General features: G+C 74.4%; 54 protein-coding genes and 1 pseudogene (2 of these 55 cut by a window edge). 24 read left to right on the top strand and 31 right to left on the bottom strand.

Features of this window, described 5'->3' with window-relative positions:
• On the bottom strand, window positions 1–114 hold the beginning of the coding sequence (locus BM142_RS10025) for an AMIN-like domain-containing (lipo)protein (RefSeq protein ID WP_092196911.1). It extends 543 nt beyond the left edge of the window; 114 of the gene's 657 nt are visible here — the first part of the coding sequence; it begins with the start codon at window positions 112–114; its stop codon lies beyond the left edge, outside the window.
• A 185-nt stretch (window positions 115–299) separates the two neighbouring features.
• On the opposite strand from BM142_RS10025, the gene BM142_RS10020 reads away from it, so the two are divergent.
• Complete coding sequence (locus BM142_RS10020) at window positions 300–1,058, top strand: SDR family NAD(P)-dependent oxidoreductase (RefSeq protein WP_092196908.1); 759 nt, start codon at window positions 300–302, stop codon at window positions 1,056–1,058.
• 25 nt (window positions 1,059–1,083) lie between these two features.
• Window positions 1,084–2,115: a class I fructose-bisphosphate aldolase gene (locus BM142_RS10015; RefSeq protein ID WP_217640659.1), complete on the top strand. Its 1,032-nt coding sequence runs from the start codon at window positions 1,084–1,086 to the stop codon at window positions 2,113–2,115.
• 122 nt (window positions 2,116–2,237) lie between these two features.
• Here the strand turns inward: BM142_RS10015 and BM142_RS10010 are convergent, their stop codons facing one another.
• A complete protein-coding gene (locus BM142_RS10010) occupies window positions 2,238–2,807 on the bottom strand; it encodes a flavodoxin family protein (protein ID WP_092196905.1) in 570 nt (189 codons plus the stop codon).
• Between the two features lie 410 nt (window positions 2,808–3,217).
• Here BM142_RS10010 and BM142_RS10005 point away from each other — a divergent pair, with 410 nt between their 5' ends.
• Entirely contained in the window at window positions 3,218–4,744 is a 1,527-nt protein-coding gene (locus BM142_RS10005; protein ID WP_092196902.1) for a carboxylesterase/lipase family protein, read from the top strand.
• A 16-nt stretch (window positions 4,745–4,760) separates the two neighbouring features.
• On the opposite strand, the gene BM142_RS10000 is transcribed toward BM142_RS10005, so the two are convergent.
• Window positions 4,761–5,432, bottom strand: a complete 672-nt coding sequence (locus BM142_RS10000; protein ID WP_092196899.1) for a M23 family metallopeptidase — start codon at window positions 5,430–5,432, stop codon at window positions 4,761–4,763.
• Between the two features lie 83 nt (window positions 5,433–5,515).
• Window positions 5,516–6,553, bottom strand: coding sequence for a coiled-coil domain-containing protein (locus BM142_RS09995; RefSeq protein WP_092196897.1), 1,038 nt, complete (start codon window positions 6,551–6,553; stop codon window positions 5,516–5,518).
• Between the two features lie 213 nt (window positions 6,554–6,766).
• Here BM142_RS09995 and BM142_RS09990 point away from each other — a divergent pair, with 213 nt between their 5' ends.
• The 9 genes and pseudogenes from BM142_RS09990 (at window position 6,767) to BM142_RS25505 (ending at window position 15,711) form a co-directional block, all read left to right on the top strand.
• Window positions 6,767–7,060 carry a hypothetical protein gene (locus BM142_RS09990; protein ID WP_139228825.1) on the top strand — a complete coding sequence of 98 codons (294 nt, stop codon included), beginning with the start codon at window positions 6,767–6,769 and terminating at the stop codon, window positions 7,058–7,060.
• A gap of 126 nt (window positions 7,061–7,186) precedes the next feature.
• Window positions 7,187–8,071, top strand: a complete 885-nt coding sequence (locus BM142_RS09985) for a PaaX family transcriptional regulator (protein ID WP_092196891.1) — start codon at window positions 7,187–7,189, stop codon at window positions 8,069–8,071.
• A 125-nt stretch (window positions 8,072–8,196) separates the two neighbouring features.
• Entirely contained in the window at window positions 8,197–9,099 is a 903-nt protein-coding gene (locus tag BM142_RS09980; RefSeq protein WP_092196888.1) for an SDR family NAD(P)-dependent oxidoreductase, read from the top strand.
• Complete coding sequence (locus BM142_RS09975) at window positions 9,096–9,995, top strand: amidohydrolase family protein (protein WP_305764365.1); 900 nt, start codon at window positions 9,096–9,098, stop codon at window positions 9,993–9,995. The genes BM142_RS09980 and BM142_RS09975 overlap by 4 nt, the downstream gene beginning before the upstream one ends.
• A 13-nt stretch (window positions 9,996–10,008) precedes the next feature.
• Window positions 10,009–11,622 carry an AMP-binding protein gene (locus tag BM142_RS09970; protein ID WP_092196885.1) on the top strand — a complete coding sequence of 538 codons (1,614 nt, stop codon included), beginning with the start codon at window positions 10,009–10,011 and terminating at the stop codon, window positions 11,620–11,622.
• Window positions 11,623–11,696: 74 nt separating this feature from the next.
• A complete protein-coding gene (locus tag BM142_RS09965) occupies window positions 11,697–12,161 on the top strand; it encodes a MaoC family dehydratase (RefSeq protein ID WP_092196882.1) in 465 nt (154 codons plus the stop codon).
• A 61-nt stretch (window positions 12,162–12,222) separates the two neighbouring features.
• Window positions 12,223–13,689 (top strand): aldehyde dehydrogenase family protein, encoded by a 1,467-nt coding sequence (locus BM142_RS09960; RefSeq protein WP_092196879.1) that lies wholly within the window; start codon window positions 12,223–12,225, stop codon window positions 13,687–13,689.
• Window positions 13,690–13,804: 115 nt separating this feature from the next.
• Complete coding sequence (locus tag BM142_RS09955) at window positions 13,805–15,202, top strand: thioredoxin family protein (protein ID WP_092197119.1); 1,398 nt, start codon at window positions 13,805–13,807, stop codon at window positions 15,200–15,202.
• Window positions 15,199–15,711 (top strand): annotated as a pseudogene (locus BM142_RS25505) (UGSC family (seleno)protein). Before BM142_RS09955 ends, BM142_RS25505 begins: the two are co-directional and overlap by 4 nt.
• A gap of 31 nt (window positions 15,712–15,742) precedes the next feature.
• Here the strand turns inward: BM142_RS25505 and BM142_RS09940 are convergent.
• From BM142_RS09940 to BM142_RS09870, 15 genes are all read right to left on the bottom strand, one after another.
• A complete protein-coding gene (locus BM142_RS09940) occupies window positions 15,743–16,141 on the bottom strand; it encodes a DoxX family protein (protein ID WP_092196870.1) in 399 nt (132 codons plus the stop codon).
• A gap of 29 nt (window positions 16,142–16,170) precedes the next feature.
• Entirely contained in the window at window positions 16,171–16,755 is a 585-nt protein-coding gene (locus BM142_RS09935; protein WP_092196867.1) for a TetR/AcrR family transcriptional regulator, read from the bottom strand.
• An 82-nt stretch (window positions 16,756–16,837) separates the two neighbouring features.
• Entirely contained in the window at window positions 16,838–18,451 is a 1,614-nt protein-coding gene (locus tag BM142_RS09930) for a sugar ABC transporter ATP-binding protein (RefSeq protein WP_254790740.1), read from the bottom strand.
• Entirely contained in the window at window positions 18,448–19,602 is a 1,155-nt protein-coding gene (locus BM142_RS09925; RefSeq protein WP_092196864.1) for a sugar ABC transporter substrate-binding protein, read from the bottom strand. The genes BM142_RS09930 and BM142_RS09925 overlap by 4 nt, the downstream gene beginning before the upstream one ends.
• Before the next feature lie 65 nt (window positions 19,603–19,667).
• Window positions 19,668–20,708 carry an ABC transporter permease gene (locus BM142_RS09920; RefSeq protein WP_092196861.1) on the bottom strand — a complete coding sequence of 347 codons (1,041 nt, stop codon included), beginning with the start codon at window positions 20,706–20,708 and terminating at the stop codon, window positions 19,668–19,670.
• Between the two features lie 225 nt (window positions 20,709–20,933).
• Window positions 20,934–22,667 carry a CocE/NonD family hydrolase gene (locus BM142_RS09915; protein WP_092196858.1) on the bottom strand — a complete coding sequence of 578 codons (1,734 nt, stop codon included), beginning with the start codon at window positions 22,665–22,667 and terminating at the stop codon, window positions 20,934–20,936.
• Window positions 22,660–23,598 (bottom strand): MBL fold metallo-hydrolase, encoded by a 939-nt coding sequence (locus BM142_RS09910; protein WP_092196855.1) that lies wholly within the window; start codon window positions 23,596–23,598, stop codon window positions 22,660–22,662. Before BM142_RS09910 ends, BM142_RS09915 begins: the two co-directional genes overlap by 8 nt.
• Window positions 23,599–23,602: 4 nt before the next feature.
• On the bottom strand, window positions 23,603–24,514 hold the full coding sequence (locus BM142_RS09905; RefSeq protein WP_092196852.1) for an alpha/beta hydrolase: 912 nt from the start codon (window positions 24,512–24,514) through the stop codon (window positions 23,603–23,605).
• Complete coding sequence (locus BM142_RS09900) at window positions 24,511–25,623, bottom strand: FAD-dependent oxidoreductase (RefSeq protein ID WP_092196849.1); 1,113 nt, start codon at window positions 25,621–25,623, stop codon at window positions 24,511–24,513. The genes BM142_RS09905 and BM142_RS09900 overlap by 4 nt, the downstream gene beginning before the upstream one ends.
• A gap of 13 nt (window positions 25,624–25,636) precedes the next feature.
• Complete coding sequence (locus BM142_RS09895) at window positions 25,637–26,605, bottom strand: phosphotriesterase family protein (protein WP_092196846.1); 969 nt, start codon at window positions 26,603–26,605, stop codon at window positions 25,637–25,639.
• 22 nt (window positions 26,606–26,627) lie between these two features.
• Window positions 26,628–27,563 (bottom strand): phosphotriesterase family protein, encoded by a 936-nt coding sequence (locus BM142_RS09890; protein ID WP_254790738.1) that lies wholly within the window; start codon window positions 27,561–27,563, stop codon window positions 26,628–26,630.
• 80 nt (window positions 27,564–27,643) lie between these two features.
• Window positions 27,644–28,801 (bottom strand): NAD(P)/FAD-dependent oxidoreductase, encoded by a 1,158-nt coding sequence (locus tag BM142_RS09885; RefSeq protein WP_254790736.1) that lies wholly within the window; start codon window positions 28,799–28,801, stop codon window positions 27,644–27,646.
• Window positions 28,798–28,989: a ferredoxin gene (locus BM142_RS09880; RefSeq protein ID WP_092196840.1), complete on the bottom strand. Its 192-nt coding sequence runs from the start codon at window positions 28,987–28,989 to the stop codon at window positions 28,798–28,800. Before BM142_RS09880 ends, BM142_RS09885 begins: the two co-directional genes overlap by 4 nt.
• Window positions 28,986–30,158 (bottom strand): cytochrome P450, encoded by a 1,173-nt coding sequence (locus BM142_RS09875; protein WP_092196838.1) that lies wholly within the window; start codon window positions 30,156–30,158, stop codon window positions 28,986–28,988. Before BM142_RS09875 ends, BM142_RS09880 begins: the two co-directional genes overlap by 4 nt.
• A gap of 320 nt (window positions 30,159–30,478) precedes the next feature.
• Window positions 30,479–32,398 carry an FAD-binding monooxygenase gene (locus tag BM142_RS09870; RefSeq protein ID WP_092196835.1) on the bottom strand — a complete coding sequence of 640 codons (1,920 nt, stop codon included), beginning with the start codon at window positions 32,396–32,398 and terminating at the stop codon, window positions 30,479–30,481.
• A gap of 77 nt (window positions 32,399–32,475) precedes the next feature.
• On the opposite strand from BM142_RS09870, the gene BM142_RS09865 reads away from it, so the two are divergent.
• Both BM142_RS09865 and BM142_RS09860 read left to right on the top strand, forming a co-directional pair.
• Window positions 32,476–33,219 carry an IclR family transcriptional regulator gene (locus tag BM142_RS09865; protein WP_092196832.1) on the top strand — a complete coding sequence of 248 codons (744 nt, stop codon included), beginning with the start codon at window positions 32,476–32,478 and terminating at the stop codon, window positions 33,217–33,219.
• A 203-nt stretch (window positions 33,220–33,422) separates the two neighbouring features.
• Window positions 33,423–34,616, top strand: a complete 1,194-nt coding sequence (locus BM142_RS09860) for a hypothetical protein (protein ID WP_092196829.1) — start codon at window positions 33,423–33,425, stop codon at window positions 34,614–34,616.
• Between the two features lie 8 nt (window positions 34,617–34,624).
• Here the strand turns inward: BM142_RS09860 and BM142_RS09855 are convergent, their stop codons facing one another.
• The 3 genes from BM142_RS09855 to BM142_RS09845 all read right to left on the bottom strand — a co-directional run bounded on the left by BM142_RS09855 (window position 34,625) and on the right by BM142_RS09845 (window position 37,421).
• Window positions 34,625–35,245 carry an antibiotic biosynthesis monooxygenase gene (locus BM142_RS09855; protein WP_092196826.1) on the bottom strand — a complete coding sequence of 207 codons (621 nt, stop codon included), beginning with the start codon at window positions 35,243–35,245 and terminating at the stop codon, window positions 34,625–34,627.
• Between the two features lie 87 nt (window positions 35,246–35,332).
• Window positions 35,333–36,580, bottom strand: a complete 1,248-nt coding sequence (locus tag BM142_RS09850; RefSeq protein WP_092196823.1) for a kynureninase — start codon at window positions 36,578–36,580, stop codon at window positions 35,333–35,335.
• Window positions 36,573–37,421, bottom strand: a complete 849-nt coding sequence (locus BM142_RS09845) for a tryptophan 2,3-dioxygenase (protein WP_092196820.1) — start codon at window positions 37,419–37,421, stop codon at window positions 36,573–36,575. The genes BM142_RS09850 and BM142_RS09845 overlap by 8 nt, the downstream gene beginning before the upstream one ends.
• Before the next feature lie 83 nt (window positions 37,422–37,504).
• Here BM142_RS09845 and BM142_RS09840 point away from each other — a divergent pair, with 83 nt between their 5' ends.
• Window positions 37,505–38,275, top strand: a complete 771-nt coding sequence (locus BM142_RS09840) for an alpha/beta hydrolase family protein (protein ID WP_092196817.1) — start codon at window positions 37,505–37,507, stop codon at window positions 38,273–38,275.
• A 4-nt stretch (window positions 38,276–38,279) separates the two neighbouring features.
• Here the strand turns inward: BM142_RS09840 and BM142_RS09835 are convergent, their stop codons facing one another.
• From BM142_RS09835 to BM142_RS09830, 3 genes are all read right to left on the bottom strand, one after another.
• Window positions 38,280–38,789 (bottom strand): phosphohydrolase, encoded by a 510-nt coding sequence (locus tag BM142_RS09835; protein WP_092196814.1) that lies wholly within the window; start codon window positions 38,787–38,789, stop codon window positions 38,280–38,282.
• 72 nt (window positions 38,790–38,861) lie between these two features.
• Entirely contained in the window at window positions 38,862–39,032 is a 171-nt protein-coding gene (locus tag BM142_RS24485) for a hypothetical protein (protein WP_175527202.1), read from the bottom strand.
• A 63-nt stretch (window positions 39,033–39,095) separates the two neighbouring features.
• Window positions 39,096–39,449 carry a DUF5655 domain-containing protein gene (locus BM142_RS09830; RefSeq protein ID WP_217640658.1) on the bottom strand — a complete coding sequence of 118 codons (354 nt, stop codon included), beginning with the start codon at window positions 39,447–39,449 and terminating at the stop codon, window positions 39,096–39,098.
• A gap of 114 nt (window positions 39,450–39,563) precedes the next feature.
• Between BM142_RS09830 and BM142_RS09825 the strand changes: the two genes are divergently transcribed.
• Window positions 39,564–40,877, top strand: coding sequence for a threonine/serine exporter family protein (locus tag BM142_RS09825; RefSeq protein ID WP_175527201.1), 1,314 nt, complete (start codon window positions 39,564–39,566; stop codon window positions 40,875–40,877).
• On the opposite strand, the gene BM142_RS09820 is transcribed toward BM142_RS09825, so the two are convergent.
• The 5 genes from BM142_RS09820 to BM142_RS09800 all read right to left on the bottom strand — a co-directional run bounded on the left by BM142_RS09820 (window position 40,807) and on the right by BM142_RS09800 (window position 44,241).
• On the bottom strand, window positions 40,807–41,400 hold the full coding sequence (locus BM142_RS09820; RefSeq protein ID WP_092197107.1) for a TetR/AcrR family transcriptional regulator: 594 nt from the start codon (window positions 41,398–41,400) through the stop codon (window positions 40,807–40,809). The two genes, BM142_RS09825 and BM142_RS09820, sit on opposite strands and share 71 nt — an antisense overlap.
• Before the next feature lie 22 nt (window positions 41,401–41,422).
• Window positions 41,423–41,899, bottom strand: coding sequence for an SRPBCC domain-containing protein (locus BM142_RS09815; RefSeq protein ID WP_092196808.1), 477 nt, complete (start codon window positions 41,897–41,899; stop codon window positions 41,423–41,425).
• A gap of 91 nt (window positions 41,900–41,990) precedes the next feature.
• The gene (locus BM142_RS09810) at window positions 41,991–42,686 is read right to left on the bottom strand and encodes an NRDE family protein (protein ID WP_092196805.1); all 696 of its coding nucleotides are present in this window, start codon (window positions 42,684–42,686) and stop codon (window positions 41,991–41,993) included.
• Between the two features lie 53 nt (window positions 42,687–42,739).
• Complete coding sequence (locus tag BM142_RS09805; RefSeq protein ID WP_092196802.1) at window positions 42,740–43,132, bottom strand: GatB/YqeY domain-containing protein; 393 nt, start codon at window positions 43,130–43,132, stop codon at window positions 42,740–42,742.
• A gap of 77 nt (window positions 43,133–43,209) precedes the next feature.
• On the bottom strand, window positions 43,210–44,241 hold the full coding sequence (locus BM142_RS09800; RefSeq protein ID WP_092197104.1) for an MsnO8 family LLM class oxidoreductase: 1,032 nt from the start codon (window positions 44,239–44,241) through the stop codon (window positions 43,210–43,212).
• Window positions 44,242–44,465: 224 nt separating this feature from the next.
• Between BM142_RS09800 and BM142_RS09795 the strand changes: the two genes are divergently transcribed.
• The gene (locus BM142_RS09795) at window positions 44,466–45,407 is read left to right on the top strand and encodes a phosphoglycerate dehydrogenase (RefSeq protein WP_092197101.1); all 942 of its coding nucleotides are present in this window, start codon (window positions 44,466–44,468) and stop codon (window positions 45,405–45,407) included.
• Between the two features lie 18 nt (window positions 45,408–45,425).
• Here the strand turns inward: BM142_RS09795 and BM142_RS09790 are convergent, their stop codons facing one another.
• A complete protein-coding gene (locus tag BM142_RS09790; protein WP_254790734.1) occupies window positions 45,426–46,703 on the bottom strand; it encodes a GAF domain-containing protein in 1,278 nt (425 codons plus the stop codon).
• A gap of 81 nt (window positions 46,704–46,784) precedes the next feature.
• On the opposite strand from BM142_RS09790, the gene BM142_RS09785 reads away from it, so the two are divergent.
• The 7 genes from BM142_RS09785 to BM142_RS09755 all read left to right on the top strand — a co-directional run.
• On the top strand, window positions 46,785–48,608 hold the full coding sequence (locus BM142_RS09785; RefSeq protein ID WP_092196799.1) for a flavin-containing monooxygenase: 1,824 nt from the start codon (window positions 46,785–46,787) through the stop codon (window positions 48,606–48,608).
• A gap of 60 nt (window positions 48,609–48,668) precedes the next feature.
• A complete protein-coding gene (locus BM142_RS09780; RefSeq protein WP_254790732.1) occupies window positions 48,669–50,240 on the top strand; it encodes a phospholipase D-like domain-containing protein in 1,572 nt (523 codons plus the stop codon).
• Window positions 50,177–51,091 (top strand): patatin-like phospholipase family protein, encoded by a 915-nt coding sequence (locus BM142_RS09775; protein ID WP_254790730.1) that lies wholly within the window; start codon window positions 50,177–50,179, stop codon window positions 51,089–51,091. Before BM142_RS09780 ends, BM142_RS09775 begins: the two co-directional genes overlap by 64 nt.
• A 1-nt stretch (window position 51,092) precedes the next feature.
• Window positions 51,093–52,136, top strand: coding sequence for a 1-acyl-sn-glycerol-3-phosphate acyltransferase (locus BM142_RS09770; RefSeq protein ID WP_092196797.1), 1,044 nt, complete (start codon window positions 51,093–51,095; stop codon window positions 52,134–52,136).
• A gap of 139 nt (window positions 52,137–52,275) precedes the next feature.
• The gene (locus BM142_RS09765) at window positions 52,276–53,100 is read left to right on the top strand and encodes a sulfite exporter TauE/SafE family protein (RefSeq protein WP_092196794.1); all 825 of its coding nucleotides are present in this window, start codon (window positions 52,276–52,278) and stop codon (window positions 53,098–53,100) included.
• Window positions 53,101–53,318: 218 nt separating this feature from the next.
• Window positions 53,319–55,670, top strand: a complete 2,352-nt coding sequence (mbhE, locus tag BM142_RS09760; protein ID WP_092196791.1) for a hydrogen gas-evolving membrane-bound hydrogenase subunit E — start codon at window positions 53,319–53,321, stop codon at window positions 55,668–55,670.
• Window positions 55,667–55,867, top strand: the 5' end (the start) of a protein-coding gene (locus BM142_RS09755; protein ID WP_092196788.1) for an MnhB domain-containing protein. The gene runs 324 nt beyond the window's last position; 201 of the gene's 525 nt are visible here — the first part of the coding sequence; it begins with the start codon at window positions 55,667–55,669; the stop codon falls past the right edge of the window. Before mbhE ends, BM142_RS09755 begins: the two co-directional genes overlap by 4 nt.

Here is a 55,867-nt window from a genome sequence, read left to right as displayed (position 1 = left end):
CGGGGATGCAGAGCCGGTGGCGCCCGTGTCGCTGTCGTCGCCGTTCCCCCCGCAGGCGACGACGAGGGCGACGGCCACGACGGCGGGAAGGGCGGCGGCGACGCGCGTTCTCATGTCGCGACCCTGCACCGTGCGGAGCGCCGGCCGCCCGAGGCCAACGGCGCCTCGGCACCGGCGAAGGTCCCGACGTGGTCCACGGGACGTCGTCCCCTGGCCGTGCGGTACTTCCGGCCGTCGCACGGCGGGGCTGCCCGTCCTTGGATGGCGGTCGACGGGACGAGGGCGATCGAGGAGCGGGCATGGCAGCAGCGGGAGGACTGGCCGGGCGGGTGGCGCTCGTGACCGGCGGTGCGCGCGGGATCGGCGCGGCCGTCGCCGCGGCGTTCGTCGCCGAGGGCGCGCGGGTGGTCGTGGCGGACGTCCTGGACGCCGAAGGCAAGCAGCTCGCCGATGCACTGGGGGACGCGGCCAGCTACGTGCACCTGGACGTGAGCGAGTCCGACGCCTGGCGGACGGCGCTGGGCGAGGCGGAGGCGACGTTCGGCCCCGTGTCGGTCCTGGTCAACAACGCCGGTGTCGTCGAGTTCGCCACGATCGAGGCGTCGACGGACGAGGTCTTCCGGCGGGTGCTGGAGATCGACCTGGTCGGCGCCTTCTTCGGCATGCGCGCCGTCCTGCCGTCCATGCGCCGGGCGGGTGGCGGCGTGATCGTGAACATCTCCTCCACCGCGGGCCTGATCGGGTACGCCGGGATCGCGGGGTACGTATCGGCCAAGTGGGGCATGCGCGGCCTGACGAAGGCGGCGGCGCTGGAGTTCGCCGCGGACGGGATCCGCGTCTGCTCCGTGCACCCCGGCCCGATCCGCACGCCGATGACCGCGGGAATGGGCGAGGCGTCGGTCGCGGGACAGCCGATCGAGCGGTTCGGCGAACCGGACGAGGTGGCCGCGATGGTGGCCTTCGTGGCCGGGCAGGCGACCTTCTCGACCGGCAGCGAGTTCGTGGTCGACGGCGGCGCGACGGCCGGCGTCGTGCCGGTGCTCCCGGCGAGCAGCTGACGACCGGACGGAAGGGGAGGACGCCGTGCCGCTGGAGACGATGATCGCGACCGCGCGTGAGCTGGTGGAGCCCGGTAAGGGCATCCTCGCTGCCGACGAGAGCACACCGACGATGACGAAGCGGCTGGCGGCGGTCGGCGTCGAGTCCACCGAGGAGCACCGCCGGCGCTACCGGCAGCTGCTGTTCGGCGCACCGGGGATCGGCGAGCACATCAGCGGGGTGATCCTGTTCGACGAGACGACCCGCCAGCGGGACGACGACGGCCGCCCGCTGCCCGATCTGCTGCGCGACCGCGGGGTGATCCCGGGCATCAAGGTCGACCTCGGGACCACGCCGCTCGCCGGATTCCCGCACGAGGTGGTGACCGACGGGCTCGACGGGCTGCGGGGGCGGCTGGAGGAGTACGCCGCGATGGGGCTCCGCTTCGCCAAGTGGCGTGCCGTGATCCGGATCGGGGACGGCCGGCCCACGCCCGCCGCCATCGAGGCGAACGCCCATGCCCTGGCCCGCTACGCGGCACTGACCCAGGAGGCCGGCCTGGTGCCGATCGTGGAGCCGGAGGTGCTGATGGACGGGCCGCACAGCCTGGAACGGTGTGCGGAGGTCACGGCGGAGACGCTCCGGGTCGTGTACGACCAGCTGGCGCGGCACCGCGTGGTGCTGGAGGCGAGCCTGCTGAAGCCCAACATGGTGGTGCCGGGGACCGAGTTCGCCGGGCGGGCCGCCCCGCAGGAGGTCGCAGGAGCGACGATCCGGATCCTCCGGGAGACCGTGCCCGCCGCCGTCCCGGGGATCGTGTTCCTCTCGGGGGGCCAGTCCGACGAGGAGGCGACGGCGAACCTGGATGCGCTCAACCGCACGGGCCCGCAGCCGTGGGAGCTGAGCTTCTCCTTCGGCCGGGCGCTCCAGGCCCCGGTGCTGCGCGCCTGGGCCGGCGAGGACGCGCACGCGGAGGCGGCGCAGGCCGCGCTGCTCCACCGGGCGACGATGAACGGCGACGCCCGGCGCGGTGCGTACCGGAGGGAGCTGGAGACGCCCGTCGCGACCGGGCTCTGACCCGACGCCTGGGCGGCACACCCATGGGATCGATCCGGCCGTCCACTCATCCGGGCCCCTCCTCGGGCCGGGGGCGGGTGCGGGTCGCCGCGGGGCAGCTGCGGACGCGGTGGCCCCGCGGGTCAGCGGGCGGCGCCCGAGGCTGCCGTCGTCCGTACCAGGTCCGCCGCCCACGCCCGTGCCCTGATCTGCTCGCCGTCACGCAGCAGCTGGTCGTCCCCCTCGATGACGAACCCCTCCGGCCCGGCCACCAGCTCGTAGCCGTGGCTCTCGAGGCGACGCGCGATGCCTCGCGCGGCGCCACCCATCATGCTGCCCTCGCCCCGGGTGTCGAACGCGGCGGCCGACGTGCCCGTCGCGGCTTTCGGCAGGGTGTGGAACCAGTCCCGGAGGCCCGGACCCGGGACGTCCGGCTCGAGGCCGTGGCCCACGTGCCCGCCGTCCTCCTGCCCCTTCTTCTGCTCCATCTGCACGGCCATCTTCCGGGTCATCCCCGACGTCATGCCACGCATGTGGGTGGGGCCGCCCACGATGACCAGGTCGGCCCGGGCGACCAGCTCCGGGTCGGCGTCGCCCACCCGCACGCAGGTCACGGTCGCGTCGGGCCGGGCCCCGGCCGCGCCCGCGGCGATCGCGTCGGCCACCTCGTGCGTCGCCCCGAACATGCTCTCGAACACCACGGCGATCTCCATGTCGGCCGTCCTCTCCTCCGTCGGGTCGGATCCCGCAAAGCGCCCCGGCTGCGGGGTAGCCCCGTCCGAGCATCGACCGCTGCACCTCGCCGGCACAGGGGGCCTCGGCCCCTGCGTCCCGGGTCGGAGGACCGCTTCGGGGTTCTGCCGTGGCCCCTAGCGTCGGTCCGCATGAGGACCCCGATGCGCTGCAGGTCGGGCTTCCACTCCGACGTCCGGCGGCACCCGGCCGACGAGCGGCCGCACGGGCCGGACCAGCAGATCTGCCGGCGGTGCGGCAAGCGGCGCGATGCTCCCTCCACCGGACTCCCCCGGCGTCCCCGGTGGAGGCGCCGGCGGGGGCATGGCCTGACCGACCGCTCAGCTCCTGACGGCGGAGCCTCCCTGCCCACGGAGAGAGGGCGTGCACGATGACGACGATCGTCCGAACCAGCGCCGGACCGGTGCGCGGCCGGACCACGGACGGGGTGAGCACCTTCCTGGGCCTGCCCTACGCGGCACCCCCGGTCGGACGCCACCGGCTCCGCCCACCCCAGCCCGTCCAGCCGTGGACCGGGATCCGGGACGCCACCGTCCTCGGGCCGGAGCCGCCCCAGCCGCAGTTCGGCGCGAGCGATCCCTCCGGGCTGGTCTTCGATCCCGCCGTGCCCGGGGACGACTGCCTCAACCTGAACGTCTGGACCCCCGAACCAGCAGCGGCGGGCCTTCCGGTCATGGTCTGGATCCCGGGTGGACAGTTCGAGTTCTCCTCCGGCGGCAGCTACGACGGCAGCCGCTTCGCCCGCGACGGGGTGGTCTGCGTGACCATCAACTGGCGGACGGGAGCCGACGGCTTCCTCTACCTCGGGCCGGGCGACGACGGTGCGAACCTCGGCCTGCTCGACCAGGTCGCCGCCCTCACCTGGGTCCGGGAGGAGATCGGGGCGTTCGGGGGTGACCCGGACCGCGTCACCGTCTTCGGCGAGTCCGCCGGCGCCATGAGCATCGGCGTCCTGCTGTCGATGCCGAGCGCGGAGGGGCTGTTCCGGCGGGTGATCCTGCAGAGCGGGGCCGCCCACCACGTGGTCCCGCCCGCGGACGCGACGCGGATAGGGGCGCGGCTCGCCGAGATCCTCGGGGTTCCCCCGACCCGGGACGCCGTGGCCGGCGTCCCGGTCGACCGGGTGCTCGGGGCGCAGGCGCAGGTGCGTGCCGAGCTGCTGGCAGCTCCGGACCCGCGGCGGTGGGGAGCCGAGGTCGTCGCCAGCACGATGCCGTTCCACCCTGTCGTCGACGGGGACGTCGTCCCGGGCGTGCCCATCGACCGGGTCGCCGCCGGCGCCTCCGGGGACGTCGACGTGCTGGTGGGCACGAACTCCGACGACTGGCGGATGTTCCCGGTCCTCGGAGGCTTCATCGACCAGGTGACGGACGAGGCGCTGGCCGGCCCCGCGGAGGTCTTCGGGTCGTGGAGCGTCGAGGCCTTCGGGCTCCCGGCCGGCACGGCTGTGCCCGCCTACCGCGATGCGCATCCCGGCAGCAGCTCCGGCGACGTGCTGGCAGAGGTCCTGACCGACTGGTGGGTTCGCGTTCCGGCCCTGCGGCTGGCCGATGCGCACGCACCGTTCCCGGGCGCCACGTTCGCGTACGAGTTCGCCTGGCCGTCACCGGCCTTCGACGGGCGGCTCGGTGCCTGCCACGCCCTGGAGATCCCGTTCGTCTTCGACACCCTCGACCTCGGGCGCGCGCAGATGATGGGCGGCGCGCTGGGGGAGTCCCCGCCCCAGCAGCTCGCCGACGTGGTGCACGGCGCCTGGGTCCGGTTCGCCGCGACCGGCGATCCCGGCTGGCCGCCGTACGACCTCGAGCGGCGGGCGACGATGCGGCTGGACACGACGCCGTCCGTGCTGGAGGACCCCTACGCCCGCGAGCGGGCCCTCTGGGCCGGCATCCGCTGACGCCCTGTCCCGGTCCTCAGAGCGGCTCGACGACCTCCGCCTCCCCGGGTACGCCCTGCGGGACGTCGACCGGCCGGCCGTGCCGGGGCCGGATCCGGTAGTCCCGGAAGGCCAGCGGGAGGCCCCGGGCAGTGAACGGATCCGCCGAGTCCATGGCCTGCAGGTGCACGTGCGGTTGGGTGGAGTTGCCCGAGTTACCGCACGTCCCCAGCGGCTGCCCGGCTCCCACCGTCTCGTCCGGGGCCACCTGGATGGATCCTTGCCGCAGATGGGCCAGGACGACGAAGCCGCCGCCCGGCAGCTCGAGGATCACGTGGTTGCCCGCGAGGGCACCCGCGCCCCCTCGTGCGCGGGCGGCCTGGGTCAGCGCGTAGGAGACCAGCGCCACCTGCGACCGCCGCGCGTCGTGGTCGGGCTCTCCGTCGTGGACCGCCACCACGCGGCCGGACCCGGGCGCGAGGACCGGCAGCCCGTAGCCGACGAACCGGTCGACCGGTTCCGTCGACAGCAGGGTGCGCCAGTCCCGCCTGGTCGCCGTCCGCCGTCCCCGGACGGCGACGAAGTCGATGGCGTACGTCGTGGCGAACAGATGGGTGCCGTGGCTGGGCACCCGACGCGCGGGACTGTTCTGGACGATCCACGTGCCCCGGAAGGGCAGCGCGAGCACGATCGGATCCGCCGTGGCCATCCGCTGCCCCCTGTTCCCGGCCGTCGTCGGGGTCAGTATCGGCGCCGGCTCCGGCGGCGGATGCCATCGGGCCGCGCCCACCGTCAGGCCGCCGTGCGCTGCCTACCCCTGGCTCCGGCGGGCGGTGCAGTCGCTTCCCGCCGGGGCGGCACCTGCCGGCCCAGCCGGTCCTGGATGCGTTCGAGGAGCGCCCGGACGGGCACGAGGTGTGTCGGGGACGGGGCGGGAAGGGGATCGGTCTCGGTCTCGGTCTCCAGATCGGCCCACAGGGTGTCGCGCCGGTGCTCGAGGTCCGCCACCTCCGCCGCGAGGGCGGTCCGCCGTGCGGCGGCGTCCCGATCCAGGCGTTCGCGCAGGCCGGCTGCCTCGGCGTCCGCCCGGCGGCGCTCCTCGCGGGCCAGCTCCAGCATCCGCACGATCTCGGCCCGGGCGTCCCGTCGGCCGGCGGCCGCCTCCTCGATCGCCCGCTGGCGGAGCAGCTGAGCGGCCTCGGCGGCGCGCTGCTCGGTGCGGCGCACCGCCGCCAGGCGCTCCGCGATCTCCTCGTGCGCCTCGCGCCGGGAGCGCTCCGCGTCGGCGACCACCCGGTCGGCCGCCGCGGACATCTGCTGCGCCCGGGCGGCCGCGTCGGCGACGAGCCGGTCGGCCTCCGTCCGGGCACCGCGGACCAGGTCGTCGGCGTGCGCGGCCATCCGGGCCGCCTCCGCGGCGGCGGCGGCGCGCTCGGCCCGGGCCTCGGTGTGCATGCCGTCGGCCTGGTCCGCGGCCGAGGCGAGCATCGAGCCGATCCGCCGGGAGAGCTGGAGGAACTCCCCGCCGCCCGACGAGTGCGCGAGCAGCTCGCGGGCCTCGTCGAGCTCCGCCTGGGTGCGCAGGTGCCCGGCGAGCAGGTGCTCGCGCTCCCGGTCGGCGGTGGCGAGCTCGTCCTCCGCCCACTGGACGTAGGTGTCGACCTGGAAGCGGTCGTAGCCGGCCACCGCACGGCGGAACATCGGCCCGGTCCCGAGCACCGTGGGGAGGTCACCGGAGACGTGCGGGCGCTCGCGGTCCTGCCCACCGGCCTCCACCGGCCCCGTACCCGGTCGGTCCACCTCGCCGCCGACGTGCAGCTCGATGCTCATCCCGCCTTCCTCCCCGCGCAGTTCGGTTCCCACCATCGGCTCCGGATCGGCACATCCGGGCCGCAGCTGGAGCGGGGTCACCCGGAGGGGCCGGGTCGCCGCCCGATCCGGCGGTGGGAGTCCGCGGCGATCGCACTGCGTCACGTCGCTCGCGTGGGTGAGGCCACCCGCCCGGACCGCGCGGTGCTCCGCGGCGTGCCGCACCCTCGAGCCATGCCTCCCGAGCTGACGCCGCCGCCACCCGGCAGCCTGACCGTGCCGCCGCTGTCCGGGTGGCAGGGGATCGCGGTCGTGCTGGGACTCCTGGTCGTCCTCGGGATCACGTTCCTCGTGGTCGCGGCGGCCCGGTCCGGCTCCACCGAACGGTCGGAGTGGCAGGCGTGGCTGGACGCGCGGTCCACACGCGGCCAGGCTCCCGCCCGGCCGCTCGGGGCCGACGGGGCCGCCCGCCCGCGGTCGGCGTCCGGTCGCCCAGGACGATCGGACGGCGGGGTCCACGGCACCTGAGCCGGGCTCCATCCGTCGCGCTCCGCTGGCGGCCGTCGCGCCTGTGCCCATCCTCGGCCCCCGAGGGCGCGGCCGCGCGTCCCTACACTGTGCGTCGATCGTCCCCCGCACAGTCAGGAGCACGCCATGCCCGGCAGCGTTCTCCCGCTCGATCCCGGCGCGGCTCTCGACGGCGGGCCCGACTCCTCGCCGACGGCGATCCGCCCCCAGACGCACGTGCTGATGTTCTGCGGCATCCACCTGCTCGATCCCGGCCTCACCGTGCCCACCCCGGCGATGGTGGACGTGCTGGCCCGGGTGGGGGTCGGCGAGCACGCGGCCCGCTCGACGGTCAACCGCATGCTCCAGCGGGGCACGCTGCAGAGCCGCCGCGTGGGCAAGCGCAGCCACCTGGCGCCGACGACGGCCACGCGGGTGACCCTGGCCCGCGGTGGGGAGCGGGCCTGGCAGTCGCCGGTCAACCGCACCTGGGACGGGCAGTGGACGCTGCTGGGCTTCTCCCTGCCCGAGAGCCGCCGGGCCGACCGGCACCTGCTGCGCTCCCGGCTGGAATGGGCCGGGTTCGGCCTGCTGCAGAACGGGTTGTGGGTGGCGCCCCGGCGCATCGACGTGGCGGAGCTGCTCGGGCCGCTGGACGTGCTGGACCACCTGAAGGTGTTCCGGGCCGAGGTCGCCGCACCCACCCAGGTGGCGGAGCTCATCGACGACGCCTGGGACCTGGCGGGGATCGCACGGGGCTACGCCCGCTTCCTGCAGCGCTGGGACCGGCCCGACCCGCTCCCGGGGGCGGCCGACGACCTGGCCCGCCAGCTGTGGCTGCTGGGGGAGTGGACGCTGCTGGCCCGGACCGACCCGGGGCTGCCGGTGGAGTACCTGCCGGCGGACTGGCCGGCGGTCCGCGCCGAGCACGTGGCGCTCCGGCTGCGCGCGCGGTACGAGGCGGCAGCGGCGGCGCTCGCCCGGGAGCTGGTGGTGCCCATGCACGAGCCGGACGGGGACGGGAACCGGTGACCGTCCGCCGGTGACTGTGGCGCTGCATTGACGGCCGACAGAGCAGTGAATAACGTCAGGGGGTCGTCACCGTCGGCGGATCGCAGCGCCGGACGGCGGACTCCCCAGCTCTCGAGAGGAACCCCATGCAGCTCACCGGCAAGGTCGCCGTCGTCACCGGCGCCGGTCGCGGTCTCGGCCAGGCGTACGCCAGAGCACTCGCCGCCGCGGGCGCCGCGGTCGTCGTGAACGACCTCGACCTGGACCTGGCCGAGGAGACGGTCGCCGCGATCCGGGCCGCCGGCGGCACAGCGGTGGCCGAGGGCTCCGCCGTCGGGTCCACCGAGGCGGCCGAGGCGATCGTGGCCACGGCGGTCGAGCAGTTCGGCCGGCTGGACGTCATGGTGACCAACGCCGGTGTGCTCCGGGACCGGTCGCTGCTCAAGATGGAGGACCCCGACTTCGACCTCGTCGTCGAGACGCACCTACGCGGCACCTTCACCTGCGGCCGCGCCGCGGCCCGGCAGTTCAAGGAGCAGGGCGGCGGGGGCCGGCTCATCCTCATCGGGTCACCGGCCGGCCAGCGCGCCAGCTTCGGGCAGACCGGCTACACCGCCTCGAAGGCGGGCATCGTCGGCCTCACCCGCACCTGGGCGGCCGAGCTGCAGCGCAGCGGCACGACGGTCAACGCGGTCATCCCGGTGGCGCTGACCCGGATGGTCGCCACCATCCCGGCGCTGGCCGAGCTGGTGGAGAAGGCCGAGCGCGGCGAGCCGATCCCGGCCGACGTCCGCGCCGGCGGGCTCGGCACCTCCGACGACGTCGCCCCGCTGGTGGTCTTCCTCGCCTCCGACGAGGCCGCGGGCATCACCGGGCAGGCGATCGGCGCCGGCGGGGACCGGATCGCGATCTGGTCGCACCCGACCGAGGTCGTCGCCGAGGTCCGCGAGGGCGGCTGGAGCGCCGACGCCCTCGCCGAGGCCTTCCCGACGACCTTCGCGCCACACCTGCAGGACTTCCAGCAGCTCTCCCAGGACTCCGGGAAGTGAGCGACGTGCCCACCATGGACCTCGACCAGCTCGTCGCCATCGACGTGCACACCCACGTCCACCGGTCCGTCCGCGGCGAGACCCACCGCGCCGCGGGGGAGGACATGGGGGAGTACTTCGGCATCGGCTCGATGCCCCGGTACTCCGTGTCGGAGCTGGCCGACTACTACCGCGAGCGGAAGATGGCCGCGGTCGTCTTCGGCGTGGACAGCGTCTCCCAGACCGGGGAGGAGATGGTGCCCGGCAACGAGGAGATCGCCGAGCTGGCCGCCGAGCACGCCGACGTGCTGATCCCGTTCGCCAGCATCGACCCCGGCCGCGGGGCGGCCGGGGTGCGCGCGGCGCGTCGGCTGATCACCGAGCACGGCGTGCGGGGGTTCAAGTTCCACCCCAACACCCAGGGCTTCTTCCCCAACGACCGGGCGGCCTACCCGCTGTACGAGGTGATCGCCGAGCACGGGCTGATCGCCCTGTTCCACTCCGGGCAGACCGGGGTGGGTGCCGGCTCGCCCGGCGGTGGCGGGATCCGGCTGAAGTACTCCAACCCGCTGCACGTCGACGACGTCGCGGTGGACTTCCCGGACCTGGACATCATCCTGGCCCACCCGTCCTTCCCCTGGCAGGACGAGGCGCTGTCGGTGGCCACCCACAAGCCCCGGGTGCACATCGACCTGTCCGGCTGGTCGCCCAAGTACTTCCCGCCGCAGCTGGTGCAGTACGCCAACTCGCTGCTCAAGGACAAGGTGCTGTTCGGCTCGGACTTCCCCGTGATCACCCCGGACCGGTGGATGAAGGACTTCGCCGGCCTGCCCATCAAGGACGAGGTCCGGCCGAAGATCATGAAGGACAACGCCGCCCGGCTGCTCGGCCTCGCCGGCCCAGCGCAGCCCGCATGAGAGAGGACCCCGCGTGAACGAGAGCTTCGCGACCGTCCTGGAGACGGTGGGGGACCTGCGGCGCGACCGGCTCGCGGTGAGCCACGGGTCGCGCACCCGGACCTGGGCGGAGCTCGACGCGCGGGCGGCACGGCTGGCCGCGCACCTGGCCGGGCAGGGCATCGGCCCGGAGTCGCGGGTGGCGGTCGCCCTCTACAACGGCATCGAGTACGTGGAGAGCGTCTACGCGATCCTCAAGCTCCGCGCCGTCCCGCTGAACGTGAACTACCGGTACCGGCGCGAGGAGCTCGTGCAGCTGCTCGACGACGCGCGGGCCGAGGCGGTTGTCTTCGACGCCTCGCTCGCCGAGCGGTTCGGCGAGGCCCGGGGCGACCTCCCCGGGCTCCGCGCGCTGGTCCAGGTCGGCGGGCCGGACGCCGCGCCGGCGTGGGCGGCCGACTACGAGCAGGCCCTCGCCGCCGCCGAGCCGGCGCCGCGCATCGAGCGCGGGAACGACCACTGGCTGATGTACACCGGCGGCACCACCGGCCGGCCCAAGGGCGTCCTCTCCCGGCACTCCGGCCTGTTCGCCACCTGCAGCGCCAACGGGCTGCTGCTGCTGGGGGAGCCGCTGCCCCGGACCCTGGCGGAGCTGCGGTCGACGCTGGAGCGGCTCGGCACCGACCGCGACGCGATGGTCTGCCTGCCCGCGCCGCCGCTGATGCACGCGACCGGCATGTACACCACCCTCGGCGCGCTGCTGGCCGGCGGGCGGGTGGTCTACCTGCCGTCGAGGTCCTACGACGCCGACGAGCTGGCGGCGACGGTCGCGCGCGAGCGGGTCGACACCGTCTCGATCGTCGGCGACGTCTTCGCCCGGCCGCTGGCCGACGCGCTCGACGCCGCCGAGGCGGCCGGCCGGCCCTACGACCTGAGCACCATGCGGCGGATCATCAGCGTCGGGGTCACCTGGAGTGCCGACGTCAAGCAGCGGCTGCTGCACCACGCCGACCTGGTCTGCCGCGACCTGGTCGCCTCCTCCGAGGGCGGCCCGTACGCCGTGCAGGAGACCCGCCGCGGCGATCCGGCCGAGACCGCCCGCTTCCGGTTGTTCCCGGGCGCCCAGGTGATCGACGACGCCGGCCGGCCCGTCACACCGGGCTCGGGCGAGCTCGGGTTCCTCGCCGCCCCGGTGGACGCGCACATCCGGTACCAGGGCGACGACGCGGCTACCGCCGCGACGTTCCGCGAGTTCGGCGGGACCCGGTGGGTCGTCCCCGGTGACATGGCCAGCCTGGACGCCGACGGGACCGTGGTGTTCCACGGCCGTGGCAGCCGGGTGATCAACACCGGCGGCGAGAAGGTGCACGCCGAGGAGGTCGAGCAGCTGCTGCTCACCCATCCGGCGGTCCGGGACGCGATCGTCGTCGGTGCGCCCGACCAGCGGTGGGGATCGCGGATCGTCGCCGTCGTCTCGCTGCGCCCCGGCGCCACGCTCACCGACGAGGAGGCCGCCGCCTACGTGGGCGCGCGGCTGGCCGATCACAAGCGCCCGCGCGAGCTGGTCGTCGTCGACGAGCTCAGGCGCAGCCCGTCCGGCAAGGCCGACCTCTCCTGGGCGCGCGACGTCGCCCAGCACACCCCCTAGACCGCACCCACACGACCGGCACACCCCTGGACCGGCGCGGCCGGCCCAGCACCCCGAGGAAACAGGAGATCCCCATGGCCACCCCCATCAGCGTCGACGGCGTCGAGGGCGCGAAGAGCCTCGCCGGCAAGGAGCTCGGCCCCAGCGACTGGGTCGAGATCACCCAGGACATGGTCAACCTCTTCGCCGACGCCACCGGTGACCACCAGTGGATCCACGTCGACGTCGAGCGCGCGACCAAGGAGAGCCCGTTCGGCGGCCCGATCGCCCACGGCTACCTCACCCTGTCGCTGTGGCCGCGGCTGGCGCCGCAGATCATGAACGTCACCGGGTTCGGGATGGGCGTCAACTACGGCACCGAGAAGGTGCGCTTCCCCTCGCCGGTGCCGGTCGGCAGCAAGCTGCGGGCGCGCGCCGTCGTCGACTCGGTCACCGACGTCCCCGGTGGCGTGCAGCTGCAGACCTCGGCCACCTTCGAGGTGGAGGGCGGCACGAAGCCCGCGTGCGTGGCCACGATCGTCGTCCGCTACTACCTCTGATCCGCCCGTCCCCCTCATCCGGCCCGGGCGCACCGTCGCACCCGGGAGAGAGCGAGCACCCATGACCCAGCCGATCACCCGCCCCACCCTCGACCCGGGCCGCCTGCTGATCGGGGGCGAGTGGGTCGAGTCCACCGGCGGGGGCCGGATGGACGTCGTCGACCCGTCCACCGGCCAGGTGGCGACCACCGTGGCCGACGCGACGATCGAGGACGTCGACCGCGCCGTCGCCGCGGCCCGCACGGCGTACGACACGGGGGAGTGGGCGCGCACCTCGCCCCGCGACCGGGCCCGCGTGCTGCACCGCGTGGCCGACCTGATCCGCGAGCACGCGGCCGAGCTCACGGCCGTGGAGAGCGTCGACGTCGGGAAGCCGGTCTCGCTGTGCGCCGCCGTGGACGTGAACACCGCGGCCGAGACCTACGAGTACTACTCGGCCCTGGCGCAGAGCATCGACGGGTCCGTCCGGCCGGTCGGCATCCCGTCGCACGCCTACACCCGTCGGGAGGCCCTCGGCGTCGTGGCGGTCGTGACGCCGTTCAACTTCCCGCTGATCCTCAGCAGCGCCAAGATCGCCCCGGCGCTGGCGGCCGGCAACACCGTCGTGCACAAGCCGGCGCCGGACACCCCGCTGTCGGCCCTGCTGATGGCGCGCATCCTCACCGAGGCCGGGGTGCCGGCCGGCACGGTGAACGTCCTCACCGGCGCGTCCCCGGAGATGGCGCAGGCTCTCGTGGCGCACCCGGACGTCGACAAGGTGACCTTCACCGGGTCGACGGCAGTCGGGCGCTCGGTCGCGGAGTCCGCCGGCCGGAACCTCACCCCGCTCACGCTGGAGCTCGGCGGCAACGCGCCGCAGATCGTCTTCGACGACGCCGACCTGGAGAAGGCCGTCGGGGCGGCGATCAAGGGCTTCGTGTTCAACACCGGGCAGTTCTGCATGGGCGCGCCGCGGCTGCTCGTGGCCCGCCCGCTGCACGACACCCTGGTCGGCATCCTCACCGACGCCGTCCCCGGCGTCCCGGTCGGCGACCCGTTCGACCCAGGCACGGTCATCGGCCCGATGGCCGCCGAGCGGCACCTGCAGAACGTGGAGCGCTACGTCGCCATCGCCCGGGAGGACGGCGGCAAGGTCGTCGCCGGCGGCAAGCGCCGCGAGTCGGCCGGCGGATTCTTCTACGAGCCGACGGTGATCACCGGCCTGCCCAACGAATCGCGCGCGGTGCAGGAGGAGATCTTCGGCCCGGTCGTCACCGTGCAGGCCTTCGACACCGAGGAGGAGGCCGTCGCGCTGGCCAACAGCACCCCCTACGGGCTGGCCGCGGGGCTGCACACGACGAACCTGGCCCGGGCGCACCGGGTGGCCGCCGCGCTGAAGGCCGGGATCGTCTGGATCAACGACTGGGCGATGCTCGACCCCGCCCTGCCGTTCGGCGGCGTCGGCGACTCCGGCTACGGCCGGGAGAACGGCCCCGAGGGGCTCGAGGCCTACACCCGCAGCAAGTCGGTGATCATCTCCCTCGCCTGACGTCGGCGGCACGTCCGACGGCCCCCGCGGTGCACCGGCATCGCGGGGGCCGTCGGTTTTCCGCGCCCCTGCCTCGGGGGCGCCGTCGGAGGGCGTGGGCGCTACGGTCGGCAGCGTGCTGCTCTCGGACGGACTCGTCGCGGTGGTCAAGCGCGACTGCCCGACCTGCGTGCTGGTCGAGCCGGTGCTGCGCGAGCTGGGTGCCGCCGTCTGGTGCCAGGACGACGCCGGCTGGTTCGACGGCGACGACACCGAGCTGGAACTGTCCTACCGGCTGGGGATCGAGACCGTCCCGACGCTGATGCGGGTGGAGGGCGGGACCGAGACGGCCCGGGTGGTCGGCTGGAGCCGGGAGCAGTGGGAGGGCCTCACCGGCGTGACCGGGCTCGGACCCGGGCTGCCCGAGCACCGGCCCGGCTGCGGGTCGCTGTCGGTGGACCCGGGCCGGATCGACGCACTGGAGGCGCGGTACGGCGGCAGCGGGCTGAGCAGCCGACGGGTGGAGCTGGCCGACCTCGAGGACGAGCACGAGGCGCTGTTCGACCGCGGCTGGACCGACGGGCTGCCCGTCGTCCCACCGACCCCCGAGCGGGTGCTGCGGATGCTGCGTGGCACGCCGCGGGACCCGCGGGAGGTGGTGGCCGTCGTGCCGCCGGACCTCGTGGAGTGCACCGTCGAGAAGGTCGCCGTCAACGCGGTCATGGCCGGCTGCCTGCCCGAGCACCTGCCGGTCGTGCTGGCCGCGCTCGAGGCCGCCTGCGCGGAGGAGTTCGCGCTGCACGGGCTGCTGGCCACGACGTACTTCTCCGGCCCGCTGATCGTCGTCAACGGTCCCGTGGCCCGGCGGATCGGGATGAACAGCGGCGTCAACGCCCTCGGCCAGGGGAACCGGGCCAACGCGACGATCGGCCGGGCGCTGCAGCTCGTCGAGCGCAACGTCGGCGGGGGACGGCCGGGGGAGGTGGACCGGGCGACCCTGGGCAATCCGGGCAAGACCACCTTCTGCTTCGCCGAGCGGGAGGAGGACAGCCCGTTCGCGCCGCTGGCCGCCGACCGCGGCGTCCCCGGCGACGCGGTCACGCTCTTCGCCGGGTCGGGGGTGCAGCCGGTGGTCGACCAGCTCAGCCGGGACCCGGAGTCGCTGGCCCGGACGTTCGCCGCCTGCCTGCGGGTCAACGCGCACCCGAAACTGCCGATGGCCTTCGACGCGATGCTCGTCGTCTCCCCGGAGCACGGGCGGGTGTTCCGGGAGGCCGGCTGGGACCGGGCCCGGCTGCTCGCCGAGCTGGACGGCCTGCTCACCCTGCCCGCCGGGGAACTGCTGCGCGGCGTCGGGGGGATGGCCGAAGGCGTGCCCGCCAACCTGGCGGGCGCCGACCTGCCCAAGTTCCGACCCGGCGGCCTGCTGGTGGCGCACGCGGGCGGCGACGCCGGACTGTTCAGCGCGATCATCGGCGGGTGGGTGTCCGGGGAGGCCGGGAGCTCCCCGGTCAGCAGAGAGGTGCACGCATGAGAACCGTCCTGGACCCGACCGGCGAGCGGCAGACGTCGGCACGCGAGCTGCTGCCCCGCCCGTCCTCGCTGCGGGGCCGGCGCGTGGGGCTGCTCGACATCAGCAAGGCACGGGGCGACGTGGTCCTGGACCGTCTCGAGGAGCTGCTCACCGCCGACGGCGCCGTGGTGCACCGGTACCGCAAGCCCACGTTCGCCCGGACCGCGCCGGTCGACCTGCGGCACGAGATCGCCGAGCAGTGCGAGGTGGTCATCGAGGCGCTGGCCGATTAGGGCTCGTGCACGTCGTGCAGTGTGCACGACATCGCCGACCTCGAGCGCCGCGGCGTGGTGGGTCTCTTCCTCGCCAGCGAGGCCTTCGCCGACGCCGCCCGCCTGCAGGGCGAGGCGCTGGGCTTCCCGGCCCCGTTCGTGCTGGTGCCGCACCCGGTGCAGGACCGCACGGACGAGGAGCTGCGGGCCACCGCCGAGCGGATCCACCCGCAGGTGGTCGCCGCGCTGACCGCCTGAAACGCGGCCGGGGGATCGGTCCTTCCGGTGGTCACCCGTGTCGGCGGGACCGCAACCAGCCGCCGCCGAACAGGGCCCAGAGGACGAGCAACGGCTGGAAGAAGAGCCGGACCAGGCGCTTGGTGTCGGTGTCGAGTCCGAACGCGTCGGTGCCCTCCAGGTACTGCGCGACGTTGCCCGGGAAGATCACCACGAAGAACGCCGCCAGCAACCCGCCGACGAGCCGCCGCCGGCGGGGGAGCAGGACGAAGGCCGTGCCCAGGGCGATCTCGGCGACGCCGGAGCCCAGCACGGTGAGGTCCTCGTCGACGGGGAACCACTCGGGCACCTGGGCCCGGAACTCCTGGCGCTGGGCCGTCAGGTGCAGCACCCCGGCGCCCACCATGGTCGCGCCGAGCAGCAACCGGGCGGCGGTCCGGGCGACGGTCATGTGCCCACCGTAGGCGGGGCCCGGGCGGGTCAGCCGACGAGCAGTGCGAGCCAGGACTCGGTGAGCACGGCGTGGGTCTCGTCGCGGTCGACGTCCCAGCCGTGCCGCATCCACCGTGTCGAGGCGAACTCCAGCTGGCCGAAGGCGAGGGTGCCCCGCACCCGGCGCGAGGACGGGGTGAAGCGGTCCGCCGCGTCCAGCCCCCGGTGGATGTCGGTGATCGCGCTCTCGAACCAGACGTCGATGGCGTCCTGGATCTCGGCGTCCTGCGCGGCCGCCTCGTGCGCGGCGGTGACGTAGGGCTTGATCGCCGGCCACTGGTCGATCTTCTTGCCCAGCCAGGCGTGGATCTTGGCCCGGTCGCCGGACTCGACGACGGCTGACAGCCGCGGGTCGTCGACGGCGATCAGCAGCTCGTCGACCGCGGTGATGAGCTGCTTCATCAGCGCGGCCTTCGAGGCGAAGTGCTGGTAGAAGGTCTGGCGGGTGGTGCCCGCGGCGGCGGCGATGTCGTCGATCGTCGTCGCCGCGTAGCCCTTGGCCTCGAACAGCGCCAGGCCCTCCTTGAGCAGCAGCTCGCTGGTCAGGCGCTTCTGCGCTTGGCGGAGGTTCACGACGCAACCTTAGGCAGAGCGGAACGCCGTCGAGCCCCAGGTGCGGGGGCGTGCCGGCTCGACGGCCGGGACATCGGCACCCTCAACCGTCCCCGGCCGGCGGGGACGCCGACCGCAGCCGCTTGCGGATGTGCCCGGAGAAGATCGCCTCGACGACCTCGTCGGGCGTGAAGTCCCCGGTCAGCTCGGCCGCCGGGCGACCGTCCCGGAAGACCAGCACCCGGTCGCAGAGCATGGTCAGCTCGGTCTCGTCGGTGCCCGCGACGAGGACGGCGCAGCCCTCGTCCGCCGCCCGGCGGACGGCCTCGCCGATCGTCCGGCGGGCACCCACGTCCACCGCCTGGGTCGGCTCGTGCAGGACGAGCAGCCGAGGGGCGGTGGCCAGCCACTTGGCGAGCAGCACCTTCTGCTGGTTGCCACCGCTGAGCTTCCCGACGACCTGCGCCGGGTCCGGGGGACGGACGTCGAGCCGCTGCACCCACTCGCCGACGACGGCGGTCTCGGCCGACCGCTCGACCGGCAGGACGGCGGAGCGGGAGCGGCGCCGCGGCAGCAGCACGTTGTCGGCCACGGTGAGGTCCAGCGCCAGGCCGGCGTGCTCGCGGCCCTCCGGGACCAGCGCCACCCCGGCCGCCATCGCCGTCCCGACCTCGAAGCGCGCCAGATCGTGCGTGTCGTCGCCGAGCTGCAGGGTGCCGTCCCGGGCCGGACGGGCGCCGGTGAGCAGGTAGGGCAGCTCGTCGTGGCCCGACCCGGCCAGACCGGTCACCCCGACCACCTCGCCGGGGTGCAGCTCGAGGTCGACGCCGTCCAGGAGCTCTCCACGGAGGCCCCGGACGGTGACGGCGTCGCCGACGCGGCGACGGGGGCAGGCCGGGCGGGCGGGGAGCTGCTCGAGCGAGCGCCCCATGATCGCCCGCACGAGGTCGTTCTCGGTCAGGCCCGCGGTGGGGAGCCCGCCCTCGACGACCACCCCGTCGCGGAGCACGGTCACCCGGTCGGTCGCCTCCAGCACCTCCTCCATGTGGTGGCTGATCAGCAGCGCCGCCGTCCCGGTGGCGACGACGTCCTCGAGCAGGTCGTAGAAGTGCTCGAGGCTGGCCCGGCTCAGCGAGCGGGTGGACTCGTCGAAGACGACGAGCCCCCGCCCGGGCGTGGCGTCCTGCAGGGCGCGCGCGATGGCGACCGTCGCCCGTTCCTCCTCGGAGAGCTCGGCCACGCGGACGTCCAGCCGCACCGGTCGGCCGAGGCGCTCGAGCACCGCCTCGGCGTCCCGGCGCTCGTCGTCCCAGCGGATGGCCCGGGTGAGCCGGTTCGCACGGAACCGGCCCACCCGGAGGTTCTCCACCACGGTGAGGTCGTCGACCAGGCCCAGGCTCTGGTGGACCACCGCGAGTCCGCGCACCGCGGCCTCGCGGGGGCGGACGGGCAGCCGCAGCTGCTGCCCGTCCACCAGGACCTGTCCGCCGGGATCGGGCGCGTGGTACCCGGTGAGGATCTTGGCGAGGGTGGACTTGCCGGAGCCGTTCTGCCCGATGAGCCCGTGGATCTCGCCGGGCGCCACCTCCAGCGACACCGCGGACAGCGCCTGGTGGCGGCCGAAGGTCTTGGAGACCGACCGGACCTCCAGGCGGGCTCCGGTCAGGGAGCTCCCGGCCGGGGAGGGCCCGCGTTCGGCGGTTCCGGCGAGGCTCACCCCTCGACCCAGAGCGCTGCGAACTCGTCGGCGTAGTCGGTCGGGCCGTACCAGGAGCCCGACGCCTGGCCCTCGTCGCTGAGGTCGAGGTCGGCGACGTTGTCCTGCGTGAACAGGCGGAAGGAGTAGTCGTACTCCGGGATCTCCTGGCCGGCCACGAGGCGGAACAGCGCGTCGGCGGTGGCCCAGCCCTGGAACGCGAAGTTCTGCCCGGCGTCGGCGTGCAGCTGGGCGCCGTCGGCGAGCATCTGCAGTCCGCTCAGGGTCGCGGCGCTGGCCACGATCTTGATGTCGGCGGCGTTCGGGCTCTGCTGGATGCCGCCGAGGGTGGGCTGCACGAAGTGCTCGAACTCGGCCAGCACGTAACGCGCGTCGGGATTGGCGAGGAGTGCCGAGCTGGTCGACGACGGGATCAGCGGGAAGTTCGACGCCGAGACCTCGTTGACGACGACGGTGCAGTCCGGGCAGCGCTCGTCGATCCGCTGCTCGGCCGCCTCTGCCCAGGCGATGGTCGAGGGGTTGTCGGTCACCTTCTGCAGCACGACGGTGGCCTCGCCGTCGGAGTCGGCGACCACCCAGTCGGCGACGCTGGTGATCATCTCCGTGGCGGGGCCCTCGACGTAGGCCAGCGACTCGTCGGCCGGGTGCGCCGGGTCGGGGAGCTGGTTGGCGATGAGCACCGGGATGCCGGCGGACCGTGCGCCGTCCAGGGCGTTGGCGGCCATCCCGTAGGGCACGTTGTCGGTGATGATCGCGGCGGCCGAGGCGCCGACCGCCTGGTCGATGCAGCCGGAGATCTGCGAGGGGTTGGAGCCGCCGTCGCAGATCTGCAGGTCGGCGCCGACGGTCTCGAGCGCCTCGCCGATCTTCTCGCCGTACACCTGGAAGACGCTGATCTGCGCGGTGATCGGCACGTAGTAGACCGTCCTCCCTTCCCAGCCGGAGACGTCGACCGGCTCGCTGGGGACCGCGAAGGTGTCCCGGGCCTGGGCGGCGGCGTCGACGTCGGCCACCACCTCGGCGAGCGGGCCGTCGGCGCTGGCGCCGCCGTCCGACCCGCCGGAGGCATCGGTGGTGCCGGAGGAGCAGGCGGCGAGCAGGGCGACCGCGAGGGCCGCAGCCCCGGTGGAGCCGTACCGGCGAGTGCGCATGGGGGGATCACCTTTCGACGTGGGCGGCAGTGCCCAGGGGGAGGGGAGTGCGGGTGCGGGGAGGGTCAGCCGGCGCGGCGGTGCAGCAGCGAGGAGACGGTCACGGCGACGACGAGGACCCCGCCGTAGAAGACGCTGGTGACCCAGCCGGTGTAGCCGAGCAGGTTGAGGCCGAGGATGCCGGTGGCCAGGAAGTAGACGGCGATGAGCGTCCCGAGCGGGTTGAACCGGCCCGGCTGCAGCACCGCGGTGCCGAGGAACGTCGCGGCGAAGGTGGGCAGCAGGTAGCTCTGCGACGTCGTCGGGTCGAAGCCGCCCACGGCCGCGGCGGCGAGCACGCCGCCGAGCCCGCAGATGGTCCCGGCGGCGACGAACGCGCCGAACCGGATGCGGTCGACCCGCACCCCGGCGAGCCGGCTGACCTCGCGGTTGGCCCCGACGAAGCGCATGTTGCGGCCGAGCGGGGTGACGGCGAGCACGTAGCCGAACACCAGCATGAGGGCCAGGCCCCAGTAGAAGCCGAGTGGCAGGCCGGCCACGCGGTACAGCGAGACCTCGCCGAACTCCCGCGGCAGCCCGCTCTTCGCGGTCAGGTTCGTCATCCAGAGTGCGACGCCGAGCAGCAGGGTGCCCATGCCGAGGGTGACGACGATGGTGTTCACGCCCAGCCGGACGACGAGGAAGCCGTTGACCGCGCCCACGAGGGCGCCGGCCGCGACGGCGGCGACGGAGGCCGCCCAGACGTTCCACCCGTGGTCGACGACCAGGACCGGGAGCAGCGTGGCCGACAGCCCGAGCACGGAGGCGACGGAGAGGTCGACGAACTCGCCGACGCAGATGGTGCACAGCAGGGCGGCGGTGAGGAACACCAGCGCGAGCTGGCTGCCGAAGATCGTCTGGAAGGTGCCGGTGGTGAGGAACGTGTCGGGCCTCAGCACGCCGTAGACGGCGATCAGCGCCAGCCAGACCCCGATGACGGCGAAGCGGGAGGCGAACATGCCGACCGGCGACGGGCCACTGGAGCGGCCAGGGGCTGCGGGCGCCTCGTGGGTCTCCGGCGGCGCCGCGGGGGCGGGCGTCGGAGCGGGTGCGGGTACGGCGGGCACGGCGGCCTCCTGCGGCGCGTCGTTGTGGCGGAGCTAACAGTCGAGACAGGCTGACAGTTGACTAGACACAGTGTCAATAGCAGCGCCGATACGTCGTGTCACAACTCGGGAACGGCGGCCGCGGCGGCGAACCCGCTGGTCAGAGGCACGTGCGGGCATGCCGGCGGCCGCGACGTCCCGGGGTGCTGGACGTCGCGGCCATGCCAGGCGTGGCCGGTCGGCGGGCTACCCGGCCGCCGCCGACGGGGTGGTGAAGGGCAGCACGAGCCGCGACGGGTGCTCGGCGTCGCGGTAGATCTTGTGCGTCACCGGCCGGCCCACGGGCAGGTGGAAGGCGTCCGGTGGCAGCAGCGAGTTGTGCTCGTCGGCCAGCGGCTCGTCGTTGGACAGCTCGGCCACCAGCCGGTGACCGGGCAGGACCGTCGCCGCGAACGGGTAGAGCCGCAGCACGTACTCCTCGATCACCCCGGGCTCCACCGGAACCGCCCGCGTGTGCGGGTGGTACGGGTTGCCCTCGGTGGACCGCTCCTCGTCCAGCTCCCGGTGCGAGGCCTTGAGGTACCCGGTGGTGAGGAGCTGGCGTCTCCCGTCCGGGGCGGTGTCCCACAGCCGGAGGATGAAGTTGGTGTCCGGCTGGTCGATCTCGACGAACAGGTGCGCGGCGCCGGTACCGATCAGCTCCGTCGGCTCCTCGACCGGTGGGGTGCTCCAGCTGACGAGCTGCACCTCGTCGGTCACCGTGAGCGGGGCCTGGTAGAAGCCGTCCGGGGCCGCGTGCTCGGGGCCCATGAGCTCCGCCCGGGCGGCCAGCTTCCCGCGGGGGCGCAGGTACAGCGGGCGGTGCTCGACCCCCTTCGGCGGCCACTGGGAGGCGGTGACCACCTCGCGGGATCCCTCGACGAACACGCTGACCGGCGGCTCGTCCATGACCCCGTTGTCGACGCCCTTCAGCCAGTACTCGTACCAGCGGAACATCTCGTCGTGCTCCTCGACCCAGGGGCGCGACTGCATGGGCGGGTAGGAGCCGATGACCAGCTTCTTCGGGCCCGTCAGGGTCTCGAACAGCTCGATGTGGCCGTCGACGGTCCAGCCACGGCCCTGGTCGATCTGCAGGTGGACCGGGATGTCGATGCTCCGGGCCAGGTTGATCGGGTTGCGCTCCTCGTACCACTCGCCGTCGAGGTCGTTGAGCACGATGTCGAACCAGGCCTCGTGGTGCTTCGGGTAGTGCAGCACGTGCACGAGGTTGGGCCAGGCGGCGACGTCGGGGTCGGCGAGCCGCTCGGCGACCCGCTTCGCGACCTCGTCGGCGGAGTACGTCTCCAGCATCCGCGAGGTGATCCGGTCGGTGAACGCCCAGCCGGAGTCACCGCCCCGGCCTTCGCGCGCGGCCCGTGGCATGAACCACATGACGCCGCCGTGGTAGGTCGTCTCGTAGAAGTCGAAGTGCCCGCCGCTGACGAAGATGGCCTTGAGCGACGGCGGCCGCTCGGCGGCGGCCAGCACCTGCATCGACCCGTAGTAGGAGATGCCGATCATGCCGACGTTGCCGTCGCACCACGGCTGCGCGGCGACCCACTCGATGAAGTCGTAGGCGTCCTGGCCCAGCGGCACGCCGCCGGCGTTGTAGTTGCCGACGTGCGTCCCCTCCGACGCCCCGGAACCGCGCAGGTCGCCGATGACGTGGACGTAGTCCTCGGCGACGACGCGGGCGATGTCGCCGGCCTCGATGCAGCCGTCCCACATCGGACTGGGCCGTCGCTGCGGCGGCATGGTGAGCGCAAGGGCCTGCAGTTCCTTGCCGTAGGGGCTGAGCGCCACCAGGGCCGGGCGGGGCCTGTCCTCGACGCCGGCATAGGCGTCGGCGGCCAGCGCGACGCCGTCGCGCATCGGGACCCGCAGGTCCTTGCGGACGGCGATCTGCTGCCCGCCCGCCTCGATCCGACGGATGTCAGGCATGCGTGCGCCACTCCTTCTCGTGCAGGGTGCGGTAGCCGTGCAGCGTCGTGAAGAACGGCGACGGCTCGAGTGTGGGGTCGCCGGTGTAGCCGAGCTCGTCGGCGACCCCGGCGAACGGCGAGTACGTCGAGTCGTCGTCCTGCGGCGGGTGCTGGCCCGCGGCCGCGGCGATGCGCGCCTCGATGTCGAGGCTGCCCTGCAGCGCCTCCTGCGCCTGCACCCGGTCGAGCTCGACGCCGTACGGCACGCCCTCGGCGGTCCGGTACGGATGGCCGAGGTACAGGTGCCGCGGCCGGACGACGTCGCGCAGGTGCTCGAGGCTCGACCGGTAGGCCCGCGGGTCCTCGTACCCGGGGAAGCCGTTGGCCGCTCCGTGCACCTGGACCGCGTCACCGACGAAGACGTCGTCCTGACCGTCGACGACGTAGGCGACCGAGCCGGCGGTGTGGCCCGGGATCGCGTGCACCGAGACGGTGACGTCGCCGCCCAGGGACAGCGTCTCGCCCCCGCGGACGAGCACGTGCGGCTCCATCTCACCGGAGATCGCGCCGGACGCCATGCCGGTCTGCTTCTCTTCGGCCTCCGGGTCGGACAGGTACCGCGCCCGCACGTCCAGATAGTTCTGCACGTGCGCGCGGCGGGAGCGCAGGTAGCGCGCGTCGGCCTCGGCGATCACCACCTGCGCGCGGCGGCCGGTCAGCTCCCACAGCGCGTGCGCGCCGCCGACGTGGTCGACGTGCCCGTGGGTGAGCAGGATCCAGCGGACGTCCTCGATCCGCCGGCCGAGGGCCTCGAGTGCCGGAGCCATGCCCTCGGCGGGGGAGGAGGCGACGCCGGTGTCGACGATCGCCGGCTCCGGAGCGTCGAGGAAGAAGCTGTAGAGCCCGAACCGGCCCCAGGGCGAGACCAGCGGGTGGATGTCGACGGCCATGTGGTCAGCGCCCCCGCAGGAAGTCCGCGGTCTCCCGGTGGACCCGGGCGAACTCCGGGATCCAGGAGAAGTGCTGCACGAAGCCGTGCCCGGCGCCGTCGTAGCGCGACACCGTGGCCGGCACCCCGGCCTCCTGCAGACGGCGGCCGTACAGCTCGCCCTCGTCGCGCAGCGGGTCGTGCTCCGCGGTGACCACCAGCGCCGGGGGCAGCCCGGACAGGTCGGCGCGCTTGATCGGTGAGACCAGCGGGTCGGCCGGGTCGGCGCCGCTGTCGAGGTAGAAGGCGTTGAACGGCCTCAGCCCCGCGGTCTCCATCCCGTAGCCCACGGCGTTCTCCCGCAGCGAGGGGTAGCGGTCCTCGTCGAAATCCAGGTCGAGCGAGGGGTAGAAGAGCACCTGGTGGGTGATCGCACCGAACCCGTCGTCGTGCGCCATCGCGGCGACCGCGGCCACGAACGTGCCGCCCGAGCTGTCCCCGGCGATCGCGAGCGTCCCGCCGTCCCAGCCGAGCTCGTCGCCGTGCTCCGCGGCCCAGCGGACGACGGCGTAGCAGTCCTGCAGCCCGGCCGGGAACGCCGCCTCGGGCGCCCGCCGGTAGCCGACGGAGACGACGGTCAGGCCGGTCTCCTTCGCCAGGTTCCGGGCGACGTGGTCGTGGGTCTCCAGGCTGCCGAGGAAGAACGCGCCGCCGTGGAAGTAGACGAGCAGGCCGCAGGTGTCGGCCTCGACCGGCGTGTAGATCCGCACCGGGACGCCGTCCGCGTCCCGGTCCTCGACCGCGTGCAGCGACGGCCGCTCGGCGAGCGGCGGGACGTGCGCCTCCTCGGCCGCGCGCATGGCCACCGCGTCCAGCGGTCCGGGGGGCGGCGCCGGCATCGATGCCAGCGCGGCCGCGACCTGGGGGTGCAGGGTCATCGGGTGGCCTGCGCTGCGGGCTTCTGGCCGGGGAAGACATCGTCGAGCTCGTCGTCGGTCCAGCCGTGACGGGAGATGGCCTGCAGCTCGTCGGTGACCGGCTTGCGCTCGGCCTGGAAGGCGGCGAGCGCGGCCGGCACCGAGTCGGCAGCGAGCAGGGCGTCCACCAGTGCGCCGGCGTCCATGATCGCCGAGTTCGCGCCCTGCCCCTGGTGGTGCAGCATCGCGTGGGCGGAGTCGCCCAGCAGGGTCACCGAGCCGGTGTGCCAGGTGTCGACCGGGTCGATGTCGTAGACGGCCCGGACGTTGACGGTCGAGAGGTCCAGGTCGCGGGCGATCGCGACGATCCGCTCGTCGAAGCCCTCGACCTTGGATAGCAGGTCCTCCTTGGTCACCTGCGGCACCCAGGTGCCGTCGGCGTCCAGCGCGGTGACGTCGAAGGAGAGCCCGTCGCGGTGCCGCAGCGGCAGCAGGTAGACCTTCGTGCCGCGGCCGATGTACATGCGCAGGTTGTCGTCGACGACCATGCCGTGGCAGGCGCTGGTCGGGATGACCACGCGGTAGGCGTGCTCACCGGCGAACACCGGCTCGTGGTCGCCGAACAGCTGCTGGCGGACGGTGGACTTGATGCCGTCCGCGCCGATGACCAGGTCGGCCTCGACCGTCTCGCCGTTGGTGAAACGCAGCACCGTGGTGGCGCCGCGGTCATCGAGCGACTCCAGCTTGTGGCCCAGCTCGATCATGCCGTCGGGCAGCACGCCGGTGAGCGCGTCGATGAAGTCGCCTCGGTGGATCAGGTGGGTGTGCGTCTTCACCGCGTAGTCGTCCATCCCCGGCCACGAGTCCTTGGCGATCGGGTCGCCGGTGGCCGTGAGGATCTCGAAGTAGTCGCTCGGCGAGCTCACGCGGGCGATCGCGTCGAAGATCCCCCAGCGACGGAACAGGTCCATGGTCGAGGGGCGCAGGCCGATGCCGGCGCCGACCTCGGCGATCTCGGTGGCCTGCTCGTACACGGTGACGTCGGCACCGTGCAGGCTGAGGCCCTTGGCGACCGCGGCACCGCCGTACCCCGCACCCACGACGGCGATGGTCAGATTCGTGATGTCCATGGTCGTTCTCTTCTCAGTTCGTGGTGAGGGTCAGGAATTCGGCGGGGTTGGTGACGAAGACCCGGTGGATGGTGGCCTCGTCGATCCCTTCCTGCCGCAGGTCGGGGATGAGCTGCTCGTAGATGTAGTTGACGGTGTGGCCCTCGACGCCGGGCCAGCCGAGCGGGCTGCAGTTGGCGTCGGCCGAGGCGAGCACCTGGTCGAGGTGGCCCTCGCCGATCAGCCGGAGGAAGTGCTCGAGGCGCTCGCGGCGGTGCCGGCCCCAGAACGGCGGGTCGGGCAGCTCCAGGTCGTAGCCGAACGTGTCGAAGCCGATCCGGCCGCCGCCGCCGAGGATGGCCTCCTCGTTGACCTTGCCCTGGCTGACGCCGTCGTCGGCGTGCCCGAACAGCACCCGGTCCAGCGGCAGGCCCTCCTCGGCGAAGACGGCGAGCGCCGGCTCCACGTCGACGGCCAGGTGGGTGAAGATCGGCACGCCGGTGAGCAGGGCCGCCCGGGCCGCCGCGCGGTAGATCCGGAGGTCGAGCTCCTTCATCCGGAACCCGCGGCTGACGCCGACCTTGATGATCCCGGCCTTGCCGCCGGTGTTCCCGATGCCGACGGTGATCTCGTGGACGAACTGGCGCATCAGGTAGTCGACGCTCGCCTCGGCGAAGAAGCGCAGCGCGGTGTCCCCGCCGACGAAGCCGGTGGCCGCGACGATGTGCACGCCGGTCTTCGCCGACAGCGACTGGTAGTAGTCGACGTCGCGGCCGTTGCAGATGCCGGTGGCGTCGACGAACGTGGCGCCGCCGTACCCCCGGCTGTACTCGGCGAACTGGCGCAGCTTGGGGACGGTCTCCCCGTAGCGCTGCTCGGGGGTCTTCCACCACTGGGTGTCGAGCTCGGAGCCGGGCATGCCGTAGCCGATGTGCTCGTGCACGGCGACCAGCCCGAGCTCCTCGGCCGCGATCGGGCCGAGGACTGTGTGAACGCGGGACATGTTCTCTCTCCAGGTCCGGCGCTCAGCGCACCGCGAGGAGGTCGCGCGGGTTCGCGACCAGGATCTGCTGGATGTCGGCGTCGCCCACGCCGCGTGCGGCGAGCAGCGGGGCGAACGCGGTGAGCGCGTGCGCGTAGGGCAGCTCGTAGGGGGCGTGCCCCTTGGCCACGCCGACCGCGTTGCCCGACAGCAGGACGCGGTGCGCGTGCCCGGCGGCCACGAGCTCGGCCACCAGCGCGGCGCGGTCGGCGTCCCGGACGAACGCGTCGTCGTCGTTGCGGCCGACGTGGTCGATGGCGACGTAGGCGCCGCGTTCGGCGACGGCGGCCGGCCAGCCGGCCGCGACCGCCCCGGCCCGGTCCAGGTCGCCGACGACGACGCGGTCGGCGGGCAGGCCCTCGGCGAGGACCAGCTCCAGCTCGGCGACGGCGTCCGCGCCGTAGCGGATCGAGACCGGGACACCGGTGGCCACCGCCGCGCGGGCGGCGCCGCGGAACAGGCTCTCGTCGGTGGGGGTCAGCCCGCCGCGGGTGCCGGTGGTGGCGACGAGGCCGGCGGCGCCGCGACGTTCCACCCGCGGGACCACCATGCCCTCGGTGACCTCGCGGCCGAACAGGTCGGCGAACTTCTCCGCCGGCCAGGGGGTCGGCGGGTTGGTCTGCGGGGTGAGGAAGTAGCCGCCGAGGTTCTCCTCCGGGCCCATGCCGGTCGAGGCGACGACGTGCACGCCGGTCGCCCGGGACAGGTTCTCGAGCAGCGGAACGTCGCGGCCGTGGAACATGCCGGTGCTGTCGACGACGGTGCCGCCGCCGGCCGCCTTGAAGGCACGCAGCTTGGCGGCCAGGACCTCGAAGATGTCGGCGCGGTCCATCGAGATGTCGTAGCCGTGCTCGGCGCCCGGGACGACGGACAGCAGCGCCTCGTGGACGGCGACGACGCCGAGGGAATCGGCGGGCACGGGCCCGAGGACGGTGTGCGCATGGCCGCGCTGCAGGGGTCCGCCGCGAGCCTGCGGGTGGTGGGGGGCAGTGGGGTCCTTCAACACGCGGCGGCCTCCATGGCGGGTCGCGCCAGCAGGCGCTTGAGCTTCGCGGGCGGGGTGGGGTGGTTGACCGCGACGACGGTCTGCGGGGCGGTCGCGTCGGGCCAGGCCAGGAGCGCGCGGCCGGCGTCGAGGGAGCCGTCGAGGACGACGGGCTCGCCCTGCGGGTCGCCGGCTCCGACCATCTTCACGTCGAGGCCGAACTGCTCGGTCCACGAGTAGCGGGAGGGCCGGTACGCCGGTGCGTCGTCGCCGTGCAGCAGCGCCTTCGCCGCGGCGCGAGCCTGCTCGACGGCGTTGGTCCAGCTGGGGATGCGGGTCAGGGCGCCGTCGCCGGTCGTGAACACCGCGACGTCGCCGGCGGCGACCACGTGCGGGCTGACCCGGCAGCGCTCGTCGACGAGCACACCGCCGGCGACCGGCAGGCCGGAGCCGGCCAGCCATTCGACATTGGGCACGTCGCCGACCGCGGAGACGACCAGGTCGGCCTCGAACCGCTGCCCGTCGGCGGTCTCCACCCCTGTGGGGAAGGGCGCACCGAGGAGTCGGACGCCACCGTGGGTGAGCACGAACCGGACGCCGGCCCGCGCTGCGACGGTGCGGACGTGGCCGCCGACCGCCGTCCCGAGCAGCCGGTCCAGCGGAGGCGCCAGGTCGACGACGGTCACGTCCTTGCCGAGTGCCCGCGCGGTGGAGGCGATCTCCATGCCGAGGAAGCCGCCGCCGACCACGAGCACCGACGACGCCTGCGCCAGGGAGTCGCGCAGCCGGAGCCCCTCGTCGTAGCTGCGCAGCACCCGCTCGGCCTGGTTGGCCGTGCCGATGCGCCGGGCACGGGCGCCGGTGGCGATGACCAGGCCGTCGTAGCGGACCGGCCCGGCCGGCGTCAGGACGACGCGGTTGTCGGTGTCCAGCCCGGTGGCCGGCGTGCGCAGGTGGAGGTCGACCTCGTCGGACAGCGGCGCGAGGACCACGTCGTCGGCCGTCTCCCGTCCGGCCAGGACGCCCTTGGACAGCGGCACCCGGGTGTAGGGCGGGAGGTCCTCGTCGCTGAGCACGGTGATCCGGCCGTCGAAGTCCGCCATGCGCAGCGTCTCGACCGCGGTCAGCGCCGCGATGGAGCCGCCGACGACGACCACGCTCCGCACGCTCACGCCTCGACGCGCAGGGCGGCGACCGGGCAGACCCGTGCCCCGCCCTCGGCCTTGCGCTCCAGCTCCGGCGGCACGGTCTCGTGCAGCAGCACGACGATCGCGTCGTCGTCGAGCTCGTAGACCTCCGGGGCGACGTCGGCGCACAGCCCGTGCCCCTCGCACCGCGCGCGGTCGGCGACGATCCTCATGCCGGCACCACCTCGAGGACGGGGAGCGAGTCGATGCTCCGGGTCGCGTTGTGCGGCACCCGCACCTCCTCGCCGACCACGAGGCGCTCGACCCGACGGGCCAGCGCGTCGATCACGGCGTGCGCCTCCAGCCGGGCCAGCCCCTGGCCGGCGCAGCCGTGGATGCCGTACCCGAGCGAGAGGTGGTCGACGGGGTTGCGCTCGACCAGGAACTCGTCGGGGTCCTCGTAGTGCCGCGGGTCGCGGTTGCCGGCGCCCAGGCAGACAGCCACGCGGGCACCCGCGGGGATCCGGACGCCCTCGACCTCGACGTCCTTCGTCGCCTGCCGGCCCCAGACGTTGATCGGTGCCCAGAAGCGGAGCACCTCGTTGAAGGCGGCCGGGACGAGCGATGCGTTCTCGCGGACGAGCGCCAGCTGGTCGGGGTGTGCGGCGAACAGCGCGATGATGTTGCCGATCGCGCTGACGGTGTTCTCCACACCGGCCGCCAGGTACTGGTGGATGATCGGCCCGGCCGAGCCGGGCGGGATCGCACCGCGCTCCTCGGCCTCGAAGACGCCACGGCCGACAGAGCCCTCGGCCAGGTCGCCCTTGGTGACGGTCGAGCACCAGGCGTAGAGCTCACCGGCGATCGGGAAGCTCTCGGCGGTGCGCTGGTTGAGCGGGCCGATGACCTGGTTGGCCGCCTTGCCCCAGTCGAGCATGTGGCTGCGCACCTCGCCGGTGAAGCCGACGAGGTCGGCGACGATCTCCAGGGGGAAGGCGCGGGCGATGGAGTCGATCGCGTCGAAGGACCCGGACGCGACGAGGTCGGCGACGAGCGCGTCGGCCTTGGCGTCGATCTGCCCCTTGAGACCGCGCAGGGCGCGCGGCGACAGGTTCTCGGTCAGCGCTGCCCGCAGGGCGGTGTGCTGCGGCGGGTCGGAGGCGAGCGAGGTGCCCTGCAGCGCCTCGTTGACCATCGGGTTGAAGCCGATGCCGGCGGCCGAGGAGAAGGTCTCCCAGTCCCCGAGGGCGTCCCTGACGACGTTGTACCGGGTGAGCGCCCAGACGTCGTTCGCCGGCAGGTGCACGACCCCGCTCAGCTCGCGGAGCTCGGCGAGGGTCGGGTAGGGGTCGAGCAGGACCTCGTCAGAGAAGAGGTCGACGGGGGAGGTCGGGACGGACATGAGGCACCTCGGGCTTCGGACGTCGTTGTCGGCACTGCGGTGTCGGGACCCGGCAGCCCGCCCGGTGGGGGCGTCCTGCTCCTCGGGCCCGTGGACGTGACGCCGCGGTGTGCCCGGGGTCACGAACTCACTGTGCACGATGTCGTGTCGGTTTACAAGGTGTCAATGAAATCGGCGCGTCCGGACACGGCACCGGCCCGCCGTCCGCGGGGGTCGACGGGCCGGGTGACCGGGTGGAGCGGCCGGGGGGGAGTGGCCGGCTGCGAAGTGGCCGGGTGCGAAGTGACCGGGTGGGAGTGGCCGGGTGGGAGGACCGGTGCCTACCGGGCGTCGAGGAGGGCGCCGGACAGGAAACCGGTGAGCTCCTCGTAGGCGTCCAGCGGCAGCACGGTGGCCACGTACTGGTCGGGTCGGACGAGCACCATGGCGCCCTGTTCGCGGTCGATGCCGCGCAGGTCGAAGACGTCGTCGGTCCTCGGGTCGGGGCAGAAGACCTTCTCGTGGTCGACCAGCCCGAAGGGGCCCTTGCGCGGCACCAGGACCGCCGGTAGCGAGCCGACGTCGAGGTCGCGGTGCCCCTGCTGGAAGACGGCGCGGACGTCGAGAACCGCGTCGGGGTTCTCGTCGGCCGGGGTGAAGCGGGCCAGCGGGGACTTCTCGGCCGCGAGGTGCTGGCACAGGGCCCGGGCCCGCGATCCTGGCGACGCCGGGTCGGCGGCGTCGGCGAAGAGGTAGAGCCGCCAGGCGCCGTCCGCCCGGGCGGCGTGCCCCAGCTGGACCGGCTTGGCGTCGGCCAGGCGCACCACCGGCGCCGAGTGGAAGCGCATCCCGACCGGATAGCCGCCGGCGAGCTGCTGGTGCTCCCTCGACCCGGTGATCATCGAGGGGCCGTAGTGGGTCGCGACGCCGGCGGTGAAGCGGCCCTGGGCGGCGAAGTGCGCCTGGAAGGCGCCCGGGTCCTCGGCGTCGTCCCCGCCGGACGAGCTGCGCGGCTTCGCGCTCATCATCCTGGCGAACTCGCGGTCGAAGTCGATGAGCTCCTGGGCGACCTTCTGGCGCTCGTCGGAGTAGGTGTGCAGCAGCTCGGGTCGCGCCGTGCCGCGCAGCACCGCGGCCAGCTTCCAGCCGAGGTTCCAGGCGTCGGCCATCGACACGTTCATCCCCTGTCCGGCCTTGGCGCTGTGCGTGTGGCAGGCGTCGCCGGCGATGAACACCCGCGGGAGCCGGTCCGGCATCTCCTCGACGGGGACGTCGTCGAACTTCGCGCACAGCCGCTGGCCGATCTCGTACACCGACCACCAGCCGACGCTCTGCACGTCGATCGTGTACGGGTGCAGGATCCGGTTGGCCACCGCGGCGAGCTTCTCCGGGGTGACGCTGCGGGCGGCGAGCATGTCGCGGTCGCGGACCTGGTCGAGCTCGATGTAGAGCCGCACCAGGTAGCCGCCCTCGCGCGGGATGATCAGCAGGTTGCCCTTGTCGGCCGAGTGGACGACGGCCTTGAGCCGGATGTCGGGGAAGTCGGTGACGGCGAGGACGTCCATGACGCCCCAGGAGGAGTTCATCGCGTCGCCGACCAGCTCCTGGCCGATCGACGTGCGCACCGCGCTCCGGGCGCCGTCGCAGCCGACGACGTACCGGGCCCGGACGGTCGAGGTCTGCCCGGTCTCCTCGCCGTCCACGACGTGGCGGAGGGTGACCGTCACGGGGGCGTCGTCCTCGGCCGGGACCTGCACGTCGGCGGCCTGCAGCCCGTAGAACGGCTCGAGCCGGGACGCCGACCGCGCCATGGAGTCGCGCAGGTAGGCCAGCATCCGGGCCTGGTTGACGATGACGTGCGGGAACTCCGACAGCCCGTCCTCGACGTCCTGGATGCGCCCCGTCCGCGTGATCCGGGAGGGGTCCTCGGGGTCGGGCCGCCAGAAGCCCACCTCGTTGACCCAGTAGGCCTCCGCGACGAGCTGGTCGGCCAGCCCGAAGGCCTCGAACATCTCCACCGTGCGGCAGGCGACCCCGTCGGCCTGGCCCACGGCCAGCGGCCCGTTCCGGCGGTCGACGATCGCCGTCCGGATCTCGGGGAACTGGGCGAGCTGCGCGGCCAGCACCATCCCGGCGGGGCCGCAGCCGACGATGAGGACGTCGACCTCGCCGGGCAGGCCGGCGGGGCGGTCCGCGACGGAGGGGTGCGGTTGCGCGACGAACGGATCGCCGGGCCGGTAGCCGTCGAGGTAGAACTGCACGTCGGTCGTCCCTCCGGAGGTGGATCGGTGAGCCGACGGTCCCCGGGTTCCCATACCGAGGGATAGCCTTTTCTGCGGTGAAGAACAAACCTGCGTACGCGATCGCCTCGGTGGACGCCGCCCTGCTGCTGGCCAGCCTGCTGCAGCAGGAGGGGGCCATGCGGGTCACCGACGTGGCCGCCCGTCTCGGCGTCTCGGTCTCCACGGCGCACCGGCTGCTGGGGATGCTCGTCTACCGCGACTTCGCCGAGCAGCTGCCCGACCGCCGCTACACCGCCGGGCCGGTCCTCGGCCGGGGAGGGCTGCGGCCGGCGCCGGTCACCCGGCTGCGCGAGGCCGCCGTGCCGCACCTGCGGCACCTGGTCGACACGGTGGGCGAGACGGCCAATGCGATGGTGCTGGCCGGCTCCGACGTCCGCTTCGTCGCGACGGTCGAGAGCCCGCAGGTACTCCGGGTCGGCGATCGCACCGGACGGACGCTGCCGGCCCACCTGAGCTCGGGTGGGAAGGCGGTGCTGGCCACGATGGACGCCGAGCAGCTCGCCGCCCACCTCGAGCCGCTCGGCGCGACCGGTGCGGCGAGACTGCAACGGGAGCTGCGCACGGTCCGGCGTCGCCGGTTCGCGGTCAACGACCAGGCGACCGAGCCGGGCCTGGTCGCCGTGGGGGTGGCCGTGCCGGCCGCCGGGGGCGTCACCGGTGCCGCGCTGTCGCTGGCCGCTCCCGCGGCCCGGTTCTCCCGCGACCTCGCGGCGAGCTGGGGGAGTGCGCTGGCCGGTGCGGCCGACGCCGTCGCACGAGACCTGAGCGCTGCCGGCTAGCGACCGACCCGCACGCCGGTGGACCTGCCTCCCACGCGGGCAGGCAGCGCGTCGGTGAGCCGTCGGGTGGGCATGCAGTCGCCTCCCGCGGGTGCCCGACCGTGCGTCTGCGGCCATGCTGGTGGACGACTCGCGGTCGGCTGCACGCGCCGGTGGCCGCGACGACGCCCGGTGGGAACAGGAGTCGACGGACGGATGAGCAGATGACCGCACCCAATGCGCTCGGCGACGACCAGCGCCCCCGGTTCTTCGCCTTCGACGGACCGGCGCGGCACGGTCTCGTCCCGCCGCCGCCGCGACGGGACGTGGCGGTCCGGACGTTCGTCCGCTCGCTGGCGGGCATGCAGAAGGAAGCGCTGGTCGTGTCCAGCGCGGACGGGAGGGGCTGGCGGCTCACCTCCGACGAGGGCCCCTACCTCGCCGGCCACGACGAGGCCCCGTTCCCGCTCGCCTTCCTGACCGCCGGCATGGTGGCGTCCTATGCCAACGAGGTCGTGGCTCTCGCCGCGCAGCGGGACCTGCCGCTCGACGGCCTGCGGCTGACCCTGGAGAACTTCTACACGATGGAGGGCTCAGCACTCCGCGGCAGCATGATCGGCGGTGCGCTGCCGCCCGAGCTCACCATCGAGGCCGACGCCGATCCTGCCGCCCTGCGCAGCCTCGGTGCCGACGCGACGGACGCCTCACCGCTCAACGGGCTGCTGCGCGGACGGAGCACGAGCCTGTTCACGCTGACCCACAACGGACAGCCGCGGGAACCTGCGCGGGTGGCGGCACTGGGGACGCCGGCGCTCGAGGACGTCGCGGACCGGTACGGCGACATCACCGTGGACGGGCCGGCCGACGCCGCGGACCTGATGCAGAGGGTCGCCTCGGCGCAACGGCACGAGGGGGAGGGCGGCGCCGGCTCGAGCCTGCGGGCGGAGCAGAAGCGGACCCTGCACGTACGCGGCGTCTGCACGCTGCGGGCCGACGGCGTCAAGGTGATCGACGTCCAGCTGCTCACGCCGAGCGGATCCAGCTTCCGGCTCCTGTCCGACGAGCCGGAGGGTTCCGGAGGCCGTGGCCGGGCGCCGGATGCGGCCACGCTCGTCTCGGCGGGGATCGCCTTCTGCTTCATGACGCAGTTCGGCAGGTACGCCGCGATCACCAGGAAGCGCCTGGACCGGTACCGGATCATCCAGGACACCCACTTCTCGGCCGGGGGTGCCTCCGGTGGCACCGGCAGGGCCGGTGCCGCGGACCCCGTGGAGACGCACGTGTTCCTCGACACGGACGAGGACGCGGACTTCGCCCGGACGCTGGTGGACATGGGGGAGCAGACGTGCTTCCTCCACGCCCTGTGCCGGACGGATCTGAAGACGAGACTGCGGCTGCCTCCGGTCGTCAGGGCATAGCGTCCGGGTCACATGCTCTCGGGCACCCGCAGGTCGGCGATGCAGAGGTCGAAGTCCGCGGTGTCGGTGACCTCGATCCCGAGCGACGGCCCGAAGTCCTCCCGGAACTCCCGGGCCCCCTCGGCGGCCGCCTCGAGATCGGCCCGCGAGTCGTAGGAGACCGTCGCCACGCTGATGCCCTCGTCGCGCCGCACCAGGACGCTGACGCTGCAGAAACCGGGCAGGTCGTCGAGCTTCGGCATCAGGGACAGCCGGACGGCGTCCACGGCCTTGTCCACGTTCTCCGGGGCGGTCCGCATCCAGGTGACCCGTGAACAGGTGCCGGAGTGCGACTCGTGCACCCGGTGCATCGCGGCGATCTCCCACTCCTCGACCCGGGCCTCGCCGCCGAGCACCTCGAGCGTGCGCTGCGAGGCGGTGCGGACGGCGTCCTCGCTGGCGTTCATGGCGGCCTGGTCCCGCCAGGACGTGGTGACGATGCACCGGCCGGAGTCGCGGTCGGCCAGCATGGACAGACCCATGCAGCCGTCGAGCCGGCGGAGCGCGGGCATGTCCTCGGTGCGGACGACGGCGATGCCCTCGTCGACGGACTGCGGGTTGCCGTGGATCGTCGTCGACCGCGCGTACATGCAGTGTTCCCCCTCAGCGGAGCCCGGTTCTCGCCGGCGGCGCCGACCGGCCCAGGCTGCTGCACCCCGGGCGTGGAGGCAACCGCGTCAGCCGCCCCGGGTGGCCAGCAGCTGCCGGACATGGCCCAGTGCCGTGGCGAGCTCGGCGAAGCTCGTGCTCAGCGGCGAGAGGCCGATCCGCAGACCGCGGGGCCGCCGGAAGTCGGGGATCACCCCCCGGCGCCAGAGCTCCTCGACGACCGTCGCCATCGCGTCGTGCTCGAGCAGGACGTGCCCGGCCCGGTGGTCGGGATCGCGGGGCGAGGCGACGACGACGCCGAGCGGGGCCAGCACCTCGTCGGCGACGGCGACCGCGTACTCGGTCAGCGAGACCGACTTGGCGCGGATCGCCGGGAGCCCGGCCCGCTCGATCAGCGTCAGCATGTCCTCGAGCGGGATCATCGCGAGGACCGGGGGAGTGCCGCTGAGGAAGCGCCGGATCCCGGGCGCCGGCCGGTACTCCGGGCCCATGGCGAAGGGCTCGGCGTGGCCCATCCAGCCGGCGATCGGCTGGACCAGCCGGTCCTGGAGCCGCTGGGCGACGTAGGCCCAGGCGGGTGCACCGGGGCCACCGTTCAGGAACTTGTAGCTGCAGCCGACGGCCAGGTCGACGTCGGCGGCGTCCAGCCCGACCTCGACCACCCCGGCGGAGTGGCAGAGGTCCCACAGCACCAGCGCGCCGGCGCGGTGGGCGGCCGCCGTGATCCCGGGCAGGTCCGCGATGTAGGCCGACTTGTAGGCGACGTGGCTGAGCACCACCAGCGCCGTCCGGTCGCTCAGCAGGGCCTCGACCTCGGCGGGCCGGACGCCGGTGGCCGGGTCGGGCTCGATCCAGCGGACGGTGCGGCCGGTCTCCGCGGCGACCGCGGTGAGGACGTAGCGGTCGGTCGGGAAGTTCTCCGTGTCGGCGATGATCTCGCCGCGACCGGGGCGGGCGTCCACCGCCGCGCGGACCAGCTTGTAGAGCAGCACCGTGGTCGAATCGGCGACCACCGTCTGCCCGGGTGCGGCGCCGAGCACCGCCCGCCCGATCAGGTCGCCGACCGCGGTCGGGCGGGCCAGCCAGGTCTCGTCCCAGGCCCGGATCAGCCGCTCGCCCCACTCGCCGTCCACGAACCGTGCCAGCCGGTCGCGGGTGACCACCAGCGGCCGGCCGAGGGAGTTGCCGTCGAGGTAGGCCAGCACCCCCTCCGGCAGCACGAACTCCGCGCGGAAGGCGCGCAGCGGGTCGCGGTCGTCCAGCTCGGCGGCGCGCTCGACGAACGCACGGGGGAGCCGGACGTCGTCCTCAGCCACCGATGGAGCTCCGCACCGTGTAGAGCTCGGGGAAGAAGGTCAGGTCCAGCGCCCGCTTGAGGAAGTCGACCCCGGAGCTGCCGCCGGTGCCCGTCTTGAAGCCGATGGTCCGCTGCACCGTCCGCAGGTGGCGGAAGCGCCACAGCTGGACGGCGTCCTCGAGGTCGACGAGGTCCTCGCAGGTGGCGTACTCGGCCCAGTGCGCCTCGGTGTCCTCGTAGATCGTCCGGAACACCGGCAGCAGCGCCGGGTCCTCGACCCAGGCCTTCCGCACGTCGCGGTCCAGGAGGTGCCGCGGGACGTCGTGCCCGCCGCGCGCGAGGAAGCGCAGGAAGGCGTCGTAGACGGTGGGGGAGCCCAGCAGCTCCGCCAGCAGGTCCTGCGCCTCCGGCCGGGCCTCGAACACCGGCAGCAGCCGCTCGTTCTTGTTGCCGAGGACGAACTCGATGCCGCGGTAGGACCACGACTGGAACCCCGACGCGTTCCCCAGCACGCCGCGGAACTCCGCGTACTCGCTCGGCGTCAGGGTGGCCAGGACCGACCACTGGTCGGTGATCGTCCGGAAGACGTGCTTGACCCGGGCCAGCCCCTTGCGGGCCCGGCGGACGTCGTCGGCGTCCAGGTAGCCCCGGACGGCGGTCAGCTCGTGCAGGGCGAGCTTCAGCCACAGCTCGGTCGTCTGGTGCGCGGTGATGAACAGCGGCTCGTCGTGGTGGTCGCTGATCGGCCGCTGGGCGGACAGCAGCGTGTCCAGCGACAGGTAGCCGCCGTAGTCCATCCGCGCGCTGAAGTCGGTCTGCACACCGTCCTCGATGGCGCGGACGCCGTCCTCGATCGCCATGGCGCCTCCCGGGTCCGTACCGGACGGTATCGCCGTCCGGTCCCGTCGCGGGCCACCGTCGGCCGATCGGGTACTACTGACCCATGCTGGCCGGCGATCCCGAGGACCGGTCGGTGCTGACCCGCCCGGCATCCGCCCCCGACGCCGTTCTCGCCTACGGTCCCGACGCGGAGCAGGTGGCCGACGTCCGGATCGCCTCGGTGTCCCCACCCGGTCGGCCGCTCCTGGTGGTCGTGCACGGCGGCTTCTGGCGCCCGCGGTTCGACCGGCTGCACCTCCGGCCGATGACCGAGGCGCTCGCCGCGGCCGGGTGGTCGACGGTGACGCCGGAGTACCGGCGGGTCCCGGGACATCCCGACGCCACGGTGGCCGACGTCTCCGCCGCCGTCCGGACGGTCGCCGGGCGTCCCGAGTCCGCCGGCCGACCGATCCTGCTCGTCGGGCACTCCGCCGGCGGGCACCTTGCCCTGCAGGTGGCCGCCACCCTGAACTCCACGGTGGCCGGGGTCCTGGCCCTCGCGCCGGTGGCCGACCTGCGCCGGGCGCAGGCGCTGCGGCTCGGCGACGACGCCGTGGCGGACTTCCTGGGGACCGATGCCGCCGAGCGGCGGGACCTGGACCCGGTGCGGTTGCCGGCGCCCGCGGGAGCGGTCCGCGTCCTGCACGGGACGGCCGACGGCATCGTGCCGATCGAGGTGAGCGAGGCCTACGGGCAGGTGCACCCGGCGGCGGTGCTGACACCGGTGGCCGGCGGGCACTTCGGCCTGATCGACCCGGACAGCCCGATGTGGCCGGCGGTGCCCGCCGCTCTGCACGCCCTCTCGGCGGCCGGAGGCGGGGAGGTGCCGAGCTGAGGGATCAGACGAGGATCCGGCGACCGTGGACGCGGTCGGCCGCCTCGGCGGCGAGCAGGATCCGGCGGGCCGGCCGGTAGCGGCCGTCGCGGACCCGGCGCGCAGCCTCCGGATCGACCGCGGCCAACGCGTCGGCGGCCGCCAGGTCGCGCTTGTTGTCGACCAGCTGGACCAGCCGGCCCAGCGGATCGGCCGCCGAGCGGGTGATCAGCCCCCCGATGAAGGGCTCGCCGGGGCGCCGGGTCACGGCGTCGACCGCGTGGACGACGGGCTCGGGGACGCCCAGGGCGCGCAGTCGGCCGAGGTCGTAGCGGCGGTCCGGGTCGGCGTAATCGCTGGTGCCCTCCACGACGGCGCGCAGGACCCCGGCCATCTCCGCGTCCGGCCCGTACCTCCGCAGCTCGTCGGCGAGCGGTTGCAGCCGGGCGAGGTAGAAGTCGTGGCCGTGCTCGTCCACCTGTCCCTCGTGCGCCCGCAGCGCGAGCAGGTGCGCGTCGGGAACCGTGAACGCCACGGACCGAGGTTAGGCAGGTTGCCGGTCCGCGGCCGCGCGCCGGCGGACGGGCCCGCCCCGGCGAGCCGCGGATCAGGCGGGCTCGGGCACCGATCCCGGGTCGCCACCGGGGTCGTCGGGGGTCGTCTCGATCGGCGGAGGCGGCAGCGGCTCGGGCGCGTCGGGGAGCAGCTCGCCCGGGTCGTCGGGCACCGGCTCGTTCGGGTCCAGCTCGGGATCCGGCTCCGGCAGCGGTGCAACCATGCGGCGAGTCAACCAGGGCACCGGCGCACGCGCACGGGCCACCGCCCCGGGGCGGTCGCCCGGTCAGCCCGCCCGGTCAGCCGCCTCCGCCAGCCAGGCCGCCACCTCGTCGTCGATCTCGACCGGATCGTCCACCTCCAGGTGGTGCATCCAGTGGCGGGGCGCGGGGTGGGCGACCTCCTTGAACCGCGGGGACGGGTCCCGCCGGCCCAGGTCGATCGACAGCACCACCTCGGCCGTGGGGCGGCGCAGGTACCGGTCGGGCAGCCAGAGGTAGGCGAACCCGCGCCGCCGGCGGAAGGCCACCTGGCTCGCGGAGACCCGTACCTCGGCGCCCCGGCCGACGAGCAGGACCCGGACCCGCTCGAAGACCTCCCCGGCCACGGGACGTCCGGCGAAGAACGCCTCGGGGGTCATCGGACCGTCACCCCCCGTGGTGAACCGTGCTCGTCCCGGCATGGCACCGTGCGCACCTGAGTGTCGGTCGGCCGGGAAGAGGGGGGAACGGTGGTCGCTGGACGTCGCCGGGGGGTGCGACGGTCGGGTCCCGACGGGGCGCCGGAGCCGGTGCACCTGCCGGAGCCGGACGAACGGGAGGCGTACCGCGTCCTGGACTTCGCGCTGCGGGCGGGGGAGGTGCTGCTCTCCGGTGGGGCGGCCGCCTCGGAGGTGATGGCGGCGACGATCGCGCTGGCCGGGGCCTGCGGGCTGCGGGGCGTGGTCTGCGAGGTCACGTTCACCTCCATCACGCTCTCCTACGTGCGCGCCCCGGACGTCGCACCGGTCACGAGCGTCCGGCTCGTCCAGCAGCGGACACCGGACTACACCCGGGTGACCGAGATCCACAACCTGGTCGACGACCTCGTGGGCGGGCAGGTCTCCGTGCCCGCGGCGATGAGCCGGCTCGACGAGGTCGTGCAGCGGCGGCACCCCTACCACCGGTGGGTGGTCACCGGGTTCCGGGCACTGCTCGGGGCCTCCGTGGCGGTGCTGCTCGGGGCCGGCCCCCTCGTGACGCTGATCGCCTTCCTCACCAGCGTGCTGGTCGACCGCGTCACCGGGGCCCTGCTGGCCCGCGCGCTGCCGGACTTCTACGCCAACGTCGTGGGTGCGGCGATCGCGACCTCCGTCGCCATGGGCGTGATGGCCACCGATCTGGGGGTCCGGCCGTCGCTGATCGTGGCGAGCGGCATCATCCTGCTGCTGCCGGGGGTGACGTTGGTGGGGTCGGTCCAGGACGCCATCAACGGCTACCTGCTGACGGCCAGCGCCCGGGCCTTCGAGGTCTTCGTGCTGACCGCGGGGATCGTCAGCGGCGTGGCCGCGATCCTCTCCGTCGCCGACCAGCTCGGGATGTCGCTCGTGGTCAGCCAGTCGCCCGTGAGCGGGCTGGGGGAGGTGCCCGTGCAGCTGGGCGCGGCGACCCTGTCGGCGGTCGGTGCGGCGGGCGCGAACTACGCGCCGCGCCGGACGTTGCCGGCCGCAGGTCTGTCGGGCGCGCTCGGCTGGGGGGCTTTCCGCGGGCTGTCCGAGATCGGCCTGGACCCGGCCCTGGCGACGGGGATCGCCGCGGTGCTGGTGGGAACGGGTGCCTACCTGCTGGCCCGCCGGCAGCACGCCTCACCGCTGGTCTACGTCGCCGCCGGGATCATCCCGCTGTTGCCCGGCCTCACCATCTACCGCGGGATGCTGTTCCTCGCCGACGGGAACACCGGGACGGGGCTGCTCCTGCTCAGCCAGGCCACCACGATCGGCCTGGCCCTGGCCGCCGGGGTCATCCTGGGGGAGTTCCTCGCCCGGCCGGCGCCGGGGAAGGCGCGACGGTCGCGCTCCCGTCGCGGCTGAGCCCCGTCCGTTCCCGCGCGGGTCGCGTCCGGGGGGCGAGGGCCTCGAACGCGACCCGCCAGGCGCGGTCGATGTCGGCCCCGGGCGGGAAGCGTCGAGCCAGTTCCAGGTCGACGAGGCCGTGGGCCGTGGCCCACATGGCGCGGGCGAGGTGCTCGTCGCCACCGGCCGCGGCGACGAGCGGAGCGGCGGCCGACTCCTCGACGTCCGGCCCCAGCGCCTCCCGGTGCAGGGGGCGCCGGGTGGCGAGCTCGTAGAGGCGCGGATGCGCCGTCGCCCAGGCCCGGTAGGCGGCGGTGAGCCGGGACAGCTCCGGGCCGGCGGCGGCCACCGCCTCGCCGATGCCGCGCAGCGCCCGCTCCTGCAGGCCGGCCTCGATGTCGTCCTTGCTGCGCACGTGCTTGTACAGCGAGGGCGCCCGGATGCCCAGCTCCGTCGCCAGCCGGCGCATCGTCAGGCTCGCCGGCCCCTCCGCCTCCAGCACCGACTCGGCGACCGCGAGGATCTGCTCCCGGCGGCTCACCGGCACACCGGGGTTCCGGTGGTCACTGCCCGGTCCCCGCCCGGTTCCGTTCCTCGGCGCGGGCCCGGAGCGCGTCGTTCATGGCCACGAACCCCGCCTCGGTGCGCCGGAGCATGCTGCCGAAGAGCGGCACCAGCAGGCCGCGGAAGACCTCGCGCTGGGTGAGATCGGTGCCGCCGTCCGGTCGCGGGGCCAGGGTGAAGGAGTGAGTGCCGTCGAACAGCCCGGGCAGTCCCAGGCGCCCGAGCCAGGCGAGGTGCCGTTCCCGGTCGACGGCGGTCACCGTGGGGCGGAAGGTCATCCCGCCGCCGCCGCCGGGCGGGACGATGCGCACCCGGAGCCGGCTGCCGACCACCAGCTCGCCGTTGAGCTCCGGGATGAACGGGTTCCAGTCGCCGTACGCGGCGGTCTCGTCGAGGACCTGCCACACCTGGGCGGGCGGGGCGTCGATGGTGGTGGTCGCACTGATCTCGTGGTGCACGGGGGACTCCTCGTCCATGGACTGGCTAACGCTGTTAGCCCAGCTTCGCCAGCACCGTGAGCCGTGTCAAGCCATGCCGCTGTCGCGGGAGCTGCGTCCGGCCCGCCGGTCAGCCCGACGAGGTGAACGTGGCGGTGTCCCACCGGGCGTGGGTCCAAGGCCGGAGGGCGTACTCCAACTCCACCCGTCCGGGCCGGGCATCGATGGTCTCGGCGAACACGGTGCCGTACACCTGACCGTCCCGCTCGCGCCGCACGACCAGGGCCCCGGGGTCCTCGGACGGGGGCACGCCGCGGACCAGGTCCCGCCAGCCCTCCGGGAAGGCGGCCTCGGTGAACGCCGCCAGCCAGCGGTCGGCCTTGCGGTCCTCCGGCCCGCCGGAGGTCAGAAGGTGCGTGCCGTCGGCGTGCTCGGCGGCGGTGAGCCGGTCGCCGTCGAACTCCCAGGTGACCAGCCGGTCGGGGGCGACCAGGACGAGCAGGAAGCCCGCCATCCCGGCGAGCCGCACGTGCGAGGTCCAGCCCGTCCCGTGCACGGCGGCGAGCAGCGGCAGCACGCCGCGGCTCGCCGCCCCTGGGGTGGCGGGCCGCTCGTGGTACCGGTTCACCACGAGAGCGGTGACGCCGGTGCCGACATGCGTCGCGCACCACGTGCCCCCGGCCACGCGGTCCCGCCCGCCGACGAGGTCGGGCGACTCGGGCCACCACCGGTCGGGGACGTCGAACTCCCGGGAGGTCACCTCGTCGCGGACGGCGAGGATCTCTGCCGGCCCTCCGGCGGACCGGCGCACCACCACCGTGCACATGGGGCGCATCCTGCCGTGCCCGCCGGAGGCGGCCCGCCGGTGGGCCGGGCCGTTCACCCGCCCAGGTAGCCCCGGAGCACCTCGGCCTCCCGGCGCAGCCGGGCGGCCGCTTCGGGCTGCCGGTGCGCGTCGCAGCGGTCGGCCGCGACGGCGCACTCCGCGATCTGCGCGCGGAGCACGGCGCGGACGTCGTCGGCGGACAGGGTGCGCCGCGCCGCCTCGGTCGAGCCCACCCCGGTGCGCGCGCCGGCGACGGGACCGCTCCCGGCGTCCGCCACCCGGGAGGGGACCTCGACCGCCTCGGCGTTGTCGATGGCGGCGATGGCGCCGCGCAACGTGGCCACGACCTCCGGCCGGCGCGCCCGCATCGCGCCGACGAGGTCGGTCCGCAGCGCCGCGCGCAGCCCCTGGGCACCGTCGTCCCGGGTGTCCTCGTCCGTCGTCATGTCGCCGCCTCCCCGGGCGAGATGATCACCCGGCGGCGGCGCGGGGGACAGCGGATTTCCGCCCCCGGCGCGGCTCGTCAGCCCGCGCGGCCGGCCCAGGCGTCCGCGGGGGTGCGGGCCGGCCCGAACAGTGCGGCCAGCGCCGCGTCCGACGTGTCCAGGGCGGTGCGGTCGAAGGTGCTGCTCGAGGCGACCAGCTCGGCGGCCCCCGTGCGGTCGATCAGCTCGGCGAGCCGTCGTTCCACCTGCGCCGGGGTGCCGGCGACCGCGGCCGCCACGGTCCGGTCCAGGTACTCCTGCTGGCGCGGGGTGCGGGAGGCGTCCCGGACCGCGGCGACCGGCTCGAGGGGCGGGAAGACGCCGGTGGTCCGTGCCCGGGCCATCGCCCACGCCTCGGGGAGGAGCAGGTCCTCGGCCTCGGCGGTCGTGTCGGCGACCAGCACGTCGAGGCTGATGGACACCCGCGGCTCCGGCTGCTGCTCGGAGGGCCGGAAGCTGCGCCGGTAGCCATCGAGGGCGGCCAGCCCGGGCTCCGGATCCCCGCCCACCCCCAGCAGCGGGCCGCCCACGACGACCGGCAGCCCGAGCTCGGCGGCGACCTGCAGGCCGGCCCCGGTGGCCAGCACGGTCAGGGGAACCGGACCGGCCGGCCGCGGGTACGCGGTGATCTCCGCCCGGCCGGTCAGGAAGTCGCGCACCTCCGCGAGGTCGGCGGCGAAGTCCCGCTCGGTCTCGCGCAGCGCCCGGCGCACCGGTGGGGTGAAGCCGGAGGAGCGGCCCAGCCCCAGGTCGAGCCGGCCCGGGGCGAAGGCGGACAGCGTCGCGAACTGCTCGGCGACCACGAGCGGTTGGTGATGGGGCAGCATGACGCCGGCCGAGCCCAGCCGGATGCGGTGCGTCCGGCCGGCGATCGCGGCGAGCAGCACGGCGGGGGCGGCGCCGGCGATGCCGGGGACCCCGTGGTGCTCGGCGACCCAGAACCGCTCGACGCCCAGTGCCTCGGCGCGCACCGCGCGGGCGACCGTGCCGGCGAGCGCGGCGGCGTCGGGCTCGCCCACCCGCGTGCGGGACCGGTCCAGCAGGGAGAGCCGCGGCGCCGGGTCGATCACCGCAGGTGCAGCGCGGTCCGGCCACGGACTGTTCCGCACGTCCGGGTGCCCGGCCCTCACGAAGCCGGCCGTCGGCTGCCCGGCCGTCCGGTGTCCGGCCGTCGGGTGCCCGGCCGTCGGGTGCCCGGCCGTCGGGTGCTCGGCCGCCGGCCGACCCGGCGGGACATCCGGCCGGCGGCCCGGCACCATGACCCGGTGCCCTCCCACGACGGCGGATGCCCGCGATGAAGCTCCTGGTCCCGACCTCCCTGCCGTTGCACCCGGTGCTGCCCGAGGGGGTCGAGGCGATCGCCTACGACGCCTCGGCACCGGTGCCCGACGAGCACCTGGCCGCCGATGCGCTGGTGGTCTGGGGCAGCTCCGGCGCCGACCTGGCCACCGTCGCGGGGCGCATGCCGCGGCTGCGGTGGGTGCAGACCCTGGCGGCCGGTCCGGACGTAGTGCTGGGCGCGGGCTTCCCGGACGACGTCGTCGTCACCGCGGGCACCGGCCTGCACGACCGGCCCGTCACCGAGCACGCGCTGGCCCTGGTCCTCGCCCTCGTGCGCCGGCTGCCCGCCGCGGCGGCGGCGCAGCGCCGGCACCACTGGGCCGAGGAGCTGGGTGGCCTCCAGCCGCTGCACCCGGAGGGGGCGGTCACCACGCTGCTCGGCGCACGGGTCCTGATCTGGGGCTTCGGCAGCATCGGGCAGACCCTCGCCCCGCTGCTGCACGGGCTCGGGGCGCGCGTCAGCGGGGTCGCGCGGACCGCCGGGGAGCGGTCGGGATTCCGCGTCGTCGCCGAGCGGGACGTGGACGCCGAGCTGGCGGCCACCGACGTGCTGGTCATGATCCTGCCCGCGACCACCACCACCCGGGATGCGCTGGACGCCGGCCGGCTGGCCGCCCTGCCGCCGCACGCCCTCGTGGTCAACGTCGGGCGCGGCTCGACCGTCGACGAGCCCGCGCTGGTCGCCGCCCTGGACGAGGGCCGCATCGCCGGGGCGGCCCTCGACGTCACCGCCGAGGAGCCGCTGCCCGCCGACTCGCCGCTGTGGGAGGCGAGGAACCTGCTGCTCACCCCGCACGCCGCCGGTGGACGCCCGGTCGGCGCCGACGAGCTGGTCGCCGCCAACGTCGCGGCCCTGCTGGCGGGCCGGGAGCTGCGGAACGTGGTGGAACGCTGACCGGGTGAGGGCGCCGGCTCACCCGCGGCCGGGGCGGACCACGGTCAGGCTGACGCCGTCGGCGAGCCGGTAGGGGGCGGTGGCCACCAGCCCGCCGACGACCTTCCGGAGCCGGGAGATCTCCGCCCGGACGGTCACGCAGTGCTCCTCGTCGCCGAAGAGCGCGGTGCTCAGCCGCGAGGCGGTCAGCCCGGACGCGCCGGCCCGCTGCAGGAGTCCCAGCACCTCGGCGTGCCGCCGGGACAGCGGGGTCACCCACGGGTCGGCGTGCGACCGCAGGCGGAGCACCGGCGCTCCGGTCAGGTCCAGCTCGGCGACCAGATCGCGTTCGGCCTCGCGCGGGCGGACCAGCCAGCCGTCGCCGATCCGCTCCGGCGCGCACAGCCCCAGTCCGGGGACGGCCATCATGCGGTCGGCCCGCGGCACCTCGACCCGGTTCCGCACGGCGATGCCCGCCTGGTGGGCGACCCAGCCGTGCTCGTCGACCAGCAGCACGGGGCCGGAGACGGTGGCCAGCACCCCGCGGGCCGACTGCCGCAGCCGCTCCAGCCGCTGCTCGTGGTGCCGCCACAGCTGGGCCTCCGCCAGGCGGACGGCGGTCTCCACGAGGGCGCCGATGACCGGGTGCAGCGTCAGCGCGGGCCCGCTCACGTCGACGATGCCGATCAGCTCACCGGTGACCGGGTGGTGGATCGGGGCGGCCGTGCAGTACCAGGGGTGCTGCGCCTGCTCGAAGTGCTCGGCGGAGAACAGCTGCACCGGGGCCGCCTCCGCCAGCGCCGTCCCGATGGCGTTGGTGCCCACCGTCCCCTCGGTCCAGCGGGCACCCTCGGTGAACCCGAGGGCATCGGCCCGCAGCCGGACCCGTGCGGAGCCCTCCCGCCACAGGATGACCCCGTCGGCGTCGGTGACCACCAGGAGGAACGACGACGCCTCCGCGACGCTGCCGAGGACCTGCCGCAGCTCCCCGATGACCGGCCGCAGCGGGGAACGCCGCCGCCGTCGCTCGACCTCGTCCGGCAGCAGCGGCTCCCGGGCGTTGGTGCGGGTCGCGTCGAGCCCGAGGCCGAGCACCCGGGACCACGACCGCGCCACGACCCCGCGGGGGCGCACCGGCGACCGGCCGCCACCGAGCACCGCGTCGTGCACGCGCAGGAGCACCCGCGCGTGCTGCGACAGGTCGGTGCCCGGGGCGATCGCGGAGAAGCCGGTCACGTCCACCTCCACCTCATCGCGGACGGCGTGCAACACGGTGCAACGCTTCCGCCCCCGCGCCTCGAACGGTGTGCTGCTCATCACACCATGCCTGTCACAGCATGTCCGTCGCACGCTGCCGGTCGACCCGACGCCGACCGGCGTCCGCAGGAGGTATCCGGCATGACGCAGACCCTCGACACGTCCACCCGGGCCCCCGAGCAGCGGGCGCGGCGCTGGCTCGCCGACTTCGAGGCCGCCCTGCGCGCCCGCGACGTCGCCGGCGCGGCCGGGATGTTCGCCGCGACCAGCTTCTGGCGCGACCTGGTCTCCTTCACCTGGAACATCACCACCGTCGAGAACCAGCAGGGCGTCACCGACCTGTTGACCGAGACTCTGGAGCGCACCGACCCGACGTCCTTCGCGCTCGAGGAGCCGCCGGAGGAGGCCGACGGCGTCACCACCGCCTGGTACACCTTCGAGACCGCCGTCGGCCGCGGCCGCGGCCTGCTGCGGCTCGTCGAGGAGGACGGCGGACCCCGGGCGTGGACGTTCCTCACCACCCTGTCCGAGCTGAAGGGGCACGAGGAGCCGCGCGGACCGGCCCGGCCCATGGGCGCCGAGCACGGCGCGAACAAGCACCGCCTGACCTGGCTGGAGCGCCGGGAGCAGGAGGAGGCCGAGCTGGGGGTCGGCGTCCAGCCGTACGTGCTGGTCGTGGGCGGTGGTCAGGGCGGGATCGCCCTCGGCGCCCGGCTGCGGCAGCTCGGCGTGCCGGCCCTCGTCGTCGACAAGCACGACCGGCCCGGGGACCAGTGGCGCGGCCGGTACAAGTCGCTCTGCCTGCACGACCCGGTCTGGTACGACCACCTGCCGTACCTGAAGTTCCCCGACAACTGGCCGGTCTTCTCGCCCAAGGACAAGATCGGCGACTGGCTGGAGTCCTACGTCCGGCTCATGGAGGTCCCCTACTGGGGCAGCACCGTGGCCACGAAGGCGACGTACTCACCGGACAAGGGCGAGTGGACGGTCGACGTCGAGCGGCACGGCAAGCCCCTCACCCTTCGCCCGACGCAGCTCGTGCTGGCGACCGGCATGTCGGGCAAGCCGAACATCCCCGTCATCCCCGGCCAGGACGTCTTCCGCGGCGACCAGCAGCACTCCTCGGCCCACCCGGGGCCGGACGCCTACGCCGGCCGGAAGGTCGTGGTCATCGGCAGCAACAACTCCGCCTTCGACATCTGCGGGGCGCTGTGGGAGCACGACGCCGACGTGACGATGGTGCAGCGGTCCTCGACCCACATCGTCAAGAGCGACACCCTCATGGACATCGGCCTCGGGGCGCTCTACTCCGAGCAGGCCGTGGCCGCCGGCGTCACCACGGAGAAGGCGGACCTGATCTTCGCCTCGCTGCCGTACCGGATCATGCACGAGTTCCAGATCCCGCTGTACGACCAGATGCGCGAGCGCGACGCGGACTTCTACGACCGGCTGGAGAAGGCCGGCTTCTGGCTCGACTTCGGCGAGGACGGGTCGGGCCTGTTCATGAAGTACCTGCGCCGCGGGTCCGGCTACTACATCGACGTCGGTGCCGCCGAGCTCGTCGCCGACGGCTCCGTGAAGCTGGTCCACGGGATCGTCGACCACCTCACCGAGGACGCCGTCGTCCTGGAGGACGGCACGACGCTGCCCGCCGACCTCGTCGTCTACGCCACCGGGTACGGCTCCATGAACGGCTGGGCTGCGGACCTGATCAGCCAGGAGGTCGCCGACCGGGTCGGCAAGGTGTGGGGCCTGGGCTCGGACACCACCAAGGACCCGGGCCCGTGGGAGGGCGAGCAGCGCAACATGTGGAAGCCCACCCGGCAGGAGGCCCTCTGGTTCCACGGCGGGAACCTGCACCAGTCACGGCACTACTCGCTCTACCTCGCGCTGCAGCTCAAGGCCCGGTACGAGGGCATCCCGACCCCTGTCCACCGGCTCCAGGAGGTGCACCACCTGAGCTGACCCGGCGCGGCCCGGGGGCCGATCGTTGGTTTCGTCCGGACCGGGGGGCACACTTCCGGGGTGATCGACGGCGGCCAGACGACGACCGAGCCCGACACCGATCCGGCCCTGCCGCTGCCGGTGGTGGACGCCGGCCGCGGCCCGGAGCGGGGCGGCGCGCTGCTGATCCCCGGCGAGACCTGCTGGCGGATCGAGCGGGCCACCCGCTTCGCGATCTTCGTGGACGCGGCCGGCTACTTCGCCGCCCTGAAGCGCGCCGTGCTGCAGGCCGAGCGGCGGGTGCTGTTCATCGGCTGGGACTTCGACCCGCGGATCCGGCTCGACCCGCTGGACGGCGGCCGGCCCGAGGACGACCAGCTCGGTGCCGTGCTCGACCGGGCGGTGGAGGGCAACCCCGACCTGCACGTCGGCGTCCTGCAGTGGGACCTCGGCATGCTCCGTGCCCTCGGCCGGGGGCTCAAGCCGATCGTGTGGCTCGACCGGCAGACCCCGGACCGGCTCACCTTCGCCGTCGACACCCACCACCCCGTCGGCGGGGCGCACCACCAGAAGGTCGTGGTGATCGACGACTCCCTGGCGTTCGCCGGCGGCATCGACGTCACCGCCGACCGCTGGGACACCTCCGAGCACGCCGACGCCAACCCGCACCGGCGCCGTCCGGGGAGCAGGAGGGGCGAGGGCCGGCCGACCGGGCCATGGCACGACGCGACGAGCATGATGACCGGTCCGGCCGCCCGTGCGGTCGCCGAGCTCGCCCGCGAGCGGTGGGAGAGCGGCACCGGGGAGCGGCTCGACGCCGTCAGCACCGAGCACGAGTACTGGCCGGAGGACGTCGAGCCGCTGATCACCGACGTCGACGTCGCGATCTCCCGCACCCGGCCCGAGCACGGCGGCACGCCCCTGGTGCACGAGATCGAGCTGCTGTGGCTGGCCGCGATCGCCGCGGCCCGCCGCTCGATCTACGTGGAGAGCCAGTACTTCGCCAGCCGCCGGATCGCCGAGGCGGTCGCCGAGCGGCTGCGCGAGGACGACGGCCCCGACGTCGTCGTGGTCAACCCGGAGACGGCCGACGGCTGGCTCTCCGAGAAGGCGATGGGCACCGCCCGCGCCCGGGTCCTGGAGCTGGTCCGCGAGGCCGACGTGCACGACCGGTTCCGGCTGTACACGCCGGTGACGGAGCAGCGCGAGCACATCTACGTGCACGCCAAGGTGACGGTCGTCGACGACCGTCTGCTGCGGATCGGATCGAGCAACGTGAACAACCGCTCGATGGGCCTGGACACCGAGTGCGACCTGGCGATCGAGGCCGTCGAGGGGCGGCCGGACGCCGCACGGATCGGCGCGACGGTCGTCGGCTTCCGCGACCGGCTGCTCGCCGAGCACCTGGGGTGCAGTGCGGACGACGTCGCGGCCGCGATCGCCGACACCGGGTCCCTGGTGCGGGGCATCGAGCGGCTGCGCCGGCCGGCCGGACGGTCGCTGGTGCCGTTCGAGCCCCCGGAGCTGGGGCCGGCCGACCGGGCGCTCGCCGAGTCCGAGGTCATGGACCCGGAGAAGACGCCGAACCGGTGGCGCCGGGTGGAGCGGTTCTTCGCCCGCCGCCGGCGGCCGAAGGGCCGGGTGCGCCCCTGACCACCGGGCGGGCCGGCACGGCGTTCGTCCTCGGCGGCGGGGGAGTGCTCGGGGCGGCCGAGGTCGGCATGCTGCAGGCCCTGTTCGACCGCGGCGTCCGACCGGACCTGATCGTCGGGACGTCGGTCGGTGCCATCAACGGCGCGTTCGTCGCCGCCGATCCCGGGCCGGCCGCCGTCGAGCGGCTGCGCGCCGTGTGGCAGGAGCTCGCCTCCCGGCAGGTCCTCGCCGGCTCCGTGCTGGGCCGGCTGGGCACCCTGCTGCGGACGCGCACCCACGTGCACCACCCGGAACCGCTGCGGCAGCTGCTCGAGGCACACCTGCCGGTGGCCACCTTCGCCGAGCTGGAGGTGCCCTTCCAGTGCGTGGCGGCCAGCATCGAGCGCTCCGCCGAGCGCTGGTTCACCGAGGGGCCGCTGGTCGACGCGGTGCTGGCCTCCTCCGCCGTCCCGGGGCTGCTGCCGCCGGTGCAGATCGAGGGCGAGCACTACGTCGACGGGGGCCTGGTGCACAGCATCCCGGTCGGCCGGGCGGTGGCGCTGGGCGCCGACACCGTCTACGTGCTGCACGTCGGCCGGGTCGACCGTCCGCTTCAGCCGCCGACCCGGCCCTGGGAGGTCGCCACGGTCACCTTCGAGATCGCCCGCCGCCACCGCTTCGCCGCCGACCTGGCCGCGCTCCCACCGGGGGTGACCGTGCACGTCCTGCCCGCGGGGGACGACACGCCGCCCGGCACGGCCAACCTGCGGTACCGCGACTTCTCCCGCGTCGCCGACCGCATCGACCGGGCGCACGCCGCGGCCGGCGCCCGACTGGACCGGCTCGGCACGCCGGGGAACCACGGGTCCTGAGGTGCTGCCCCCGCGCCGGGTCCGCCGGGTCGCCGGCCCGCTGCTCGTCGCAGCGCTGCTGACGGCGGTCCTGCTGCTGCCCGTGCTCGTGCCGCTGGCGGCGATCGTGTCGGTGGTCCTGCCGGGCCGCTGGCGGGCGCTGCGGCTGCTGGGCTTCGCGCTCGTGTACCTCGCGCTCGAGGTCGCCGGCCTGCTGGCCGCGGCGGCGCTGTGGGTGCTCGCCGGGTTCGGCCGGCGGCTGGACGCCCCGTGGTCGCGGACCGCGCACTACACCGTGCTGCGCCTCCTCCTGGCCGCGGCGATGCGCGCCGCCCGGCGGGTGTTCGCCCTCGACCTGGTCACCGACGGGACGTCGTGGTCCCCGCTCGACGACGGGGTGCCCGGTTCGACCAACGCCATGCTCGTGCTCTCCCGCCACGCCGGTCCCGGGGACTCGTTCCTGCTCGTGCACACCCTCATGGACCGCGACCACCTGCGCCGGCCGCGGATCGTGCTCAAGGACGTGCTGCAGCTGGACCCGCTGATCGACGTCTACCTCAACCGGCTGCCCAACCACTTCGTGCCGGCCGGTCCTCCGGCGGGGGCCGGCTCGACCGCGGCGATCGCCGACCTGGCCCGGGACCTCGGCGAGGAGGACGCGCTGCTCGTCTTCCCCGAGGGCGCGAACTTCACGCCGCACCGCCGGTTCCGGGCCATCCAGCGGCTGCGCGACCGGTCGCTGGCGTCGGCGGCCCGGCGGGCCGAGGCCATGCGGCACGTCCTGCCGCCCCGTCCGGCCGGCGTCGCCGCGGCCCTGCGGGCCGCCCCGCACGCCGACGTCGTCTTCGTCGCGCACACCGGCCTGGAGCACCTGAGCACGGTCCGGGACCTGTGGCGGGAGCTGCCGATGGACAAGACCCTGCACCTGCGCTGGTGGTTCGTCCCGGCCGACCAGGTCCCGCGCGAGGAGGCCGCGCAGGTCGACTGGCTCTACCACTGGTGGGAGACGGTCGACGACTGGATCAGCACCACCCGGCAGCGGGAGGCGGCCGGCGGCGCGTCGTAGCCGGCGCGGGCGCCGGGAGTTGCCGATCTCTCACCCGCGGCACCGGCCGGCGACCGTTCCCGTGACGGAGACTCTCCGGGGAGACGCCGGTCCGCCGAGGGCCCGGGGCGCGGTCCGGGAACAGGAGGTCGGAGCCGGGATGACCGATGCCTTCCCGGCCGACCTGCTCCCCGAGGGGCTGACCCCCGGCGTGCTGCTGCTCGTGCTGGTCGCTGCCCTCGCGGCCGGCTGGATCGACGCCGTGGTCGGAGGCGGCGGTCTGCTGCAGCTGCCGGCGTTGCTGCTCGTCCCGGGGATGAGCCCGGTCCAGGCCCTGGCGACGAACAAGCTGGCCTCGATCTTCGGCACCACGACCAGCGCCGTCACCTACTACCGCCGCGTCCACCCCGACCTGCGGACCGCGTTGCCCATGGCGGCCGTGGCGCTGGGCAGCAGCTTCGCGGGCGCCTCGGTCGCGGCAGCCCTGCCGGCCAGCGTGTTCAAACCGGTCATCGTCGTCGCGCTGATCGCGATCGCGGTGTTCACCGTGCTGCGGCCCTCGCTCGGCGAGGTGACCGCCCTGCGCCACGCCGGACGCCGCCACCACGGCGTCGCCGCCGCCCTGGCTGCCGCCATCGGCTTCTACGACGGCATCCTCGGCCCGGGCACCGGCTCGTTCCTCGTATTCGCGATGGTGTCGTTGCTCGGCTACGACTTCCTCAACGCCAGCGCCAAGGCCAAGATCGTCAACGTCGCGACCAACGTGGGCGCGCTGCTCTTCTTCGCCCCCTACGGCGCCGTCCTCTGGGGGCTGGGGCTGATGCTCGGCGCGGCGAACATGCTGGGCGGCTACCTGGGCTCCCGGGCGGCGACCGCCCGGGGCAGCCGCTTCATCCGGGTGGTGTTCCTCGTCGTCGTCACCGCGCTGATCGCCCGGGTCGGCTGGGACGTGTGGGTGGAGAACCTCCGCCCGCTCCTGGGCTGAGGTCAGCAGGGCCGGGCCGGTCCGATGGTGTCTCCCGGTCGTGGCTCCGCCCAGTGCCTCGGCGCCCCTGCAGCGTGGACCTCGGGTCGAGCCGTTCCCCGCGTGTGTGGGCGGGTCGCGCACCGGGCATCCGCCCCGGGACCGCACAGCGACGAGAGGGGACCGGCGTGGAGCGAGCCGACCGAGCCGACCGAGTCGCCGACCCCGTCTCCTGACCGGTGTACCTGCTCCTCCTCGGCCACCTGGTCGCCGCCGTGCTGGCGGCCGCGCTGGTCCCGCGCTGGGGTTCGCGCGCGCTGGCCGTCGGCGCCCTCGCGCCCGCCGCCTCGTTCGGCTGGCTGCTGGTCGCGGTGCCCGACGTGCTGGCGGGAACACCACGGGAGGCCGGCGTCGCGTGGGCGCCGGCCCTGGGTCTCGAGCTGCCGCTGCGCCTGGACGCCCTGGCGCTGGTGCTGGCCCTGGTGGTCACCGGCGTGGGCACGCTCGTCCTGCTGTACGGCATCCACTACTTCGCCGACCGGGAGCAGGGGCTGGCCCGCACGGTGGGTGTCCTGGTGTTCTTCGCCGGGGCGATGCTGCTGCTCGTCCTGGCCGACGACGTGCTCGCCCTCTACGTCGCGTGGGAGCTGACCACGGTCTGCTCGTTCCTGCTCATCGGCGACGGGGGCCGCGACGGGGAGCACCGGTCGGCCGCGCTGCGGGCCCTGCTGGTGACCACCGGTGCCGGCTTCGCGCTCCTGCTCGGGCTGCTGCTGCTCGGGGACGCCGTCGGCAGCTACCGCCTCTCCGCGATCCTCGCCGACCCACCGACCGGCACGCAGGCCGGCGTCGCCGCCGTCCTGGTCCTGGTGGGGGCGCTGGCCAAGTCCGCGCAGGTCCCGTTCCACCCCTGGCTGCCGGCAGCCATGATCGCGCCGACCCCGGTCAGTGCCTACCTGCACGCCGCGGCGATGGTGAAGGCCGGGATCTACCTGATCGCGCGGCTCGCCCCGGCCCTGGCGGAGGTGCTGCCGTGGCGGCCGCTGGTGCTCGCCGTCGGGGTGGCGACGATGCTGCTCGGCGGGTGGCGCGCCCTGGCGCAGACCGACCTGAAGCGGCTGCTGGCCTACGGCACGATCGCCCAGCTCGGCTTCCTCGTCGTCCTGCTCGGCGCCGGGACCCGCACCGCGGCCCTCGCCGGCGGCACGATGCTGCTGGCGCACGCGCTGTTCAAGTCCACGCTGTTCCTGGTCGTCGGCATCATCGACCACGAGGCGGGCACCCGGGACCTGCGCGAGCTCAGCGGGCTGCTCCGGCGGGCCCCGGGTCTGGCCGTGGTCGCCGGGCTGGCCTGCCTCTCGATGGCCGGCCTGCCACCGACGATCGGCTACCTCGGCAAGGAGACGGCCTTCGAGGCCTTCCTCGAGCCGGGGCCCGGGCACGGCTGGGTGCTGGCCGGCATCGTCGCGGGCTCGGTCCTGACCGCGGCCTACACGCTGCGGTTCCTGTGGGGTGCCTTCGCCGACCGGCCGGGGGTCGGGCAGCCCCTCGAGCACCGGCCGGCACCCGGCTTCCTGGCGCCGGCCGCCGTGCTGGGCCTCGGCTGCCTGGTCGCCGGCCTCGTCCCCGCCGCCATCGACGCGCTGGCCGGCGGGTACGCCGAGGCCTACCCGGACGAGCACGGGTTCCACCTCGCGCTCTGGCACGGCGTCGGCCCGCCGCTCCTCCTGTCCCTGCTCACCCTCGTGCTGGGTGCGGCGCTGCACGTCTGGCGTGACTTGGTGGACGCCGCCCGCGCGGCGCTGCCCCCGACGCCCACGGCGCTCGGCGCCCAGGACCGGCTGGCGCACGGCGTGCTCACCGGGGCGGGCGCGCTCACCCGCTGGACCCAGGTCGGCTCCCTCCCGGGCTACCTCATGGCCGTGCTGCTGACGGTCTCCCTCGCACCCGGTGGGGTGCTGCTCGCCGGGGTGGGGGTGCCGGACGGGCTCCGGGCCTGGGACACCCCGGCCCAGGCGCTGGTGGGTGCTGCCGTGCTGCTCGCCGTCGCGGGCGTGGTCCTCATCCACCGCCGCATCACCGCCGTGCTCATGCTCTCGGCGGTCGGCTACCTCGTCGGCCTGCTGTTCCTGATCCACGGCGCGCCCGACCTGGCGCTGACCCAGGTCCTGGTCGAGACGCTCACCCTGCTCGTCTTCGTCCTGGTGATCCGCCGCATGCCGGCCGAGGTCCGCCGGCCCCCGCAGCCGCTGCGGATCGCCCGGCTGGTCGCCGCGTCGCTGATCGGCGCCTTCGCCACGCTGGCCACGCTGGTGGCCGGCGCACGGCACGTGCCGTCCCGGTCCGCCGCCGGCTACCTGGAGACGGCGCCGGAGGAGGGCGGGCCGAACGTGGTCGCCGTGATCATCAGCGAGTTCCGGGCGCTGGACACGCTCGGCGAGCTGACGGTGCTGACCGTCGCCGCGACGGGCGTGGCGAGCCTGGTCCTGGTGAACAGCCGGCTGCGCGGGACCCCGCGGGGCGACGCACGGGACGGCCGCACCGGCGGAGCGGACGACCGGGAGGCCGTCCGGGAAGCGGGGAGGACATGACCGCCCGACCGCAGCGGCCAGAGGCCGTGCCCCGGTCCCGGTTGCTGCCCGCCGCGGAGCGGCAGGACCCCGACGACCGGTCCCTCCTGCTGGAGGCGCTGACCCGGCTGGCCCACCCCAGCATCCTCGTGGTGGCGGTGTACCTGCTCGTCGTGGGCCTGCACCACCCGGGTGGTGGATTCGCCGCCGGGCTGGTG

Source organism: Blastococcus tunisiensis, assembly GCF_900112815.1.
GTDB classification, from domain to species: domain Bacteria; phylum Actinomycetota; class Actinomycetes; order Mycobacteriales; family Geodermatophilaceae; genus Blastococcus_B; species Blastococcus_B tunisiensis.
Note: the sequence above shows the minus strand (reverse complement) of the source record. Positions and strands in the feature narration are given on the sequence as shown.

What these genes read in the sequence shown, in the direction of transcription:
- BM142_RS10020 (WP_092196908.1), top strand. Translation starts at nt 300, where the DNA reads ATGGCAGCAGCGGGAGGACTGGCCGGGCGGGTGGCGCTCGTGACCGGC.
- BM142_RS10010 (WP_092196905.1), bottom strand. Translation starts at nt 2,807, where the DNA reads ATGGAGATCGCCGTGGTGTTCGAGAGCATGTTCGGGGCGACGCACGAG.
- BM142_RS10005 (WP_092196902.1), top strand. Translation starts at nt 3,218, where the DNA reads ATGACGACGATCGTCCGAACCAGCGCCGGACCGGTGCGCGGCCGGACC.
- BM142_RS10000 (WP_092196899.1), bottom strand. Translation starts at nt 5,432, where the DNA reads ATGGCCACGGCGGATCCGATCGTGCTCGCGCTGCCCTTCCGGGGCACG.
- BM142_RS09995 (WP_092196897.1), bottom strand. Translation starts at nt 6,553, where the DNA reads ATGAGCATCGAGCTGCACGTCGGCGGCGAGGTGGACCGACCGGGTACG.
- BM142_RS09990 (WP_139228825.1), top strand. Translation starts at nt 6,767, where the DNA reads ATGCCTCCCGAGCTGACGCCGCCGCCACCCGGCAGCCTGACCGTGCCG.
- BM142_RS09985 (WP_092196891.1), top strand. Translation starts at nt 7,187, where the DNA reads ATGCCCGGCAGCGTTCTCCCGCTCGATCCCGGCGCGGCTCTCGACGGC.
- BM142_RS09980 (WP_092196888.1), top strand. Translation starts at nt 8,197, where the DNA reads ATGCAGCTCACCGGCAAGGTCGCCGTCGTCACCGGCGCCGGTCGCGGT.
- BM142_RS09965 (WP_092196882.1), top strand. Translation starts at nt 11,697, where the DNA reads ATGGCCACCCCCATCAGCGTCGACGGCGTCGAGGGCGCGAAGAGCCTC.
- BM142_RS09960 (WP_092196879.1), top strand. Translation starts at nt 12,223, where the DNA reads ATGACCCAGCCGATCACCCGCCCCACCCTCGACCCGGGCCGCCTGCTG.
- BM142_RS09940 (WP_092196870.1), bottom strand. Translation starts at nt 16,141, where the DNA reads ATGACCGTCGCCCGGACCGCCGCCCGGTTGCTGCTCGGCGCGACCATG.
- BM142_RS09925 (WP_092196864.1), bottom strand. Translation starts at nt 19,602, where the DNA reads ATGCGCACTCGCCGGTACGGCTCCACCGGGGCTGCGGCCCTCGCGGTC.
- BM142_RS09915 (WP_092196858.1), bottom strand. Translation starts at nt 22,667, where the DNA reads ATGCCTGACATCCGTCGGATCGAGGCGGGCGGGCAGCAGATCGCCGTC.
- BM142_RS09910 (WP_092196855.1), bottom strand. Translation starts at nt 23,598, where the DNA reads ATGGCCGTCGACATCCACCCGCTGGTCTCGCCCTGGGGCCGGTTCGGG.
- BM142_RS09905 (WP_092196852.1), bottom strand. Translation starts at nt 24,514, where the DNA reads ATGACCCTGCACCCCCAGGTCGCGGCCGCGCTGGCATCGATGCCGGCG.
- BM142_RS09900 (WP_092196849.1), bottom strand. Translation starts at nt 25,623, where the DNA reads ATGGACATCACGAATCTGACCATCGCCGTCGTGGGTGCGGGGTACGGC.
- BM142_RS09895 (WP_092196846.1), bottom strand. Translation starts at nt 26,605, where the DNA reads ATGTCCCGCGTTCACACAGTCCTCGGCCCGATCGCGGCCGAGGAGCTC.
- BM142_RS09880 (WP_092196840.1), bottom strand. Translation starts at nt 28,989, where the DNA reads ATGAGGATCGTCGCCGACCGCGCGCGGTGCGAGGGGCACGGGCTGTGC.
- BM142_RS09875 (WP_092196838.1), bottom strand. Translation starts at nt 30,158, where the DNA reads ATGTCCGTCCCGACCTCCCCCGTCGACCTCTTCTCTGACGAGGTCCTG.
- BM142_RS09860 (WP_092196829.1), top strand. Translation starts at nt 33,423, where the DNA reads ATGACCGCACCCAATGCGCTCGGCGACGACCAGCGCCCCCGGTTCTTC.
- BM142_RS09855 (WP_092196826.1), bottom strand. Translation starts at nt 35,245, where the DNA reads ATGTACGCGCGGTCGACGACGATCCACGGCAACCCGCAGTCCGTCGAC.
- BM142_RS09845 (WP_092196820.1), bottom strand. Translation starts at nt 37,421, where the DNA reads ATGGCGATCGAGGACGGCGTCCGCGCCATCGAGGACGGTGTGCAGACC.
- BM142_RS09840 (WP_092196817.1), top strand. Translation starts at nt 37,505, where the DNA reads ATGCTGGCCGGCGATCCCGAGGACCGGTCGGTGCTGACCCGCCCGGCA.
- BM142_RS24485 (WP_175527202.1), bottom strand. Translation starts at nt 39,032, where the DNA reads ATGGTTGCACCGCTGCCGGAGCCGGATCCCGAGCTGGACCCGAACGAG.
- BM142_RS09830 (WP_217640658.1), bottom strand. Translation starts at nt 39,449, where the DNA reads ATGACCCCCGAGGCGTTCTTCGCCGGACGTCCCGTGGCCGGGGAGGTC.
- BM142_RS09815 (WP_092196808.1), bottom strand. Translation starts at nt 41,899, where the DNA reads ATGGACGAGGAGTCCCCCGTGCACCACGAGATCAGTGCGACCACCACC.
- BM142_RS09810 (WP_092196805.1), bottom strand. Translation starts at nt 42,686, where the DNA reads ATGTGCACGGTGGTGGTGCGCCGGTCCGCCGGAGGGCCGGCAGAGATC.
- BM142_RS09805 (WP_092196802.1), bottom strand. Translation starts at nt 43,132, where the DNA reads ATGACGACGGACGAGGACACCCGGGACGACGGTGCCCAGGGGCTGCGC.
- BM142_RS09795 (WP_092197101.1), top strand. Translation starts at nt 44,466, where the DNA reads ATGAAGCTCCTGGTCCCGACCTCCCTGCCGTTGCACCCGGTGCTGCCC.
- BM142_RS09790 (WP_254790734.1), bottom strand. Translation starts at nt 46,703, where the DNA reads ATGAGCAGCACACCGTTCGAGGCGCGGGGGCGGAAGCGTTGCACCGTG.
- BM142_RS09785 (WP_092196799.1), top strand. Translation starts at nt 46,785, where the DNA reads ATGACGCAGACCCTCGACACGTCCACCCGGGCCCCCGAGCAGCGGGCG.
- BM142_RS09765 (WP_092196794.1), top strand. Translation starts at nt 52,276, where the DNA reads ATGACCGATGCCTTCCCGGCCGACCTGCTCCCCGAGGGGCTGACCCCC.